The organism is Streptomyces filamentosus, from assembly GCF_014654895.1.
Classification (GTDB): Bacteria; Actinomycetota; Actinomycetes; order Streptomycetales; family Streptomycetaceae; genus Streptomyces; species Streptomyces filamentosus.
Genome location: NZ_BNBE01000003.1, coordinates 105,137 through 150,000 on the forward strand (window position 1 = coordinate 105,137; position 44,864 = coordinate 150,000).

Genomic DNA, 44,864 nt, shown 5'->3' on the forward strand with positions numbered 1-44,864 from the left:
ATCAGGCCGAGGATCAGGGCGGCGCCGGCGTTGGGGGACTCGAAGACCCACATGAGGGTGGTCCACGCCGAGGCGATCGCGAAGGAGACGCCGACCTGGCCGATCTCCAGGTTCAGGACCTTGCGCGGCTGCGGCAGGCCGTGGGAGAGGACGACGAGCGCCGCGCCGGCGATACCGAGGAGGAAGGACCCCCAGCCCAGCGGCGAGTCCTCCCAGGCGTTCGCGAAGTCGATCTGGTTGCAGAGCTCGGCCGGGCCGTCGCAGCCGACGGTGTCCAGGAACGAGGCGATGAAAAGCAACACCGCAGCGCCGATCAGCACGCCATCGCCTCGGGTGAGGGAGCGGATATTCACGTAAGAAGTCCTTCGTCGGGTCGTCGTCGCGTCGGGCGGGCGCCGGTCTTGGCACGGGGGCGGCCCCATCGTACGGAGCGAATCTATCGCTCGCGGGTTCTACCCCTCGAGGTAGGTCACGATGCCGTCGGCGAGGCCCTGGGCCGCCTTCTGCCGCCACACCCCGGACGTCAGCAGTGCGGCGTCCTTCGGATCACGCATATTGCCGCATTCGACGAAGACCTTGGGGACCGTTGACAGATTGAGACCTCCGAGATCGGAGCGGACGTCCAATCCGGTGCCCCCGCCGAGGTAGTTGGCCGGAGATGTCCCGGTCGTCCGGCGGAAGGCGGTGACGATGTCCTCGCCGAGGGCGCGCGAGGGGGCGACGATCGGGCCGGTGTCGGCGGACCCGCCCCGCACCTTCGCGGGGACGATCACGTGGAAGCCGCGGTTGCCGGCCGCCGAGCCGTCGGCGTGGACGGAGACGACGGCGTCGGCCTCCGCCGCGTTGCCGATCCGGGCCCGCTCGTCGATGCAGGGCCCGTAGGGCCGGTCGGCGTCGTGCGTCAGGACGACCTCGGCGCCGCGCGCCTCCAGGAGCTTCCGCAGCCGGTGCGAGACGTCGAGGGTGAAGGCGGCCTCCGTGTACGCGGCCCGGCCGCCGGTCGCGTTCGTGGAGGTCCCGGTGGTGTCGCACTCCTTGCGGGCGGTCCCGATGTCGACCTTCGCGGCGATCTCCCGCCCGTGCCGGAAGTTCCCCGGGTTGTGCCCGGGGTCGACGACGACGGTGCGCCCGGCGAGGGACCGGTCGGCGGCGGTGGCGGCCCGGGGGCGGTCCTGCCCGGACGTCCCGGCGGTCGCCGTCGCGCCGGAGCCGGAAGCGGGGGCGGAGACCGGGGCGGAGCCGGAAGCGGAGGCGGACGGGGGAGCCGGGGTCGTCGTCCCGGCGGCCGGGCCCCCGCTGCCCTGGGCGGCTCCGGAGGCGCCGCCGCACCCCGCGAGCGCGGCGGAGCAGACGAGGGCCGCGAGCGCGGCGGGCACGGAGCGGGGCACGGGATTCCTGTGGTCGTACGGCACCCCGCGACTCTAGGCCCTCCGATGGCCGAAAGCCCGGACCGGCCAAACCGCTGGACGCGTGTGCGCGACCGGTGGAGGGTAGGGGGAAGGAAGCGGCGTGGGGGTCTCACCGCGCCTGGACCACGAAGGGGAACCGTGGTGGGGGAAGAACCGAACGACGCACGTCCGCGCCCGGACGAGACGGCACCGCAGGACACGCCACCGCAGAGCACGTCACCGCAGGACGCGCCACCGCCCCGGATCGACCTGGGCAAGCAGCCGGCGGACGCCCCGGACGACGCCGTCCGCTCCGAAGGCACCATGGTGATGCGCCCCCTCGGGGCGGCCACCCCGCCCTCGGACACGCCCCCGGTGCCCCCGGCGTCCCCCGTGGGCACTCCGCCCGATGCCGGTACGGGCTCCGCCCCCGCCGGTTCCTTCGGCCCGCCCGACCCCTCCGTCACCGGGTCCTTCCGGCTGCCGCCGCCCGCCCCGGCGGGCGGCCCCGCGCCCTGGGAGGCCCCGCAGGGGCAGAACGGCGGATCGGCGGGGCCCGGTGGCGGCGCTCCCGGCTTCGGGGCGCCGCAGGGGCCGTACGCGGGGGGTCCCGGCGGCTTCGGCGGGCAGGCGCCCGCGGCCTCGCCCGGCTGGGCGGGGGCGGGGACGCTTCCGCCGCCGCCCCCGGCGCCGCCCGCGTACGGCCCCGGCGGCGGGCACGAGCCGGGGCGGGGCGAGGCGCGCCCGCTCCAGGCCGCGCTCGTGGCGGTGCTGAACCTGTCCTGCCTGGGCCTCGGCTACCTGCTGCTGCGCCACTGGGTGAGCGCGGCGCTCTGCTGGGCGGCCACGGCAGGACTGCTGGTGGCGGCGCTCCCGGCGGACGCGGACGGCGTGCCGCAGGGCGTGCTCCTCGGCTACGGCGCCTTCCTGCTGCTGGCCGCGGCCGACGGCGCCCGCCGGGGCCTGCGGGCCCGGCTCTCCTTCGGCACGGCGGTCCGCCGCCTGGCGCTGCCGCTCGCGGTGGTGCTGCTCGCGGTGCCGGCCGGAGGGGCCGTCGCCTACGCCTCCGCGCACGCGGACGCCCGGGAGGAGGCCCGCCAGCAGGCGCTCCTCGCCCGGCTCGCGGCGGCCGACGAGCTGGTCGCCGCGCACAAGGGCGAGGCGTACGCGACGGCGCAGGCGGACTACCTCAAGGCGCTGGAGGAGTACGGGGCCATCGGCACGAAGGACGCCGGCTCGCGCGCCGGGAAGCTCGTGCCGGCCCGCCTCGACGCGTACTACGAGCAGGTCTCCGCCCCGTACGGCAAGAAGAGCTACTGCGAGGCGCTGGACCCGCTGAAGCACCTGCACACCCTGCCGACCCTGGTCGACAAGGGGCTCCTCGGCGACCGTCCGGCAGGCGTCGCGGAGCCGCTGGCGCACTCCACGTACGAGTGCGGCGCGGCGGCGCTGGGCCGGAGCGCCGAGCCGAAGGCGGACGGCTACTTCTCCGAGCTGGCGGCGGACTTCCCGCAGTCGCCGTACACGGCGAAGGTCGTCCCGGCCGTCCGGGACGCCGTCCGGGCCCGGGTGGGCGCGCTCACGGCCGCCGGCGAGGACCGCTGCACGGCGACGGAGGAGCTGCGGACCCTGCGGTCCACGGCCGGGTCGGTGGAGCCCCTGGAGCAGGAGCTGGAGCCGGTGCGGACGGAGGCGGACCAGGGCGTCCGCAAGGGCGTCTTCGCCTGCGGCACCCAGCAGTTCGGGAAGAAGCAGTTCGCCAAGGCCGCCGAGACGATGGACGCGTACGCGAAGGACTACCCGGACGACGCGCGGACCCCGTACGCCCGCTCGGTCTCCATCGCCGCGCGGGTCGCCGAGGAGGAGCCGGAGGCCGGGAAGCGGCTGCCCCCGGAGGACGCCCCCGGCGGCGCCCGCATGACGCTGGTGATCAGCAACGACGCGCCGAGCCCGGTCGACGTCCTCTACACCGGCCCGCTCACCGGCACGTTCACCCTGAAGGCGTGCGGCGGCTGCCGGAAGTACGAGCGGGTGGCCACCCTGCGGCCCGGCTTCAAGGCATGCGCGGGCGCCTCGTCGAAGTACCCGAAGGTGACGCTCGACCTGCCGGCGGGCACGTACCACATGCTCCAGCAGCGGCTGGGGACCAGCGCCCTGTCGACCGACCAGAAGGTCATCAGGACGAAGATCGAGCCGGGCTACACCTACACCACCTGCCTCTACACCTCGTCGCTCCTCTAGGGGGCCACTCGTCCGGGGAGGCCCTCACCCCTCCGGTGAGGGCTCCGCGAAGACGATCCGGTCCACGGCCGCCGTGACCAGTGCCTCGCGCTCCTCCTCGGAGAAGACGTCGGGGAGGGTCAGCTGCTCCACGATCAGCCAGTTCAGGGTGAGGACGAGCAGCTTGACCGCCATGGCGTCGCCGGGGAGCCCGGACGCCTCGTGGAAGGACACGTTGGCGTCGACGTCGGCCCGCACCCGCTCCGTGAGGACGGAGCGGAGCGCGGGCCGCCGGGTCGCCTCCAGGCGGAGTTCGAGCAGGGCGAGGTAGCCGGTGCGGAAGCCGGAGACGCGGCCGACGAGCTCGCGCATGAGCCGCGTGTACGTCTCCTTGTCGTGCGGCGCGGTCCGGGTCGCCTCCATGGTGGCCTCGTCCGGCCGGAGCCGTTCGTAGACGCGGGCACCGGCCTGGGTGAGGAGGTCGTCGCGGTTGGCGAAGTAGTTGGAGGCGGTGCCGGTGGGCACCCCGGCCCCGGCGTCGACCGCGCGGAAGGTCAGCCCTCGGGCGCCTTCCGCGGCCAGCACCTCGATCGCCGCGTCCACCAGCGCGGCGCGCCGCTCGTCGTTCCGCCTCGCCATCGAGACCACTCCGTTCGTAGTACTACAGCCGAACCCCTTTGGGCAGGGTACGCGGCTCCGCGATGAGTTTCCGCCGCCCGGGCGGTCATCACCCCGTACGCGCCCGACCGAGGAGGAACCATGGCCACCGGCCCCCAGCTGCTCAAGGTCCAGAACTTCAACGTCTCCGCCGACGGGATCGCCGCCGGCGAGGACCAGTCGCTGGAACACCCCTTCGGCCACGTCGACCCGGGCCGGCTCTTCGCCTGGGCCGGGGCCACCGCGAGCTGGCCCAACCGCACCGACCCCGGCGGCAGCCGCGGCCTCGACGACCACCTCGTCCGCGACTTCCACCACAACATCGGCGCGGAGATCATGGGCCGCAACAAGTTCGCGCCCCTGCGCGGCCCCTGGCGGGACGAGGACTGGAAGGGCTGGTGGGGCGAGGAGCCGCCGTTCCACACCCCCGTCTTCGTCCTCACCCACCACGAGCGCCCGTCCTTCACGCTCTCCGACACCACCTTCCACTTCCTCGACGCCGACCCGGCGACGGCGCTGGAGCGCGCGAAGGAGGCGGCGGAGGGGAAGGACGTCCGCCTCGGCGGCGGGGTGACGACGATCCGGGAGTTCCTGGACGCGGACCTCGTGGACACCCTCCACGTCGTCGTCTCCCCGGTGAAGCTCGGCCACGGCCTGAAGCTGTGGGACTCGCCGGAGGAGCTGACCGACCGCTTCCACCTGGACGTCGTCCCGAGCCCGAGCGGGGTCACCCACCACCTCTTCTGGCGGAAGTGACCCCCTCGCGGGCCCGGAGGGTCAGGCGGGCAGGCGGCGCAGCACCCGCAGCGAGTCCGTGACCGAGACCTCCTCGAAGTCGCCGGACTCCAGCGCCCGCAGGTAGATCCGGTACGGCGCCTGGCCGCCGTCCGCCGGGTCCGGGAAGACGTCGTGGATGACGAGCAGGCCCCCGGGGGCGACCTTGGGGGCCCAGCCCTCGTAGTCGTTGGTGGCGTGCTCGTCGGTGTGCCCGCCGTCGACGAAGACGAGCCCCAGCTCCCCGCCCCACACCTTCGCGGCCTGCGGGCTCCGCCCCACGACCGCGATCACGTGCTCCTCCAGGCCCGCCTTCCGCAGGGTCCGCCGGAAGGTCGGCAGCGTGTCCATGACGCCGACCTCCGGGTCCACCACGGTCGGGTCGTGGTACTCCCAGCCCGGCTGCTGCTCCTCGCTGCCCCGGTGGTGGTCCACGGTCACCGCGACCGTCCCCGCCCGCCGGGCCGCGTCCGCCAGCAGGATCGTCGACCGCCCGCAGTACGTGCCGACCTCCAGGAGCGGCAGCCCCAGCTTCCCGGCCTCGGCCGCCGCCGCGTACAGCGCCAGCCCCTCCCCGACGGGCATGAAGCCCTTCGCGGCCTCGAAAGCGGCAAGGACCTCGGCACCGGGCTCGGCGCTGGGCTGCTCGGACATGGCGGTCTCCTACTGGCGAGTAGTACGTCGTTACGGGCGCCCATCGTGCCCTACGCGTCGCACTCGAACCACACCGTCTTCCCGTCCCCCTCCACCCGCAGCCCGTGCGGCTCCCGCAGGATCAGCACCGCACACCGCCGCCCCGGCACGTGCCGCACGACGTTCGCGACCGGCTCGGTCGGCGCCGGCTCCGCGGAGCCGGCCACCTGGCCGAGTCCCCGGCGCCCGAGGAACACGCGCGGCCTCGACCCCGGAGCCTCGCTGCCGGTGGGGCCGGTGCTGAAGAGTCAACTGCCGTCGTGGTTCCGTCCGTACGCGGAGACGGAGCGGAAGGCGACGTACCCGTGGTCCTCACAGGTGCGGTCGGTGCACGGCCCGCTCCGGACGGATTCAAGGACGGGGCGCTCCGTTACGATCGCCTGCGAGCGGCCGCTCTCTCGGTGAAGGATTCGTCCGCGCCGGTCACCCGGGTCATGGAGGAACACGATGGAGACCGACCAGAACCTGGCGGGAGCGCGCCGGCGCACGTCCTCGTACGGCGGCGACAACGGCGGCGACCGCATCGAGGTCGCGGACCTCTCGGCCCACGTCGCCGTGCGGGACTCCGAGAACCCCGAAGGCCCCGCCTTCCCGGCCGGCACCGCCACCTTCGCGGCCTTCGTGAGCGCCGCCGCAGAAGGCAGCATCGGGCGCTGACCGGTGGCGACCCTCATGGGGATGGTGATCCTCGCCCTCGTCCTGCCGGCGTGGGCGGGGATCACGTACGCGGGGCTGGTGCGGGCCCGGCGGGAGAACGCCGGCCTTCCGGCCCGGCCGCGCCCCCGGCGCACGCCCGCGAAGAAGGCCGCGTGGATCGCGGTGCTCGCCTTCGTCTCCGGCGGGGCGCTCCACGTGTACGGGCTCTCGTACATGCCGTTCCTCCAGCCCGAGGACTCCTGCTGGTTCAACGCCGGGCTCATGCGGGTGCCCGACTCCAGCAGCGCGCTGCCCGTGAGCCTGGTCTGCGCGGGGGAGGAGATCGTCCCGTGGTGGGTGAACCCGGGCCTGCTCCTCCTCGCGGCCACGACGGTCACGGCGACCGTCACCTCGATCGCGCTACGGCTCCGCTCCCGCCGGTGAGGGGGCCGTGCCGACGCCCGGCCCGCCGTGGGACAGGCGCAGGGTCCAGGTGTCGAGGGCGTACGTCGCCGGGTCGGCCGGGTGGGGTTCCGCGATGCTCGCGACGAGCCGGTCCCGGCCGTCCCAGCGCAGCGTCCGGATGGCCCGGTCGCCGCTGAGGTCCTTCAGGCGGACGAGGACGGCCGTGTCCAGGTCCCGGCCCACCGCGAGGACCTGCCCGCCGTCGAGGACGAGCACGGTGCCGTCGGGGAGGACGACGGGCTTCGGGGGCTGCGGGTCGGACAGGCGGGGGCCGGGGGTGACGCCGCCGCCGGGCAGGAGCCGTACGACCCGGTTGTTCGTCGGGGTGTTCCGGTCCGCCTCCACGACCCGGACGCCGCTGCCGACGACGTAGTGCCCGTACGAGGGCCACCGGTCCGTCTCGGCGCCGTCCCGGTCGTACTCCCGCGTCTCGAAGATGCCGTAGCCCTCCAGGCCCAGCAGGAACCGGCCGCCGTCGCGCGCCGCCCCGCGCGCGCCGCGCAGCTCGGCGACGAGCCGCCCGTCCGCGAGGTCGAGGAGCAGCGCGGGGCCGAGGTGCCCCCACGGCGTGTACTCCAGGGAGTCGGTGGTGACGAGGACCCGGCCGTCCGAGACGTGCGCCGCGTTCGGCCGCCCGGAGAAGGCGTGCGTCCACAGGACGCGGCCGTCCTCGCCGACCCCGGTGACGGCGCCGGTCCGCCCGTGGACGGCGGTCCCGTCCCGCCGGGCGAGCGGCGCCCCGGACCGGGGCCGCTCGTACGGCGGCAGGCCCTCGCCCCGTACGTGCTCCAGGATCACCGCGCGGATGCTCGACATGGCGGGAGCGTAGCCCCCGCCGCGTGCCGCCGTCAGCGGCGGCCGCTTCCCGCCGGCGGCCGTCAGCGCCCGTCGAAGAGGTGCGGCAGCGTGGTGGGGGAGAGCCGCAGGCCGTCGAAGTCGGCCCGGCAGCCCTCTCCCACGGGCGACTGCGCGATCACGCCGACCCGCACGGCCCCGGCGGGCGCGTCCAGCGCGAACTGCCGGACCAGGCTCCAGGACCGGCCGTCCAGGGAGGAGTGGAAGGCGAACCGCGCGCCCGTGCGGCTGATCCGCAGCCACAGCGCCTCCTCGGCGACCGGTCCGGCGATCGCGTCGTCGGAACGCCCGCGCGTCACCACCGAGTAGACGCCCGGCGCCCCGTCGGGGGCCCGCTCGAACGTCAGCTTCGCCCAGTGCCCGTCCCCCGCGTGCACGAGCAGCCCGCCCGCGTCCCAGGCGTCCGCGAACCCCACCCGCAGCCGCGCCGCGAACTGCCAGTCGCCGCCCGGCGGCACGGCCAGCGCCACCGCCGCGTCCCGCCGCTCCCCGCCGTCCAGCGGATCGGTGAACAGGTCGGTCCGGGCGCCGGCGGTCACGGTCAGCACGTCGTCCGCGAACCCCCAGGAGGCGGGCGCGGTCACCCACTCCAGACCGAGGGGCAGGGGCAGCGAAGGGGAACTGTCGAGAGGCATGCGCCCATGATCGGCTCCGGACCCCGTGAACGCCCCGCTCCCGGCCGAGAATCCAACAACGGGCCCGGAAGTCCAAGGGAATCCGGGCCCGCGCCCGGACACGGCGAGGCGGGTCGGCGGGCCCGCGCGGAGCGGAGCCCGTACAAGATCCCGGAGACGGAGACGGAGACGGAGACGGAGACGGAGACGGAGGACGGGGAGGACGGGAAGACCCCCGTCCTTCCCGTCCTCCCCGCCCCGGCGGTCCGTCAGCTCCCGGCCAGCACGCCCCGCAGTTTCAGGACGCCCGCCTTCCACTCCTCGCCGTCCGACTCCTCCCACAGTTCGAGCAGTTCGGACGGCTCGGTCAGGACCCGGTCGAGGGCGGCGACCGCCGCCGGGCGCAGCTCCTCCGGGAGCACCCCCAGCGGCTCCTTCGGCCCGTACGCCGTGACCGGCTCGCCGCCGGGGCACCGGGCGGCCACCAGGGCCGCCGACGCGATCGCCTCCACCGCCAGGTCCGCGTCCAGCTCCTCCTCCCCGACCTCGGTCACCAGGCGGAAGGCCGTGCGCAGGACCTCCGCCTTCTCGCCCTCCGGTGCCTCGTCCACCCGGTAGGAGAAGTCCGCGGCGGTGTCGTTGTCGAACGGTCCGACGTCCCAGGTCCCCATGGCGTGCGTGCCCTTCCTCGTGCGGTCCTGCGTGCTGTCCTGCCTGTCTCCGTCATCGTGGCAGCCGCCACTGACAACGCCCGGCGGACCGGCCCCGGTTCAGCGGGACCGGCCGGCCTCCCAGGCGCGGTGGGCGGTGCCGACGCGGTCCCACAGGGCGGCCCGTGCGGCGGCGTCGACGTCGCCCAGGTCCAGCCGGAACAGGCCGGTCAGGACCTCGTACCACTCCTCGGGGGCGTCGAGGGTCCGGTCGGCCGTGCCCCCGGCGTCGATCCGCCGCAGCACGCGGCCGCGCAGGACGTCGACGCCCTTGGCGTCACGGCGCTGGGCGGTGAGGACCCGGACGAAGTCGGACTCGGGGGAGGTGGACAGCCGGACGTGCTCCCCGGCGAACGAGGACAGCTCCACCGGCTCCGGCGCGAAGTCCATCGCCGTGAACGAGCCGCGCGGGTCGTGGAGCAGCCGCCAGCCGCCGGGCTCCGCGTCGGACGGGGCCAGTCCGTAGGTGAAGGGCCCCTGCGCGTAGCTGCCCTCGCGCAGCGGCAGCGGCTCGTACAGCCCGTCCCCGAGGCCGGTGTCGACGAGCCACCGCTCGCCGTCGATCCGCACGGTGAGCGCGAGGTGGTTGCCCGTCGCGCCCGCCGGGCTCCCTGGGTTCCCCTGCACGCCCGCCCGGTGCAGGGTCACGTCGAAGCCGAGGGCCGTCAGGAGCGCGGCGAAGGCGCCGTTGAGGTGGAAGCAGTAGCCGCCCCGGCCCCGCGCGATCCTGGCCGCCGACTCCTCCGCCCCGATGCCCGTGGGCCGCCCCAGGTGGATGTCCAGGTTCTCGTAGGCCACCCGTTCCACCTGCGCCCGGTGCAGCGCCCGCAGCGCCCCGATGTTCGGCTCGGCGGGCCGGAGCAGTCCCAGTGCGGTCAGGTGTCCGTCGACGTCGATCACGTGTCCCCCGTGCTTCCCGATGGTGCTTCTCATGTTTCCGGAAGGAGAAAAGCTACGCTGAGGGCATCGGTCGCGTACAGGGCCGGCCGCGCGCAGGAAGAGGAGAACCCGATGCCGGGAGGCAGGCTCACCCAGCAGGAACGTCAGCAGATCGCGCTGGGACTGGCGGACGGCCTCGCCTACGCGGAGATCGGCCGGCGTCTCGACCGCCCCACCTCCACCATCACGCGCGAGGTCATGCGCAACGGCGGCCCGGCCGCCTACCGCCCCGACCTGGCCCAGCGGGCCACCGGCACCCGCGCCCGGCGGCGCAGGCCCGCGGCCGACGCCCGGGCGGCCGTGCGGGGCGACGGGCGGGACGCCGAGGCCGTGCGGGACTACGAGGAGGCATTCGCCGCCGTCTTCATGCAGAGCGGTCTGCCCCGCATGACGGCCCGGGTCCTCGCCGCCCTCTACGCCACCGACGCGGGCAGCCTCACCGCGGGCGAACTCGCCGAACGGCTCCAGGTCAGCCCGGGGTCCATCTCCAAGTCCGTCGCCTTCCTGGAGGGACAGAGCCTCATCCGCCGCGAGCGCGACGACCGGCGCCGCGAGCGGTACATCGTCGACGACGAGCTCTGGTACCAGTCGATGATCGCCGCCGCGAAGGCCAACGAGCAGATGGTCGTGATCGCCCGCCAGGGCGTCGCCGTCCTCGGCCCCGGCACCCCGGCCGCCGCCCGCCTGGAGAACGTGGCCCGCTTCATGGACTTCGTCAGCGAGGGGATAGTGCGCGCCGCCGAACAGGCCCGGGAGATCCTCCTGTCGGTCCCGGCGAAGCCGGAGGGCGTGCCCGGGGGCGGCCCCGAGGGCGACTGACCCGCCCGCCGCCGGGATCCGCTCCGTATCTGACCTTCCGTCAGAATGGAACGTGTTCTACTCTGCGCGCCATGGGCATCGCCATCACGCACGAACAGCGGGACCTCGCCCGATCCGTCCGCGCCTGGCTCACCCGCGCCGCACCCGCCGAGGAGATCCGCCGCTGGCTCGACGCCGACCCGCCCCCGGCCGGACGGCCCGGGTACTGGGACGCCGCCGCCGCGCAGGGCCTCCTCGGGATCCAGGTCCCCGAGGAGCACGGCGGCGGGGGCGGCGGCCTCGACGACCTCGCCGTCGTCGTCGAGGAGGCCGCCCGCGCCCTCCTCCCCGGCCCCTACCTGCCGTCCGTCCTCGCCACCGAACTCCTGCTCCGCGCGGGGGAGTCCGGTCCCCTCCTCGCCGACCTCGCCGAGGGCCGCCGCACCGGCGCCGTCGCCCTCGGAGGACCCGGCACCCTCACCGCCGTCCGCACCGACGGCGGCCACCTCCTCGACGGCACCGCGCCGCCCGTCCTCGGCGCCGCCCAGGCCGACCTGCTCCTCCTCCAGGCCGCCACCGCCGACGGCACCGCCTGGTTCGCCGTCGACGCGCACGCCCCCGGCGCCCCCGGCCCCACGGTCCGCGCGCACGCCTCCGCCGACCCCACCCGGCCCACCGCCGAGGTCACCGCCGCCGCCCTCCACGTGCCCGCCGACCGGCTCCTCGCCCTCGACACCGGCCTCGCGCACGACCTCGCCGCCGTCCTCTTCGCCGCCGACGCCTGCGGCACCGCCGCCCGCGCCGTCGAGACCGCCGCCGAACACGCCCGCACCCGCGAGCAGTTCGGCCGCCCCATCGGACAGTTCCAGGGCGTCAAACACCTCTGCGCCGACATGCTCGTCCGCCTCGAACAGGCCCGCGCCCTCACCTGGGACGCCGCCCGCTCCGCCCACGACCCCGCCCGGCCCCTCGTCGCCGCCCTCGCCGCCGCCACCGCCCTCGACGCCGCGTACGGCTGCGCCAAGGACTGCATCCAGGTCCTCGGCGGCATCGGCTTCACCTGGGAGCACGACGCCCACCTCCTGCTGCGCCGCGCCCTCGTCGCCCGCCAGCTCCTCGGCACCGGCGACCGCTTCCGCCTCGACGCGCTCCGGCACGCCGCCACCGGCCTGCGCCGGACCCTCCGCCTCGACCTGCCGCCCGCCGCCGAGCCCTACCGCGAGGCCGCCCGCGCCGCCGTCGCCCCCGCCGCCGGGCTCGACCCCGCCGCCGCCCGCCGCGTCCTCGCCCCCACCGGCCACGCCGCCCCGCACCTCCCGGAGCCGTACGGCCTCGGCGCGGGCCCGCTCCAGCAGCTCGCCGTCCAGCGCGAACTCGACGACGCCGGGATCACCGTCGCCGGACTCGGCATCGCCACCTGGGTCGTCCCCTCGCTCCTCGCCCACGGCACCCCCGCCCAGCAGGAACAGCACCTCGGCCCCACCCTCCGGGGCGAGCGGCGCTGGTGCCAGCTCTTCTCCGAGCCCGGCGCCGGCTCCGACCTCGCCTCCCTGCGCACCCGCGCCGAACGCACCGGGGACGGCGGCTGGCGGATCACCGGCCAGAAGGTGTGGACGAGCGCCGCCCAGTGGGCCGACTTCGGCATCCTCCTCGCCCGCACCGACCCGGACGCCCCCAAGCACCGGGGGCTCACGTACTTCCTCGTCGACATGAAGAACACCCCCGGCATCGAGATCCGCCCCCTGAAGGAGATCACCGGGGACTCCCTCTTCAACGAGGTCTGGTTCGACGGCGCCGTCCTTCCCGCCGACGCCGTCGTCGGCGAGGTCGACGACGGCTGGCGGGTCGCCCGCAACACCCTCGGCAACGAACGCGTCCACATGGCCGACCAGGTCGTCTTCGACACCGGCCTCGAAGCGCTCATCAAGGCGTCCGCCGAGGCCGACGGCTCCGTCCGCGCCCGCACCGGCGCCCTCCTCGCCGAGGCCCACGCACTGGCCTGCATCGGCCTGCGCACCACCCTCCTCCAGGTGTCCGGACTCGAACCCGGCGCGGGCGCCAGCGTCCGCAAGCTCGTCCAGACCCTCCACCAGCAGAGGACCGCCGAACTCGCCCTCGAACTCCTCGGCCCCGCCGGCGCCGTCCGCGAGGGCGCCGGGACCGCGGCCGTCCACGGCCTCCTCATGTCCCGCTGCCTGACCATCGCGGGCGGCACCACGCAAGTCCAGCTCAACGTCGTCGCCGAGCGCCTGCTCGGCCTCCCGCGAGACTGACCGAGAGGCCCCCATGAAGTCGTACGTCGTCGGTGTCGGCATGACGAAGTTCGAGAAGCCCGAGACCCGGGACTGGCAGTACTGGGACATGGCCCGCGAGGCCGGCACCGCCGCCCTCGCCGACGCCGGGATCCCCTACGGGAAGGTCGAACAGGCCGCCGTGGGGTACTGCTTCCAGGCGTCCACCGCCGGCCAGCGGGCCGTCTACGAGCTCGGCCTCACCGGACTGCCCGTCTACAACCTCAACAACAACTGCGCCACCGGCTCCACCGCCCTCATGACCGCCCGCCAGTTCGTCGAGGGCGGCGTCGCCGACTGCGTCCTCGCCCTCGGCTTCGAGAAGATGAGCCGCGGATCCCTGGGCGGCGGTTCCGGCGCGGGCGACTTCAAGACCTCGCCCGTCGCCCGGCACTACGGCATCATGGCCGCCGCCCACGGCTTCGAGGCGTCCCCGCCCACCGCGCAGATCTTCGGCAACGCCGCCCGCGAGCACATGGAGCGGTACGGCACCACCGAGGCGCAGCTCGCCGCCGTCGCCGCCAAGAACCACCTCCACTCCTCCCGCAACCCGAACGCCCAGTTCCAGGACGTCCACACCGTCGACGAGATCCTCGCCTCGAAGACCGTCCACCGGCCCCTCACCAAGCTCCAGTGCTCGCCCACCTCGGACGGGGCCGCCGCCGCCCTCGTCGTCTCCGGGCGCTTCGTCGCCGAACACGGCCTGGAGGACCGGGCCGTGGAGATCGCCGCCCAGGCCATGACCACCGACACCGGCGAGTCCTTCGCCTCCGGCTCCTGCATCGACGCCGTCGGCCGCCCCATGTCCCGGGAGGCCGCCCGGCAGGTCTACGAGACGTCCGGCCTCGGCATCGAGGACGTCGACGTCATCGAGCTCCACGACTGCTTCTCCGTCAACGAACTCCTCACCTACGAGGCCCTCGGCATGTGCGAGGAGGGCGCCTCCGGCAAGCTCGTCGAGTCCGGCGCCACCGGCCACGGCGGCCGGTGGGTGGTCAACCCCTCCGGCGGCCTCATCTCCAAGGGCCACCCCCTCGGCGCCACCGGTCTCGCCCAGACCGCCGAACTCGTCTGGCAGCTCCGCGGCGAGGCCGCCGCCCGGCAGGTCCCCGGCGCCCGCGTCGGCCTCGCCCACAACATCGGCCTCGGCGGCGCGGCGGTGGTCACCCTCCTGCGCAGGTCGTAGGTCTTTCTCTCCATGTACGGGGCGGAGCCGGTCTGCGACCATGACATCCATGCCGCAGACCGACTCCGACCCCACCTCCGACCCCGCCGCCGGAACCCCCTCCGGCCCCACCGCCGGCCCCGGAACCGCCGCCCGCCCCTCCACACGCCCGCCCCGCCCCTGGCTGGTCGTCCTCGTCGCCTGCGCCGGGCAGTTCCTCGTCGTCCTCGACGTGTCCGTCATGAACGTCGCCCTGCCCTCGATGAAGGCCGACCTCGACCTCGGCTCCCTCGGCCTCCAGTGGGTTCTCAACGCCTACGCGATCGCCTTCGCCGGCTTCATGCTGCTCGGCGGGCGCGCGGCCGACCTCTACGGGCGCAAGACCATGTTCCTCGCCGGCCTCGGGCTCTTCACCGCGGCCTCCGTCGTCGGCGGCATCGCCCCCGAGGGCGGCTGGCTCATCGGCGCCCGGGCCGCCCAGGGCCTCGGCGCGGCGGCCCTCTCCCCGGCCACCCTCACCCTCGTCACCGCCGCCGTCCCCGCCGGCGCCGCCCGCACCCGGGCCATCGGCACCTGGACGGCCGTCGGCGCGGCCGGCGGCGCCGCGGGCGGCTTCGTCGGCGGCCTCCTCGTCGACCTCCTGAACTGGCGCTGGGTCCTCCTCGTCAACGTCCCCGTCGGCATCCTGGTCCTCGCCGCCGCGGCCCTCGGCCTGCGCGAGTCCCGCACCGCCGCGGGCCGCCGCCTCGACCTGCCCGGCGCCGTCCTCGTCACCGGCGGCCTCGCCACCCTCGCGTACGGCATCGTGCAGACCGAGATGGCCGGCTGGACCGCCCCCGCCACCCTCCTGCCGCTCCTCGGCGGCCTCGCCCTGCTCGCCCTCTTCGTCGCCGTCGAGGCCCGCACCGCCGCCCCCCTCGTGCCGCTCGGGATCTTCCGCAACCGCGCCGTCTCCGCCGCCAACGTCGGCATCATGCTGTGCGGCTCCAGCTCCTTCGGCATGTGGTTCTTCATGACGGTCTACGCCCAGAACGTCCTCGGCTACACCCCGCTCCAGGCCGGCCTCGCCCTCGTCCCCAGCTCGCTCGCCGTCCTCGTCGGCTCCAAGACCGCGCCCCGCCTGATGGCCCTCACCGGCGCCCGCGCCCTCGCCCTCACCGGCATCCTCGTCGCCGCCGCGGGCTTCGCCTGGCAGTCCACCCTGACCGCCGACGGCACCTTCCTCACCACCATCCTCGGCCCCGGCATCCTCATGATGGGCGGCATCGGCCTCGCCACCACCCCGCTCGCCACCCTCGCCACCTCCGGCGCCGCCCCCGGCGACGCGGGCCTCGTCTCCGGCCTCGTCAACACCTCCCGCACCATGGGCGGCGCCCTCGGCCTCGCCACCCTGACGACCGTCGCCGCCTCCACCACCCCCACGCCCCTCTCCCTCGGCACCCCGGCCGCCGCCTCCCTGGTCCCCGGCTACGCCATGGCCTTCCGCGTCTCCACCGGCGTCCTCCTCGCCGCGGCCGTCCTCATGGCGCTCTGGCTGCCCCGGGCCGTACACCGAACGGTGCAGAAGGGCTGACCCCCGCCACCGTCCGGTGTACGCCGAAGCGCCCGCGCCGGGAGGACGCGGCCGTCCCCTCCCCCTCCGTACCGTCCTGACCACCGGAAACGACGTGCAGGAAACAGGAGAGGGAGAGGACGGCATGACGACGACCACGCAGGACGGCATGACGACGGCGACGGCCACGGAGGTACGCGCTCCGCTCGCCCGGATCGCCCCGCTCGCACCGCTCGCCCTGATCGGCGCCGGAGTCCTCGCCATGACGGCGGTGGAACTCCTGAACCCCCGCTACGACCTGGTGAGCGAGACCCTCAGCCGCTACGTCCACGGCACCGCCGGCCTGCTGCTCCCCGCCTCCCTGCTGGCCGTCGCCGCCGCCTCCGCCCTCCTCACCGCACGCCTGTGGGGGACGGGCGGCCGCGCGGCCCGCACCGCCCTGGTGGTGTGGACCGCCGGAATCCTGGTCGCGGGCGTCTTCCCCGCCGACCCGCCCGGCCACCACCACCGCCCCTCCCCCTCCGAACTCGTCCACGGCAACGCCGCCTTCCTCGCCTTCGCCGCCCTCCCCACGGCCGCCGTCCTGCTCCGCCGCGCCCTGGCCGCCCGCCGGCCCCGGCTGCGCCCCGCCCTCACCGCCCTCGCCGCGGCCTCGGTCCTGACCACCGCCGCCCTCGCCGTCTTCCTCGTCGACGTGATGGACGGCGGCCCGTCCCTGGGCTTCGCCGGCGCCCCGACCCCGGTCGGCCTCGTCGAGCGCCTGGTGCTCGCCGCCGACCTCGGCTGGCTCGTCCTCGCCCTCGCCGCGGGCTCTGGCCGGGGGCGGACCCGCCGTGCATGATCACTCCATGGACCGACCGGCGTGGAAACCCACCTCCACCGACGGGCTGCTCGCGGCCGTCACCGCCGTCGCCGTCCTCGCGGGCACCGCCCGCCTCGGCGGCCGGCTCGACCTGGCGGGCGCCCTGCCGCTCGCCCTCTGGCTGGGCCTGCTGCTCCTGGGCCGCCGCCGGTGGCCGCTCACCGTCCTGCTGCTGTCCGTGCAGGCCGTCATCGTCTTCCGCACCTCCGGCCTCACCGACACCGGCTGGGTGTGGCCGGTGTCCGTCGCGTACGCCGCGCTGGCCGCCGACGACCGGCCCGGCCGCCCCGGCCTGCCCTGGGCGGTGGGCGTCGGCCTGACCGAACTCGCCTTCGCCGCCGCCTGGGAGGTGCCCACCTCCGGCACCGGCCCCCGCGAGGCCCTCGCCTCACTGGGCGCCGAGGCCCTGTGGCTGGCGCTGCTCCTCGCCGCCGCCACCGCCCACCGCGACCGCCTCCGCTGGCGCGCCGAACGCGAAGCCCGCCTGTTCAAGGAGGCCCGCGCCCGGGACCTGGAGGCCGGCCGCCGCATCGCCGAGGCCCGCCTCGACATCGCCCGCGAACTCCACGACGTCGTCGGCCACACCCTCACCGTCGTCGGCCTCCAGCTCCGCGTCGCCGCCGAGTCCCTGGACGACTCCCCGGCGGAGGCCCGCGCCGCCCTCGCCACCGCCCAGGAGGTCCGCACCGCCGCCGTCCGCGACCTCCGCGCCCTCGTCCACGTCCTGCGCGCCCCGGGCGAGGACCCGAAGGAACCCGCCGCCGGGGTCCCCGAACTCGCCGCCCTCGTCGACCGGACGCGCACGGCCGGCCTGGACGTCCGCCTGGAGACGACCGGCGACCCCGCCGCCGTCCCCGCCCCCGTCTCCCTCGCCGTCCACCGCGTCGTCCAGGAGGCCCTCACCAACACCGTCCGCCACGCGGGCGCCTCCCGTGCCGACGTCGCCGTCCGGATCGGGGACGGCCGCGTCGAGGTGACCGTCGCCGACGACGGTCCGGTCCCGCCCGGCCCGCCCGCCGCCCCCGGGCACGGCATCCGCGGCATGACCGAACGCGTCCACGCCCTCGGCGGCGAACTCACCGCAGGGCGGCCCGGCGACGGCGACGGCTGGCTCGTCCGGGCCGTCGTCCCTGTGCCAGGCTTCGGGCCATGACGACCGAGACGATCAAGGTGCTCCTCGCCGACGACCAGGCCCTCGTCCGGGCCGGCTTCCGCAGCCTCCTCGCGCGTGCCAAGGACATCGAGGTCGTCGGCGAGGCCGGCACCGGCGACGAGGCCGTCCGCACCGCCCGCGCCGTCCGCCCCGACGTCGTCCTCATGGACATCCGCATGCCCGGCACGGACGGCCTCACCGCCACCCGGACCCTCACCGGCGACCCCGACCTGACGGAGTGCCGGGTCATCGTCCTCACCACCTTCGAGACGGACGAGTACGTCTTCGCCGCCCTCCGCGCGGGCGCCAGCGGCTTCCTCACCAAGGAGATCGAGCCCGACGACCTCCGGCAGGCGGTCCGCGCCGTCGCCGCCGGGGACGCCCTGCTCTCCCCGAGCGCGACCCGCCGGGTGGTCGCGCAGTTCGCCCACCGCCCGGCCGCCCCCGCCGTCACCCCCGAGCGGCTGTCCGTCCTCACCGCCCGCGAACGCGAGCTCACCCGCCTCGTCGCCACCGGCCTCTCCAACGACGAGATCGCCGCCCGGCTCGTCATCAGCCCCCTCACCGCCAAGACCCACATCACCCGGGCCCTCGCCAAACTGGGCGTCCGCGACCGCGCCCAACTGGTCATCCTCGCCTACGAGACGGGCCTCGTCGTCCCGGGAGCACAGGCCGACGAGTGCACGGAGGCCCCGGAGCGCCCGGCCTAGAGCCAGCCCTGCTGCCGCGCGGCCCGCGCCGCCTCCATGCGGTTGCGGGTGCCGGTCTTGCCGATCGCGGACGACAGGTAGTTGCGCACGGTCGACTCCGACAGGCGCAGCCGCCCCGCGATGTCCGCGATCGTCGCCCCGTCGACCGCCGCCGACAGGGCCTCCCGCTCCCGGGCCGTCAGCGGGTTCGGACCCGCGCCGAGCGCCGCCGCGGCGAGCGCCGGATCGATGACCGTCTCGCCCCGCAGCACCTTCCGCACCGCCTCCGCCAGCTCCTCCACCGGCCCGTCCTTCACCAGGAACCCGGCCGCGCCCGCCTCCATCGCCCGCCGCAGGTACCCGGGCCGGCCGAAGGTCGTCAGGATCAGCACCCGGCAGTCCGGCACCTCGTCCCGCAGCTCCGCCGCCGCGTCGAGCCCCGACCGCCCCGGCAGCTCGATGTCGAGCAGCGCCACGTCGGGCCGCGCCACCAGCGCCCGCTCCACGATCTCGTCGCCCCGCCCCACCTGGGCGACCACCTCGATGTCCGGTTCGAGCCCGAGCAGCAGCGCGAGCGCCCCGCGCATCATCCCCTGGTCCTCGGCGAGGAGCACCCGTACGGACTTGGCGGGCCGGTGGTCGCGCGGCATCTTGTTCACGGTCGAAGCCTAGTACTGCAACGGTGTTTGCTGTGACTGGTGGCCAGGTTATGGGGGTGTGTGGCCGCGTTGTTTGTAGTGGCTGATGCGGGCTTGGTGTTGTCGTCGGCGGCGCCAGGTCGACCAGTGCAGGACGTGGTCGACCGAGACCGGTCGGCGGTGGGTGAGGCGGTGGATCAGGCGTCTGAGCTCGGGAAGGCTGAGGGGGACGAGGCCGGAGGATCCGTTTCTGCTTTCCCGGCGTCGAGTTCGCGGGCCCGCAGCACGGTCAGGCAGGCATGGGCGGCCATGGCCAGAGTCATGTGTCGGTGCCAGCCGGGGTAGCGGCGGACCTGGTAGTCGTCCAGGCCGCACTCCTGCTTCGCGCTCTGGAAGCACTCCTCGACCGCCCACCGGCTGCCGGCGACATGGATCAGCTGGTCAAGTGTGGTGCCGGCGGGGCAGTAGGCGATGTAGTAGGAGATCTCCTCGGGCCGGCGGACACTGCGGCGGGCGATCACCCAGTGCCGCCGGTCCTCCCGGTGCCAGGGCCGCACCTCGACCCTGGCCCAGTCGAAGACCCGCGGTCCGTGGGCCCCGTTGCCGCAGGAACGGCGTTTCCACTTCTGTCTGGGCAGGTCGTGGAACAGGTCGTGAACCGGATGGTCCAGGGCCCAGCGGGTCACGACGGTGTCGTGACGGGTGGTGGCCATGACATGGAAGACATCCGCCCGCTCCAGCTCGGACCGCCAGCTTTTCGAGTAGCCGTAGCCGGCGTCCGCGGTCACCCACCCGAACGGAATCTTCTCCTCGATCGCCCGGCGGACCATCGCCCTCGCCATCGCGACCTTGGTCTCGAAGACAACCGTGTCGCCGATACCGGCCCGCCGGCACCGTTCACGGTCGTCGGTCCAGGACGCCGGCAGGTAAAGGCGCCGGTCGATCAGGGTGCGGCCGCGGCCGGTGGCATAGGCGAGGAAGACCCCGACCTGGCAGTTCTCCGTCCGGCCGGCCGTGCCGGAGTACTGCCGCTGAACCCCGGCCGACCGGACCCCTTTCTTCAGGAAGCCGGTGTCGTCCACGATCAGCACCGCACCTGGGTCTCCGAGGTACTCGACGACGTACTCGCGCACGTCGTCCAGCACCTCGTCCGCGTCCCATTCGATCCGGTTCAGGAGCCGGTGGAGCCGGTCCGGGCCCGCATGCCCGGCCTCCTCGGCAAGCGTCCAGCCGTTCTTCCGCTCCAGCGGAGCGATCAGTCCCCGCATATACGCAAGCGCCGACTCACGCGGCTCCGACCTGGCAAACCGGTGCACGAACCGCTCATGCAGAGACCTCAGTTCACCCGCCCACGACCGGGCATCAGCAAGTTCCCCACCCATGAACACACCAACGAACGACCTGGCCACCAGTCACGGCAAACACCGTTGCAGTACTAGGCCGTTTCCTTCCGGTCAGGAGGGGTGCGCGGCCGTGTCCGGATCCCCGGGCGCCGGGAGTTCCGCCGTCACCGGGAGTTCCGCCGTGAGGCGGAAGCCGCCGTTCGGGGCGGGGCCGGCGGTGAGGGTGCCGCCGGCGGCGGAGAGGCGCTCGCGCAGACCGCGCAGGCCGCTGCCCGGCGCGCCCGCGCCTGTGCCTGTGCCTGTGCCAGTTCCAGTGCCCGTGCCAGTGCCCGCGCCCGTGCCCGTGTTCGTGTCCGGGGCGGGGCGGCGGCCGTCGTCGGTGACGGTGAGGCGGACCCGCTCCGGGCCGCTCGCGACCGCGATCTCGCAGCGGGTGGCGTCCGCGTGCCGGACCACGTTCGTCGCCGCCTCCCGCACCACCCAGCCCAGCAGGGCCTCGGCGGCCGGTTCCAGCGGCGGGCCCGAGCGCCGTACCACCGGCTCCACGTCCGCCGAGGAGAGCGCGTCGCGCGCCCGGTCCAGCTCCGTGCCCAGGCTGCCCTCCCGGTAGCCCGTGACGGCCTCCCGGATCTCGGTGAGCGCCTGCCGGCCCACCGACTCGATGTCCGCGACCTGCCCGAGCGCCGCGTCCAGGTCGCGGGGGGCCAGCCGCCGGGCCGCCTCCGACTTCACCACGATCACGGACAGGGTGTGACCGAGCAGGTCGTGCAGGTCGCGGGAGAAGCGCAGCCGCTCCTTCTCCACCGCCGACCGGGCCAGCTCCTCGCGGGTGGCCCGCAGCTCGCCGACCGTCTCGTTCAGCGCGAGGATCGCCGCCGTCACCATGGTCGAGATGAAGGTCCCGTACACGATCCCGACGGAGTCCCAGCCGTCCCGCCAGAAGGTGACGACGCCGACCGCCGCGACCAGGGGGAAGGTGAGGAGCCGCAGTTCCCGGCCGCCCCGCGCCACCGCGCCGAGCGCCAGGCCGAGCAGCGGGAAGAGCAGCAGCCACTCGCGGCCGTAGCCGGCCGCGAGGGCGAAGGTGACGGCGGCGAGGGCGCCCAGCAGGACCCACGTGGTGGCGGTCTCGCGCCGGACCCGGTCGAAGGCGCGGAAGACGATCGCGATGTACAGCGTGTTGAAGGCCAGCAGACCGGCCAGGCCCAGCCAGGGGTTGGCGGCCTCGCCGCTGATGAGGTGGGACAGCGAGCCCATCCCCATCAGCAGCCACGGCAGGAGGCTTAGCCCGCTCGGACCCCGGTCCTGGCGGGCCTCGCACCGCTCCCGCCGCCGCTTCCGCCACCCGTTCCGCATGCCGCGCCACCCGTTCCGCATCCCGCGCCCCCCGTCAGACCGTCCGTGCGGAACGACGGTACGAGACCGCCGCGTAGCCGCCGAAGAGCACCGCCCAGCCGGCGATCACCGCGAGGCCCGCGGCTCCCGGCGCGCGCCCCCCGGCCAGGGCCGCCCCCAGTTCCGCGAAGCGGTTCGTGGGCGTCCAGGCGGACAGCCCGGCCAGCCAGCCGGGGAAGAGGGAGACGGGGAACCACAGGCCGCCGACGACCGCCAGGCCGAGGTTGCAGGCCACGTTCACCACGCCGGCGGTCTGCGCCGAGAGGCGGTAGCCGTTGCCGAGGCCGAGCAGGGTGAAGGGCAGCGAGCCGAGCCACAGCGCGACGGCCACCGCCGCCCAGTGCGCGGGGGACATCCGCACGCCGTTGAGGAGGCCGCCCGCCAGCAGGATGGCGGCGATCGCCGGCAGCACCACGACCGTGCCGGTCAGGGCCCGCCCGGTGACGACCCGGCGCGGGGTCATCGGCGTGATCCGCAGCTGCCGCAGCCAGCCGGTGGACTTGTCCTCGGCGACGCCGGTGCCCAGCGAGAGGGCCGCGCCCATCGCCCCGTACGCGGCCATGCCCACCATCGCGACCGTCCTGTAGGCGGGGTCGTTCTGTCCGCCGAGGTTGGTGAAGAGCAGGTACATCATGACCGGGACGCCGATGGTGGAGATGACGAAGCCGGGGTCCCGCAGGGCGCGGCGGGTCTCCAGGCCGACGTAGGCGGCGGTGGTCGAGAGGACCGAGGGGGCCGGCGGGGTCGCGGGGGAGGAGGTGGGGGTGCTCATCGGCTCGGCTCCGGTTCCGGGGTGGCGCCCGCGCGGGCGCGGGTGAGGGCGAGGAAGGCGTCGTTGAGGGTGAGCGGGGCCACTTCGAGGCCCCGGATCGCGTCCCGCGCGGCCAGCGCCCGCACGGTCGCGTCGGAGTCGTCGGTGCGGAGCCGGGCGCGGTCGCCCCGGATCTCCACCTCGGTCACCCCGGGCAGGCCGGAGAGGTACGCGGACGGGGCGCCGCCCAGGTCGAGGGAGACGAGCGCCCCGCCGGCCGCCCGCTTCAGGTCCTCGGGCGTGCCGTCGGCGACGACCCGTCCGGCGTCGAGGACGACGATCCGGTCGGCGAAGGAGTCGGCCTCCTCCAGGTAGTGGGTGGAGAACAGGACGGTGTTGCCCCGCCGGGCGTAGCCGTGCATGGCCTCCCAGAACTCGCCGCGGGCCTCCACGTCGAGCGCGGAGGTCGGCTCGTCGAGGACGATCAGCTCCGGGTTGCCGGCCAGCGCGACGGCGAACCGGACCCGCTGGGCCTGGCCGCCGGAGAGGCGGTCCACCCGCCGGTCGGCGAGGGCGGTGAGCCCGGCGAGGGCGAGGGCGTCCGCGACGGGCATCGGCCGGGGGTAGGTCCGGGCGACGAAGCCGACGAGCTCGCGGACGGTGACGCGGGAGACCGCGCGGCCCTCCTGGAGCATCGCCCCGACCCGGCCCGCGAGGACGGCCTGCTCGGGGGTGGTGCCGAGGAGCGAGATCCGGCCGCCGTCGGGGACGTCGAGGCCGAGCAGCATGCCGATGGCGGTGGACTTCCCGGCGCCGTTGCGCCCCAGCAGGGCGAGGGTCTCGCCGCGCCGGACGGTGAGGTCCACGCCGTCGGCGGCCCGGACGGAGCCGTAGGTCTTGGTGACCGCCTCGAAGACGGCCGCGGGTTCCTTCGTCATGCTCCGAAGGTACGGAGCGGGGGGCCGGGCCCGGCAGGTCCCGGCGTACGGACCTGGCGGTGACAAATGTCCCGGGCGGCTCCCTCCGCACGTGCCTGACGTGCCGTCAAGTGCGGTATGCGTGGGGGTTCTCCAGCTAACTGACGTACCGTCAGGCAAGTGGCGTACGAGGGTTCCCAACGCCCCGCCCCTCCGCTATACATGGGGGACACCGAACTGGAACGCGTTCTACATCGGCGCGTACGGGACGGTTCCCGCACGGCCTCGGCGTGACCGACGGTGCGGACGGTCGCGCCGAGGTCTTCCCCTCCAAGGACCTCCAAGGAGCAGCAAGCCGATGCCCATCGACGCCGCCAAGGCCCTCGCCGCGGAACCCCGCAGCGCCGAGATCGCCTGGGACCACAAGGACGTCCAGCTCTACCACCTCGGCCTCGGCGCCGGCAGCCCCGCCACCGACCCGGCGGAACTGCGCTACACCCTGGAGTCCCGGCTCCACGTCCTGCCCAGCTTCGCCACCGTCGCGGGCGCCGGCATGGGGGTCGTCGGCGGGCTCTCCGCCCCCGGCATCGACATCGACCTCGCCGCCGTCCTCCACGGCGGCCAGTCGATCACCCTCCACCGCCCGCTGCCCACCGGCGGCCGGGCCGTCTCCACCTCCCGCGTCGCCGCCGTCCACGACAAGGGCAAGGCCGCCATCCTCGTGCTCCGCTCCGAGGCCGCCGACGACGAGGGCCCGCTGTGGACCTCCGACGCCCAGATCTTCGTCCGCGGCGAGGGCGGCTGGGGCGGCGACCGCGGCCCCTCCGAGCGCCTCGAACTCCCCGACCGCGAGCCCGACAGGACCGTCGAGCGCCCGGTCCGCGAGGAACAGGCCCTGCTCTACCGCCTCTCCGGCGACTGGAACCCGCTCCACGCCGACCCCGAGTTCGCCGCCCTCGCGGGCTTCGACCGCCCGATCCTGCACGGCCTGTGCACCTACGGCATGACGCTCAAGGCGGTGGTCGACACGCTGCTCGGCGGCGACGTCACCCGGGTCCGCGCCTACCGCACCCGCTTCGCCGGGGTCGTCTTCCCCGGCGAGACCCTGCGCGTCCGGATGTGGGCCGGGGACGGCCGCGTCCAGGTCACGGTGACGGCCGTCGAGCGCGACGACGCCCCGGTCCTCGCCGACACCCTCGTCACCCACTCGTAGATCCGTCCCGGAGGGAGCCGCACCATGCGCGCAGCCGTACTGCACGAGATCGGCCAGGACAAACTGGAGGTCCTCGACGACGTCGAGGCGGTGGGCTTCGGCCCGGGCAGGGTGCGGATCCGGGTGCGGGCCACCGGCCTGTGCCACTCCGACGTCTCCGCCATGAGCGGCGTCCTGCCGCAGCCCGCCCCCTTCATCCCCGGCCACGAGGGCGCCGGCGAGATCCTCGACGTCGGCGACGGCGTCACCGGACTGACCCCGGGCCAGCGGGTCCTGCTCTGCTGGCTCCCCGCCTGCGGTTCCTGCCCCGCCTGTAGGCGCGGCCAGACCCAGCTCTGCCTCGCCGGCTTCATGAACGCCGGCACCCCCAACTTCAAGCGCCCCGGCGGGGACGTCTTCGGCTTCGCCGGCACCGGCACCTTCACCGAGGAGGTCGTCGTCGACGCCGGCTGCGCCGTCCCCATCCCGGACGACGTGCCCTTCGACATCGCCGCCCTCATCGGCTGCGGCGTCACCACCGGCCTCGGCGCCGCCATCAACACCGCCAAGGTGGAGGCCGGTTCCTCGGTCGCCGTCATCGGCTGCGGCGGCGTCGGCATCTCCGCGATCCAGGGCGCCAAGCTCCGGGGCGCGGCCCAGATCGTCGCCGTCGACCCCGTCGCGTCCCGCCGCGAGGCCGCCCTCCGCTTCGGCGCCACCGAGGCCGTCGCCCCCGAGGGACTGGCCGACGCCAAGCAGCGGATCACCGCCGGCGAGGGCTTCGACTACGTCTTCGAGGTCGTCGGCAGGTCCGCCACCGCACGCACCGCGTACGAGACGACCCGGCGCGGCGGCACCCTCTGCGTCGTCGGCGCCGGCGCCATGGACGACAACCTCCAGCTCAACATGTTCGAGCTGTTCTTCGACGAGAAGCGGATCCTGCCCTCGATGTACGGCGGCGGGGACGTCCTGCGGTCGTACGAGCGGGCCATCGCCCTCTGGCGGGCCGGCCGCATCGACCTGGAGTCGCTCATCACCCACCGGGTCCCGCTGGCGAACGTCAACGAGGCCCTGGAACAGATGCGGACCGGCACGGCCCTCCGCACCTGCATCGAGATCTGACGCCCCCGCACCGAGAACCGAGAGGACCCGTCATGACACTGCCTCTTGAGGGGCTGAGCGCGATCGTCACCGGCGCCGGACGCGGACTCGGCCGCGCCGAGGCGCTCGAACTGGCCCGGCTCGGCGCGTCCGTCGTCGTCAACGACTACGGGCAGCCCGGCCGGGACGGCTCCGGGGAGGCGTCGGCCGCCCCCGCCGAGGAGGTGGCCGCCGAGATCACCGCCGCCGGCGGCCGGGCCGTCGCCCACCTCGGCGACGTCTCCGACTTCGAGACCGCGCGGGCCCTGGTCGACCTGGCCGTCGCCGAGTTCGGCAAGCTCGACGTCCTGGTCAACAACGCGGGCATCCTCCGCGACCGGATGATCTTCTCCATGAGCGAGGACGAGTGGGACTCGGTCGTCCGCGTCCACCTCAAGGGCCACTTCAACACCACCCACTTCGCGGCCGTGCACTGGCGCGGCCGGGCCAAGGCGGGGGAGACCGGCGTCTACGGCCGGATCGTCAACACCTCCTCCGAGGCATTCCTCGCCGGATCCGCGGGACAGCCCAACTACGCGGCGGCCAAGGGCGGCATCGTCGGCCTGACCACCTCCACGGCGCTCGCGCTCGCCAAGTACGGCGTGACCGCCAACGCCATCTGCCCGCGCGCCCGGACCCGCATGACGGAGGACGTCTTCGCCGGCTTCGCCGAACCCTCCGGCGAGGACGAGCTCGACCCGCTGTCGCCCGAGCACGTCGCCCCGCTCGTCGGCTACCTCGCCTCCCCGGCCGCCGCCCGGGTCAACGGACAGCTGCTCGTCGTCCACGGCGGTATGGTCGCGGTCGTCGAACGGCCCCGGGTGGCCGCCAAGTTCGACACCGCCAAGGAAGCCTTCGGCTACGAGGAACTGGACGGACTGCTCTCGCCGTACTTCGCGGAGCGCCCGCCCAACGAGACCTTCGCGGCGGCCGAGGTGCTGGGCCTGAAGAAGGGCTGAACCGCACACCGGGGGGTGGAGGGGACGGCGAAGGGCCCCGGGGGAGCGGATCCCCCGGGGCCCTTCACCGCGCTTCGAGGGGGAGGGGACTAGCCCTCCTCCCCCTCCCGGCGGTGCCGGCCGTGCGCGGCGGAGGAGGGCTCCTCCGCCGACGCGGCCGGGCCGCGGTGCCGTCCGGCGCCCGCGCCCTGCGATTCCTGCGCGGTCTGCGTGCTGTCGTCCGCCATGGTGGTGCTCACCCCGTTGACTTGCCCTACACGTGCTGTGGTGCGGCGGAGATTCTAACCAGCGGGTCTACGGTCCGTCAGGGGCGCCTGCTGGAGCGGCACCGGCCGGCAGACGCGCGGCCGCTCCCCCTCCGGCGCCTCCGCGGGCGCCGCCTCCCGCTCCACCTCCACCAGGGGCTCCGGCTCCTCCGGCACCGTCAGCCCGGCCAGCGCGCACGGCAGCTCCGGCGTCGAGCACGGCAGCCGCAGCACGCCCTCCGCCGACCACGCCCCCGCCCCCGCCAGCCACCCGGGCGGCGCCGCCACCTGGTGCATCCGCCGCCCCGAGGGCCGCCACAGCCCCACCCAGCTGCCGCCCGCCGCGTCGATCCGCAGCGCCACCCCGCAGCTCTCCGGCATCAGCACCTGCCCCGGCTGCACCGCGAAGGGCGTCACCGCCGCGTCGTCCAGCCGCAGGCACTCCGGGAAGCGCACCGGGAGCAGGCTCCCCAGCACCCCCCAGCCCAGCCGCTCGTGCCCCGGCGAGGGCGCGTCCGAACGGATCAGGAGCAGCCCGCTGTCCGGATCCGCCAGCAGCAGCCGGTCATCGCTCGTCTCGGTGATCTGGAGCAGCGGGGACACCTCGCCGCCCCGCTCCAGGTCCACCGCGACCGTCTTCACCGGCCCGTCGCCCAGCCGCCGGTCCAGCGCCAGCATCCGCCCCGTACGGTCCAGCCAGACCCCGCCCGCGCAGTGCCCGGGGACCTCCGCGACCCGCTCCGGGCCGAAGGCGCCGCCCGCCACCAGCCACACCACCGTGACCTCGGGGCCCGCGTGCATCGCGTACGCGCAGCTCCTGTCGGGGGAGGGCGGCAGCAGGACGACGGGCCCCGGGCCCGGGGCCTCCACCGCCCCGAGCTGCAGCTCGCCCGTCCCGGGACCGGTCGGGTACAGCAGCGAGAAGGTGTGCCGCCGTCCGTCCACCGCGCGGCACACCAGGACCCGCCCGTCGGCCAGCGGCACCAGCCGGGCGTCCGGCTCCTCCGGCTGGTCCAGGGGGAGCGGCACGGCGTACGGCTCCGGGCCGTCGAGCGTCCAGCGCTCCGCGTACAGGGCGTCCCCGGAACCCGCGAGCCGGGCGGCGTACGCGCCGTTCGCCGTGATCGCGAAGCCCCCCGGGGGACGGACGGGCATCCCCTCGTGGTCGCCGTCCTCGGCCGCGGTCTCGATGGCACACGCTGTCATCGACTCGTCACCTCCGGCCACGAAGCTAGTTTTCGCACTTCCTGCCGAACAACACGACCCCGCGCACTTCACACATAAGGGTGGCGGTGCACCGGTTCGACGGAGCGGAGGGGGCCGGTTGTGCTCCCGGGGCCAGGGGTACGTAAGGTAAGGCGAACCTAAGCGGATCCTGTGGCTCCGCCGCGGAACCCCCGTACCCCCGTCCCACCTCGACGTCCGCCATCGAAGAGGAGCCTCCCGATGTCCCTCCGCCGCCGCGGCACCGCCGCCGCCGTCGCCCTCGCCGCCGCGCTCTCCCTCGCGGCCTGCGGAGGCGGCGAATCGAACGACGCCTCCGCGAAGGAGGACGCGGCGAAGAAGAAGGACGTCGCCACCGGCGGCAAGGACTTCGGCGACGCCGCCGCCAAGACCGCCGCCCTGGGCACCGACGCCGAGGCCGGGCAGTTCCCCCGCACCCTCACCCACGCCATGGGCAAGAGCGAGATCAAGGCCGCCCCCAAGCGGGTCGTCGTCCTCGACGTCGGCGAGCTCGACAACGTCGTCTCCCTCGGCGTCCAGCCCGTCGGCTACGCCCCCTCCGAGGGCGACGACGGCATCCCCGGCTACCTCGCCGAGGACGCCGGCAGCCCCAAGTCGGTCGGCACCATCAACAACCTCAACCTGGAGGCCATCGCCAACCTCCAGCCCGACCTCATCCTCGGCAGCCAGCTCCGCGCCGCCGACAAGTACGACGAGCTGTCGAAGATCGCGCCCACCGTCTTCTCCATCCGCCCGGGCTTCACCTGGAAGGAGAACTACCTCCTCAACGCCGCCGCCCTCGACAAGACCGCCGAGGCGAAGGCGAAGCTCGCCGCGTACGAGACCAAGGCGAAGAAGCTGGGCGAGGACGTCGGCCCGAACAAGCCGACCGTCTCGATGGTCCGCTACCTCCCGGGCAAGATCCGCCTCTACGCGAAGGCGTCGTTCATCGGCACCATCCTGGAGGACGCGGGCCTGCCCCGCCCGAAGAACCAGCAGATCGACGAGCTCGCGGCCGAGATCAGCCCCGAGAAGATCGACCAGGCCGACGGCGACTGGATCTTCACCGGCGTCTACGGCGACGCCGAGGCCACCAAGAAGGACGCCGCCCAGGGCAACCCGCTCTGGAAGAACCTCAAGGCCGTCAAGGCCGGCCAGGCCAAGGACGTCCCGGACGAGACCTGGTACCTGGGCCTCGGCGTGACCGCCGCGAACAGCGTCCTCGACGACCTGCGCGCCGACCTGGTGAAGTAGGCCGCGGGGCGCCCGGCCGGGGCGTCGCCCACGGGCCAGGACGGCGGGGCACGGAGGACAGGTAGCCTTTCCTCCGTGCCCCGTCTGTCTGAAGTCATCGCCGAGCTCGACGCCCTCTGGCCGCCCGAGCAGGCCGAGTCGTGGGACGCCGTCGGCACCGTCTGCGGCGACCCCGACGCCGAGGTCACCCGCGTCCTCTTCGCCGTCGACCCCGTCCAGGAGATCGCCGACGAGGCCGTCGCCCTCGGCGCCGACCTGATCGTCACCCACCACCCGCTCTACCTGCGCGGGACGACGACGGTCGCGGCCGGCCACTTCAAGGGCCGCGTCGTGCACACCCTGATCAAGCACGACGTCGCCCTGCACGTCGCCCACACCAACGCCGACACCGCCGACCCCGGCGTCTCCGACGCCCTCGCCGGCGCCCTCGGCCTGCGCGTCACCGGCCCGCTCGTGCCCGAGAACGGCCTCGGCCGGATCTGCGAGCTCGACCACCCCGAGACCCTCGCCGACTTCGCCGCCCGCGCCGCGAAGCGGCTGCCCGCGACCGCGCAGGGCATCCGGGTCGCCGGCGACCCCGGCATGCTCCTGCGCCGCGTCGCCGTCAGCGGCGGCTCCGGCGACAGCCTCTTCGGCGCCGTGCGCGCGGCCGGCGTGGACGCCTTCCTCACCGCCGACCTGCGCCACCACCCCGTCTCCGAGGCCACCCAGGCCGCGTCCTCCTCGGGCCCGCTCGGCCTCGTCGACGCCGCCCACTGGGCCACCGAGTGGCCCTGGTGCGAACAGGCCGCCGCACAGCTCGACACGATCTCCGACCGCCACGGCTGGGACCTCCGCGTCCACGTCTCGAAGACGGTCACCGACCCCTGGTCCTCCCACCACACCTCCCCTGGAGCCCCCAACTGAACGCCGCGCCCGCCGACCAGATCCGCCTCCTCGACGTCCAGGCCCTGGACGTCCGCCTCCAGCAGCTCGCCCACAAGCGCAAGGCGCTGCCCGAGCACGCGGAGATCGAGGCGCTGACCAAGGACCTCACCCAGCTGCGCGACCTGCTCGTCGCCGCGCAGACCGAGGAGAGCGACTGCGCCCGCGAGCAGACCAAGGCCGAGCAGGACGTCGACCAGGTCCGCCAGCGCGCCGCCCGCGACCAGCAGCGCCTCGACTCCGGCGCCGTCTCCTCCCCGAAGGACCTGGAGAACCTCCAGCGCGAGATCACCTCCCTCGCCAAGCGCCAGGGCGACCTGGAAGAGGTCGTCCTGGAGGTGATGGAGCGCCGCGAGTCCGCCCAGGAGCGCGTCGGCGAGCTCACCGGCCGCGTCGACGCCGTCCAGGGCAAGGTCGACGACGCCACCGGCCGCCGCGACGCCGCCCAGGCCGCCCTCGACGAGGAGGCCGCCGGCGTCGCCAAGGAGCGCGAGGTCGTCGCCGGCACCGTCCCGGCCGACCTCCTCAAGCTGTACGACAAGCTCCGCGAGCAGCAGGGCGGCATCGGCGCGGCCCGCCTCTACCAGCGCAAGTGCGAGGGCTGCCACATCGAGCTCAACATCACCGAGCTCAACGAGGTCCGCGCCGCCGCGAAGGACACGGTCGTGCGCTGCGAGAACTGCCGCCGGATCCTCGTCCGCACGGCGGAGTCCGGCCTGTAATGCGCGAGCTCGTGGTCGAGGCGGACGGCGGCTCCCGGGGCAACCCGGGGCCCGCCGGCTACGGCGCCGTCGTCCTCGACCCGGCCACGGGCGAGACCCTCGCGGAGGCCGCCGGGTACATCGGCGTCGCGACCAACAACGTCGCCGAGTACAAGGGCCTCATCGCGGGCCTCCGCGCCGCCCTGGACCTGGCACCCGACGCCGCGGTCCGGGTCAGGATGGACTCCAAGCTCGTCGTCGAGCAGATGTCCGGCCGCTGGAAGATCAAGCACCCGGACATGAAGCCCCTCGCGGCGGAGGCCGCCCGCGCCTTCCCCGCCGACCGGGTCTCCTACGAGTGGATCCCCCGCGAGCGCAACAAACACGCCGACCGCCTGGCCAACGAAGCCATGGACGCGGGCAAGCGCGGCGAACAGTGGTCCCCCCGCGACACCTCCGCGGCCCGCGACGCGGCGACCCTCCCACCCGAGGGTCCTCCGGGCGACGCCAAAGCGGGCGCGGCCCGAGCCCGAGCCGCTCTGACGACCGCGGCCACGCCCCCTCCGACCACCGGCGCCGCGCCCGAGGGCCCCGCCGTCCCGGCTGTGGGCAATCGTTCCGCAGGGCGGAACGGGTGGGCACAGCCCCCGGTGCCGGGCACCGGCGTCCAGGACCCGCCTGCTGCCGAGCCCGCACCGGCGCCCGCCCTCGCAGGTCCCGCGCCCGCAGGCCCCGCCCCCGACATGGCCGCCCCCGCGACCTTCGTCCTGCTCCGCCACGGCGAGACCGCGCTCACTCCCGAGAAGCGCTTCTCGGGCAGCGGGGGCTCGGACCCGGAGCTCTCCGAGGCGGGCCGCCGCCAGGCCGCCGCCGTCGCCGACGCGCTCGCCGCGAGAGGCACGGTCCAGCACGTCGTCAGCTCCCCCCTCGCCCGCTGCCGCCAGACCGCCGAGGCCGTCGCCGGCCGGCTCGGCCTGGACGTCGTGGTCGAACCGGGACTCCGCGAGACCGACTTCGGCGCCTGGGAGGGCCTCACCTTCGCGGAGGTCCGCGCGCGGTACCCGGAGGACATGGACGCCTGGCTCGCCTCCCCGAAGGCCGCCCCCACCGGCGGCGGCGAGAGCTTCGCGACCGTGGCCCGCCGGGTCGCCTCCGCCCGCGACCGGCTGGCCGCCGCGCACGCGGGCCGCACGGTCCTCCTCGTCAGCCACGTCACGCCCATCAAGACCCTGGTCCGGCTGGCCCTCGGCGCCCCGCCGGAGTCGCTGTTCAAGATGGAACTGTCGGCCGCCTCGCTCTCCGCCGTCGCCTACTACGCCGACGGCAACGCCTCCGTGCGCCTCCTCAACGACACCTCGCACCTCAGGCGCTGAGCACCCGGCTCCGCACCCGGGCAAATCGGTGGCGGCCGCGCCCCCACCCGTACCACCATCTCCGCATGAGCTGGCACTTCACCTCCGAGCCGGAGACCTTCCGCGCCGTCGCGGGCGCGTTCCTGGAGGCCGACCCGGTCCGCAACGCCCTGGTGCTGACCCTGGCGGACGGGGCCCGCCAGCTCGGCTGGTGGACCGGCCGGGACGGCGCCGTGACCGGCGTCCTCGCCGAATCCCCGCCCGGCGCCGTGTCCCTGGGCGCCCTGCCCGTCGAGGCGGCCCGGGCGCTGGCCCCGGCCCTGCCGGACGGCGCCGGCCTGCGGGAGCTGCGCGGCGAGACGGCGGCGGTGGAGGCGTACACGACGGCACACGAAAAGACGCACGGGAAGACGCACGGGAAGCCGCGGACGCCCGGCGAAACCCCCGCGCCCGCCCCCGGCCTCCTCACCCGCACCCGCCTCTTCCGCCTGGGTGAGCTCGTCCCGCCGGACCCGGCCCCGCCCGGCCGCGCCCGCCCCGCCACCGAGGCGGACCTCCCGCTCCTGCGCGACTGGACCACCGACTTCGTCCGCGACATCGGCGAGGAACCCGCCGCGGACCACACCGGCCCCCTCACCGAGCGGATCACCGAGGGCCGCCTCCACCTCTGGGAGGCGCCCGACGGCCGCCCGGTGTCGATGGCCGCCCGCTCCCGCACGACCGGGGGCCAGACCCGCGTCCACCTCGTCTACACCCCGCCCGCCGACCGCGGCCGCGGCCACGCCGCCGGCGTCACCGCCTCGATCACCCGTGCCGCCCTCGCCTCCGGGGCCCCGCAGGTCGTCCTCTTCACCGACCTCGCCAACCCCACCAGCAACGCCCTCTACCGGCGCCTCGGCTACCGTCCGGTGACCGATCACCTCGGCGTCCGCTTCACCGGCCCGGCACCCCGGCCGTAGGCGCCCGCAGCCCCGCCGCCCCACGGGCCAGCGCCTCCACCCGTCCCCAGTCGCGGGCGGCGAGGGCGTCCGGCGGCAGCATCCAGGTGCCGCCGACGCAGGCGACGTTCGGCAGGGCGAGGTAGGCGGGGGCGGAGGCGGCCGTGACGCCGCCGGTCGGGCAGAAACGGGCCTGCGGCAGCGGACCCGCCAGGGACTTCAGGTACGGCACGCCGCCCGCCGCCTCCGCGGGGAAGAACTTCAGCTCCGTGACGCCCTCCTCCAGGAGGGCCAGCACCTCGGAGGCGGTCGAGACGCCCGGCAGGAACGGCACGCCCGAGTCCCGCAGCGCCCCGAGCAGCCGCCCCGAGCACCCCGGACTCACCAGGAACCGCGCCCCGGCCCGTACCGCGTCCGCCGCACCGGCCGCCGAGACCACCGTCCCCGCCCCGACCACCGCCTCCGGCACCTCGGCCGCGACCGCCCGCACCGCGTCGAGCGCGGCGGGGGTGCGCAGGGTGATCTCGATCAGCGGCAGCCCGCCGGCCACCAGGGCGCGGGCCAGCGGCACCGCGTCGGCGGCGTCCTCGACCACCACCACGGGGACGACGGGGACGTGCGGGGCGAGCGCGAGGAGACCGGGGGTGAGGGACATGCCCTCATCCTGACCGGCGCCACCAACTACCGCAACGACCGTTGCGCATGCTGCAACAGCAGCTCAGTGGATCTCGTTTGCAGCAGCTCAGCGGATCCCGTCCACCAGCAGTTCAGTGGATCTCGTCCACCAGCACGTCCAGCGCCCCCGCCTTCGCCCCGGTCTCCACCACGTACCCGAGCCCCCGCAGCGCCTCCACCAGCTCCGCGGGCGTCCCGGGGACCGCGCCCGACTCCAGCAGGCTCCGCACGATCCGCCCCTTGGTCGCCTTGTTGAAGTGGCTGACCACCTTCCGGGTCGGCGCGTGCAGCACCCGTACCGTCGCGGTCCGCGCCGCCACCTCGCCCTTCGGCCGCCACGCCGTCGCGTACGCCGACGAGCGCAGGTCCAGCACCAGCCCGTCCCCGGCCGCCTCCGGCAGCACCGACGCCATCGCGCCCCGCCAGTGCGCCCCCAGCGCGCCGAGCCCCGGCAGCTTCACCCCCATCGAGCAGCGGTACGACGGGATCCGGTCCGTCACCCGCACCGCGCCCCACAGCCCGGAGAAGACCAGCAGCGAGGCCCCGGCCCGCTCCCGGGCGGCCGCGTCCAGCGTGGCCAGGCCCAGCGCGTCGTACAGCACCCCGGTGTAGACCTCCCCGGCCGGCCGGGCGCCGGCCGTGCGCAGCCCGACGTTCTTCGCGACCTCGCCGCGCAGTCCCTCGCTCAGCCCCAGCACCTCGCGCGCCTTCTCCTCGTCGGCGGCGCACAGCTCGACCAGCTCGTCCAGGACGGCCGCCCGCGCCTCCGCGAGCCCCGGCAGCGACAGCGACTCCGGCTTGAGCGGCGCCCCGGACCCGGAGGACGCCTTGCCTTCGGAGGGCGGCAGCAGCACGAGCACGGTGGTTCTCCTTCATACGTACGCGAACGGGGATGCGGCCCCGACCAGCCAGCGTACGAGGTCCGGAGCCCCCCTCCACGACATCGCCCCCGCCCCCCACCCGCCCCACGACGTGCCGCCCCCCGTCCCCCGCCCTACGCTCGGTTCCATGCCCCGCCGCCACATCCACGTGACCGGCGCAGCCGAGGCTCCGCTGCGGGCCGCCCTGCGCGCACTCCGTACCGGGCTCGCGGTCCCCGAGGGCTTCCCGCCCGACGTGCTCGCCGAGGCCGAGGCCGCCGCGAAGAACCCGCGGCTCCCCGCGGACGACGCCACCGACCTGCCGTTCCTCACCATCGACCCGCCCACCTCCACCGACCTCGACCAGGCCGTGCACCTGGCCCGGCGGGCCGACGGCGGCTACCGCGTCCACTACGCCATCGCCGACGTCGCCGCCTTCGTCGCGCCCGGCGGGGCGATCGACGCCGAGGCCCACCGGCGGGTCCTCACCCTCTACTTCCCCGACGGCAAGGTGCCCCTCCACCCGCCGGTCCTCTCCGAGGGCGCCGCCAGCCTGCTGCCCGGCGAGCCCCGCCCGGCCCTGCTCTGGCGCGTCGACCTCGACGCCGAGGGCCGCCGCGTCGCCACCGACCTGCGCCGCGCCCTGGTCCGCAGCCGCGCCAAGCTCGACTACGCCACCGTCCAGCGGCAGATCGACTCCGGCACCGCCGAGGAACCCCTCGCCCTGCTCCGCGACATCGGCCGGCTCCGCGAGGAGCGCGAGGTCGAGCGCGGCGGGATCTCCCTCGGCGTCCCCGAACAGGAGATCGTCGAGGTCCCCGGCGGCCACGGCTACACCCTCGCCTACCGGGCGCCGCTGCCCGCCGAGGGCTGGAACGCGCAGATCTCCCTCCTCACCGGCATGGCCGCCGCCGACCTCATGACCGCCGCCGGCACCGGCATCCTGCGGACCCTGCCGGTCGCCCCCGACGGCGCCGTCGCCCGGCTCCGCCGCTCCGCCCAGGCCCTCGGCGTCGACTGGCCGCACCACGTGCCGTACGCGGAGGTGGTCAGGAACGCCGACCCCACCGACCCGCGCCAGGCCGCCTTCCTCCAGGAGTGCACCACCCTGCTGCGCGGCGCCGGCTACACCGTCTTCACCGACGGGAAACTGCCCGACCCGGCGGTGCACGCGGCCGTCGCCGACGAGTACACCCACTGCACGGCCCCGCTGCGCCGCCTCGTCGACCGGTACGCCTCCGAGCTGTGCGTGGCGGCGGTCGCCGGGCACGAGCCGCCCGAGTGGGTGCGGGCCGCACTGCCGCACCTCCCCGACGAGATGGCCGCCGGCGCGCGCCGCGCGGGCACCGTCGAGCGGGAGTCCGTCGACGTCGTGGAGGCGGCGCTGCTCAGCGGCCGGGTCGGCGAACTCTTCGACGCGTACGTGATCGACGTCAAGGAGCGCGAACCCTCCGTCGGCACCGTCCACCTCGACGACCCGGCGGTCGTCGCCCGCGTCCAGGGCGGCACGGCGCCGCTGCCGCTGGGGCAGTGGATGCGGGTCAGGCTGTCGGAAGCGGATCCGGGCCGGGCGAAGGTGCTGTTCGCTCCCGCGTGACGGCGACGGCGTCGCGCACCGCCTCGTACAGCGCCTTCGGGTCGTCGGCGTGCAGCCGCACGGTCGTCACGGGCCGCCCCCGGCCGAGCAGCCCGACCACCTCCACCGGTGCGGACAGCTCAAGGGTGACGGAGGTCCGCGACCCGACGTCCAGGTTGAGCTCGCCCTCCCGCTTCTCATGGGTGAAACGGTTCTCCTGCCGGACGGCCGCGATCCGCTCCAACGGCACGTCCACGTCCACGTGGGCCGCCCGCCGGACCCGCAGCCGCCCGCCGCCGAGCACGTGCGGCCGGGTCACGGACGCCGCGTGCAGCCCGAGGACGAAGAGGACCGTGTACGCGTCGAGGACGAACACGACCGCGTGCACCACCGGCCACTCGGCCAGCAGCCACGACATCCCGACCGTCTCGACCAGGCAGACGAACGCGAAGCCGTACATCAGGGCGGCCTGGTCCCGGGCGTGCGGGAACACCCCCTCCGCGCCCTCCGTCCCGTGCCGCCGCCGCGCCACCCACCGCCCCAGCCCCGCCAGCAGCGCCAGCTCGTGCCCGACCAGCCGCAGCACCCTCTCCGGTACGAGCTCCGCCAGCGCCTCCCGCCGCGACAGTCCCCGCCGCCGCAGCCGCAGCCACACGACCCCCTCGGCGGCGAGCAGCGCCGCCACCACCGCCTCCCCGCCGACCAGCACCCCCTCCGGCACCCGCACCCCGCCGAGCAGCAGCCCGAACAGCACCAGCTCGGCGGGCAGCGCGGCGTACGCGACCGCCCTCGGCACCCGCGTCACGACCCCCCGCTCACGCCCGCCCACGACCCTCATCCCGCTCACCCCTCCCACGATCCCCACTCCCGCCCCGACCCCCGCCCCGACCCCCGTCATGGCGCTCCGCCACCAGCCCGATCGCCCTCCGCACGGCCGCCGCCTGGGCCGGCGCGAGCTCCGCGAAGAACACGTCCGCGAGCCCGCCCGACCCCTCCGCCGGCAGCGCGAAGCCGCCGATCCCGTCCGGCAGCACGCCGGCCAGCGCCCGCGCCGCCTCCTCCACCCGGGGATCCCCGGTCCCGGCGTCGACGAGCGCGTCGAGCAGCCCGTAGACGTGCCCGGCACCGCCCGCGACCTCGTGCATCAGCCCCATCAGCCGGGCGCGCTCCGCCTCCGGCACCACCGTGTCGAGCAGGGAGAGGATCTCCCGGTCCTTCACGGCCATCGGCGAGTCCGGCAGCTCGCCCACCCCGGCGAGCAGCGCCGCCAGCTCCGGCGACACGGGCCCCTCGGCGGTGAGCCGCCCGGCCCGCGCCGCGTCGAGCAGCCCCGCGAGCCGCGCCCGCCGTTCCCGGACCACCGCCTCCTGCCGGGCGAGATCGGCGTCCAGCTCCTCCAGTACCTCCACGAGCTCCCGCCCCGCATCGCCGGCGAGCACGTCCCGCACCTCGTCGAGGCCGAGCCCCAGCTCGGTCAGCCGCCGCACCCGGGCGAGCAGCACCGCGTCCCGGATCCCGTACTCCCGGTAGCCGTTGGCCCGCCGCGCGGGTTCGGGCAGCAGCCCCAGATGGTGGTAGTGCCGCACCGCCCGGGGCGTGACCCCGACGAGCGCGGCGATCTCGCCGATGCGCATGCCCCCCAGTAGAAACCCTGACGTCGCGACAAGGTCAAGCGCTGTCCGCCCGCCCCCGCCGCGGCGGGTAGCATGGTCGGCACGGCAGACGAGCCGGGCGGGCGGCCGCGTGGAGATCCCCGGATCTCCCCGAGGAACGTCCGGGCTCCACAGAGCAGGGTGGTGGCTAACGGCCACCCGGGGTGACCCGCGGGACAGTGCCACAGAGAACAGACCGCCGGGAGCTTCGGCCCTCGGTAAGGGTGAAACGGTGGTGTAAGAGACCACCAGCGCCTGAGGTGACTCAGGCGGCTAGGTAAACCCCACCCGGAGCAAGGTCAAGAGGGGACACCCCGGTGTCCCTGCGCGAATGATCGAGGGCTGCTCGCCCGAGTTCGCGGGTAGACCGCACGAGGCCGGCGGCAACGCCGGCCCTAGATGGATGGCCGTCACCCCGACGACCGCGAGGTCCCGGGGTACAGAACCCGGCGTACAGCCCGACTCGTCTGCCCCTCAGGGCCCCTCAGGGGCCCCACCTCGCCCCCCCCGCGATCCTCAGATCAGCACCTCCACCGTCCAGTGCGGCTCCCGGTCGTCCGTGCGGATCACCACCGGCTTCGGCGCGGGGGAGGGCTCCTCGAAGAGGTCCCGGCCGAGCGCGAGGCCGTTCTGGGTGATGACGTACGTGCCGGTCCGCAGGTCCGCCGGGGAGCCCACGGCCGTCAGGCCCTCCGGGGTGACCCGCTGGAGGCGCCACACCGAGGCCGGGGAGCCGTCGGGGCGGACCAGCGCCCGGGCGCGGTCCGTGCCGGGCGCCGTGACGGTGTCCTCGGTGCCCTTGACGGTGAGGCGGAAACCGCCGTCCGCCTCGCCGACCGCCCACTCGACGGCGCGGTGCCCCTCGCCCGGGAAGCCGGCCAGCCCCCCGTCGTGGACCCCCACCGGGGCCCCCTTCGCGTACAGCCTGACGATCCGGTCCTGCTCCGACATCGCTCCTCCAGCGGGGAAGGCGGGTTTGGTCCCCCCGATAGTGCCCGGGGCGCCCGCCGGGCCGCCGGAGGCCGCCACGGCGCCTCGCCCGACTGGCCCATCCCCGGCACCGGAGCGGGGAGCGGAGCCGCGCGGCGGGTACGCCTGGACCATGACCATCCCCGTGGAACAGCTCTCCGACCCCGCCGTGCGCGCCTTCGTCACCGCGCTGAACGCCCACGACCGGGACGCCTTCGCGGCCGCCCTCGCCCCCGGCGCGACCATGTCCGACGACGGGTCCGAGCGCGACCTGGCGCAGTGGACCGAACGGGAGGCGTTCTCCTCGAACGGCCGGATGGAGGTCGAGAGCGAGACGGACGGCGGCCGCGCGCTCGTCGCCGCCTACACCAACGACACCTGGGGCTCCATGCGGACCGCCTGGCGCTTCACCGTCGAGCACGGCAAGGTCACCCGCTTCGAGACCGGCCAGGCCCCCGCCGACTGACCCCGGCCGTTCCCGCCGGGGGACACCTCGGCCGTTCCTGCCAGGGGACACCTCGGCCGTTCCCGCCGGGGTCCCCCGGCCGTCCCGACGTCGGCACCCGCCCCGCCATTCCGGAGGGACGTCCGCGCCGGGCCGCCCCGCCGCCCCCGGGGGACACCCCCGCCGGGAGACGTCCCCGGCGGCCGTCCCGCCTCAGCCCCGCCCGATGTACGGCATCGCCGTCGCCATCACCGTCGCGAACTGCACGTTCGCCTCCAGCGGCAGCCCCGCCATGTGGACGACCGTCGCCGCCACGTCCGCCGCGTCCATCACCGGCTCGACCGCCAGCCCGCCGCCGGCCTGGAGGATCCCGGTCCGCATGCGGGCCGTCATGTCGGTGGCGGCGTTGCCGATGTCGATCTGCCCGCACGCGATCCGGTACGGGCGCCCGTCCAGCGACAGGGACTTCGTGAGGCCCGTCATCGCGTGCTTCGTCGCCGTGTACGCGATCGAGTGCGGGCGCGGCACGTGCGCCGAGACGGAACCGTTGTTGACGATCCGGCCGCCCTGCGGGGACTGCTCCTTCATGGCCCGGAAGGCCGCCTGGGCACAGAGGAACGCGCCCGTCAGATTGACGTCGACCACCGACCGCCAGGTCTCGTAGGACAGCTCCTCCACCGGAGTGCCGCCGCCCGCGAACGTACCGGCGTTGTTGAAGAGCAGGTCGACCCGGCCGAAACGGTCCCGCACCGCGTCGAAGAGGGCGGTCACCTCCCCGGGTGACGTCACGTCCGTCGGCACGCACAGCGTCCGCTCCGGCGCCAGGCCCTCCGCCGTCTCCTCCAGGGGCGCGAGCCGCCGGCCCGCCAGCGCCACCGACCAGCCCGCTTCCGCGAGGGCCCGTGCCACGCTCCGGCCGATGCCCGAACCCGCTCCCGTCACCACAGCGATGCCCGCCATGCCGAACCAGCCTTCCAGCCTCGTGTCGCTCCCGGCCGCGCAGCGTACGCCAGACGCGTGCCCCATGAACTCATCCGTCCGACACGTGGATGACCTGTCCCCGACAATGCGATGTCGCCCCCGCCCCCTCGAATACCGACGGACACCAACCGTCAGGGGAGGGGCACATGACACCCGCACCGCGCCACACCGCAGCCCACAGCGAGGAACTCCGCGCCGCCGCGCGCCACTTCGGCCGCCGCCGGTTCCTCACCACGGCCGGCGCCGCCGCCGCGCTCGCCTTCGCCACCCAGCTGCCCGCCGCCGGCACGGCCGCCGCCGCCGAACTGGACGGCCGCCGCATCACCGAGGACCCGTTCACCCTGGGCATCGCCTCCGGCGACCCGCTGCCCGGCTCCGTCCTGTTGTGGACCCGGCTCGCCCCCCGCCCCTTCGAGCCCGGCGGCGGCCTGCCCGCCGAGCGCGTCTCCGTCCACTGGGAGCTCGCCCGCGACGAGCGCTTCACCCGGACCGTGCGGCGCGGCCGCGCCACCGCCCACCCCGAGTTCAGCCACACCGTGCACGTCGAGGTCGAACACCTGGAGCCGGGCCGCGAGTTCTTCTACCGCTTCCGCGCCGGCGACTGGACCAGCCCCACCGGCCGCACCCGCACCGCCCCCGCACCCTGGGCCCGCCCCGCGGAACTCCGGCTCGGCGCCGTCTCCTGCCAGGCGTACCACGACGGGTACTTCACGGCCTACCGGCACCTCGCCGACGAGGACCTCGACGTCGTGTTCCACCTCGGCGACTACCTCTACGAGTACGCCGTCAACGCCACCGGCGGCGCCCGCGCCTACACCGACCGCACCCTCCCGGCCGTCTTCAACCGCGAGACGATCACCCTGGAGGACTACCGCCTCCGCTACGGCCTCTACAAGTCCGACCCCGACCTGCGGGCCGCACACGCCGCGCACCCCTTCGTCGTCACCTGGGACGACCACGAGACCGAGAACAACTACGCGGGCGGCATCCCCGAGAACGGCGTCCCGCCCGAGGAGTTCCTGCTCCGCCGCGCCGCCGCCTACCGCGCCTACTGGGAGCACCAGCCGCTGCGCCGCCCCCAGCTCCCCGAGGGCCCCGACATGAAGCTGTACCGGCGGCTGAGCTTCGGCCGGCTCGCCCAGTTCGACATCCTCGACACCCGCCAGTACCGCTCCGACCAGGCGTACGGCGACGGCTGGCAGGTCCCCGGCCCGCTCTCCGAGGACCCGGCCCGCACCCTGACCGGCGCCGCCCAGGAGCGCTGGCTCCTCGACGGCTGGCGCTCCTCCGGCGCCCGCTGGAACGTCCTGCCGCAGCAGGTCGTGTTCGCCGAGCGCCGCGACCGCTCCACCGCCGACTTCAAGCTCTCCATGGACTCCTGGGACGGCTACCCCGCCTCCCGCGCGCGGATCCTCGCGGGCGCCGAGACCGCCGGGGTGGAGAACCTGATGGTGCTCACCGGCGACGTGCACGTCGGCTACGGCTTCGACCTCAAGGCCGACTTCCGCGACCCGGCCTCCCGCACCGTCGGCACCGAGATCGTCGCCACCTCGATCGCCAGCGGCAAGGACGGCTCCGACCGCCCGTCGAACTACGACAAGCTGACGCAGGCCAACCCGCACCTGCGGTTCTTCAACGGCCGGCGCGGCTACGTCACCGTCGCCCTCGGCGAGGAGAGCGCCCGCGCCGACTTCCGCACGGTCCCGTACGTGACGACGCCGGGCGCCCCGGTCACCACCGCCGCCTCCTTCGTGACGGAGGCCGGCAACCCCGGCCTCACACCCGCGTGAGCGGCCCCTACCCGGCGGCGGCCCCCTGAAGGCCCGCCTCCTGCGGATAGCGGACGCCGACGCGGTCCCGCACCGCGTCGAGCGTCCGCATCACCGCGAGCGTCCCGTCCAGCGGCACCAGCGGCGACTCCGTCTCCCCGGCCCGCAGGCACCGCATCACCTCGGCGGCCTCGTGCCGCATCGAGTGCGGGTCGTCGCCGTTCACGAACTCCTCCGGCTCCGCCCCCTCCCGGTACAGCGTGAACCGCTCCGGGAAGAAGAAGCCGCGCGGCACCTCGATCCGCCCCGCGGTCCCCGTCACGGCGGCGGTCAGCGGCGTGTCCGCCTCCAGCGAGCACGACAGCAGCGCCGACGCCCCCGACTCCCAGCCGAGCAGCATGCCCGTGTTCAGGTCCACGCCCTCCGGCGAGATCCGCGCGTGCGCCTGCACCGAGTCCGGCTCGCCGAGCAGCAGCTGCGCGAAGGCGACCGGGTACACGCCCAGGTCGAGCAGCGCCCCGCCGCCGACCGAGGGGTCCCGCAGCCGGTGGCCGGCCTCGAAGGGACCGGCGAGCCCGAAGTCCGCCTGCACGGTCCGCACCTCCCCGACCGCCCCGTCCCGCACCAGTTCGGCGAGCTTCCGGACCAGCGGGTTGCAGTACATCCACATGGCCTCCATGAGGAAGAGGCCCCGCTCCCGGGCGATCCCGACCAGCTCCCCGGCCTCCCGGGCGTTCAGCGTGAAGGCCTTCTCGCAGAGGACCGCCTTCCCCGCCGCCAGCGCCCGTCCGGCCGCCTCCCGGTGGGCGTGGTGCGGGGTCGCCACGTACACCACGTCCACGTCCGGGTCGGCGAGGAGCCCGTCCCAGTCCCCGTACGCCCGGGGTATCCCGAGCCGGTCCGCGAAGGCCCGCGCCGACGCCTCCGTACGGGACGCCACCGCGACCGCCTCGGCGCCCGCCAGCCCCGCCAGGTCCGTGACGAACCGCTCCGCTATCCCGCCCGTCGCGAGGATCCCCCACCGCACCGTGTCGCTCATGCCACCCACCCCAGAGGTATCGATCAGTCTGATCGAGCTGAGAGCATAGGCAAGATTTCAACGAAATGGAGCGGTCGATGCCGGAAAGCGGCCAGAAGGCAACACGAGATCACATAACCGAACCCGCCCCGGCCGTTCCCGCCGCGCGGCGGGCCGGACTCCTGGTCACCCTGGTCCTGGGCGGACTCACCGCCCTCCCCCCGCTCTCCATGGACATGTACCTCCCGGCCCTGCCGGAGGTCACCCGCTCGCTCGCCGCCCCCGCCGCCACCATCCAGCTGACCCTGACCGCCTGCCTCGCCGGCATGGCCCTCGGCCAGCTCGTCGTCGGCCCGATGAGCGACAAGTGGGGCCGCCGCCGCCCCCTCCTCGCCGGCATGGTCGTCTACGTCCTCGCCACCGCCGTCTGCGCCCTCGCCCCGAGCATCGAGCTCCTCATCGCCTTCCGGCTCCTCCAGGGACTCGCGGGCGCCGCCGCCATCGTCATCGCCCGGGCCGTCGTCCGCGACCTCTACGACGGCGTCGAGATGGCCCGCTTCTTCTCCACCCTCATGCTGATCTCCGGCGTCGCCCCCGTCGTCGCCCCCCTCATCGGCGGCCAGATCCTCCGCTTCACCGACTGGCGGGGCGTCTTCCACGTCCTCGCCGTCATCGGCGTCCTCCTCACCCTCGTCGCCCACCGCTTCCTCCACGAGACCCTGCCCCCGGAGCGACGCCAGGAGGGTGGCGTCGGCCAGGCCCTGCGCACCATGCGCGGCCTGCTCGCCGACCGCGTCTTCACCGGCTACATGCTGGCCGGCGGCCTCGCCTTCGCCGCCCTCTTCGCCTACATCTCCGCCTCACCCTTCGTCGTCCAGGAGATCTACGGCGCCTCCCCGCAGACCTTCAGCCTCCTCTTCGGCCTCAACTCGGTCGGCCTCGTCGCCGTCGGCCAGATCAACGGCAAGCTGCTCGTCGGCCGCGTCAGCCTCGACAAGGCCCTCGGCCTCGGCCTCTCCGTCATCCTGCTCGCCGCGACGGCCCTGCTCCTCATGACCACCGGCGTCTTCGGCGAGGTCGGCCTGGTCCCGATCGCCGCCGGACTCTTCGTCCTCATGTCCGCGATGGGCCTGGCCATGCCGAACACCAACGCCCAGGCCCTCATGCGCACCCCGCACGCCGCCGGCTCCGCCTCCGCCCTCCTCGGCACCTCCTCCTTCCTCATCGGTGCCGTCGCCTCCCCGCTCGTCGGCATCGCGGGGGAGCACACCGCCGTCCCCATGGCCGTCGTCCAGCTCGCCTGCGCCGTCGCCGCCCTCGCCGCCTTCCTCCTCCTGTGCCGCCCGTGGCGCGCCGCCCCGGAGAAGACCGCCGCCTGATGTGACGATCCGGGGATGTGCCACTACTGCGGTTGCCGGGACATCCCCCTGATCAAGGAGTTCATCGCCGAGCACGAGGCCGTCACCGACCTCGGCGGCGACGCGG

Annotated in this window: 47 protein-coding genes and 1 other RNA gene (2 of these 48 running past the window's edge); 25 read left to right on the forward strand and 23 right to left on the reverse strand. The window is 74.9% G+C overall.

Annotated features, from left to right (window positions below):
- Both IE326_RS27930 and IE326_RS27935 read right to left on the reverse strand, forming a co-directional pair.
- On the reverse strand, window positions 1–353 hold the beginning of the coding sequence (locus tag IE326_RS27930; RefSeq protein WP_190043656.1) for a DUF5336 domain-containing protein. It extends 478 nt beyond the left edge of the window; the window shows 353 of its 831 coding nt (coding positions 1–353); its start codon is at window positions 351–353; its stop codon lies off the left edge, out of view.
- Between the two features lie 99 nt (window positions 354–452).
- Window positions 453–1,412 (reverse strand): N-acetylmuramoyl-L-alanine amidase, encoded by a 960-nt coding sequence (locus IE326_RS27935; RefSeq protein WP_190043657.1) that lies wholly within the window; start codon window positions 1,410–1,412, stop codon window positions 453–455.
- Window positions 1,413–1,550: 138 nt separating this feature from the next.
- Between IE326_RS27935 and IE326_RS27940 the strand changes: the two genes are divergently transcribed.
- A complete protein-coding gene (locus IE326_RS27940; protein ID WP_190043658.1) occupies window positions 1,551–3,629 on the forward strand; it encodes a hypothetical protein in 2,079 nt (692 codons plus the stop codon).
- 24 nt (window positions 3,630–3,653) lie between these two features.
- Here IE326_RS27940 and IE326_RS27945 read toward each other — a convergent pair whose 3' ends face one another.
- Complete coding sequence (locus IE326_RS27945) at window positions 3,654–4,247, reverse strand: TetR/AcrR family transcriptional regulator (protein WP_190043659.1); 594 nt, start codon at window positions 4,245–4,247, stop codon at window positions 3,654–3,656.
- Between the two features lie 120 nt (window positions 4,248–4,367).
- On the opposite strand from IE326_RS27945, the gene IE326_RS27950 reads away from it, so the two are divergent.
- On the forward strand, window positions 4,368–5,021 hold the full coding sequence (locus IE326_RS27950; RefSeq protein ID WP_190043660.1) for a dihydrofolate reductase family protein: 654 nt from the start codon (window positions 4,368–4,370) through the stop codon (window positions 5,019–5,021).
- A gap of 21 nt (window positions 5,022–5,042) precedes the next feature.
- Here the strand turns inward: IE326_RS27950 and IE326_RS27955 are convergent, their stop codons facing one another.
- Both IE326_RS27955 and IE326_RS27960 read right to left on the reverse strand, forming a co-directional pair.
- Window positions 5,043–5,693 (reverse strand): class I SAM-dependent methyltransferase, encoded by a 651-nt coding sequence (locus tag IE326_RS27955; RefSeq protein ID WP_150227922.1) that lies wholly within the window; start codon window positions 5,691–5,693, stop codon window positions 5,043–5,045.
- 50 nt (window positions 5,694–5,743) lie between these two features.
- Complete coding sequence (locus tag IE326_RS27960) at window positions 5,744–5,929, reverse strand: hypothetical protein (protein WP_229915720.1); 186 nt, start codon at window positions 5,927–5,929, stop codon at window positions 5,744–5,746.
- A 250-nt stretch (window positions 5,930–6,179) separates the two neighbouring features.
- On the opposite strand from IE326_RS27960, the gene IE326_RS27965 reads away from it, so the two are divergent.
- Window positions 6,180–6,389 (forward strand): DUF397 domain-containing protein, encoded by a 210-nt coding sequence (locus IE326_RS27965; protein ID WP_190043661.1) that lies wholly within the window; start codon window positions 6,180–6,182, stop codon window positions 6,387–6,389.
- A 21-nt stretch (window positions 6,390–6,410) separates the two neighbouring features.
- Entirely contained in the window at window positions 6,411–6,812 is a 402-nt protein-coding gene (locus IE326_RS27970; RefSeq protein WP_150227920.1) for a hypothetical protein, read from the forward strand.
- On the opposite strand, the gene IE326_RS27975 is transcribed toward IE326_RS27970, so the two are convergent.
- The 4 genes from IE326_RS27975 to IE326_RS27990 all read right to left on the reverse strand — a co-directional run bounded on the left by IE326_RS27975 (window position 6,789) and on the right by IE326_RS27990 (window position 9,945).
- Window positions 6,789–7,649, reverse strand: a complete 861-nt coding sequence (locus IE326_RS27975; RefSeq protein ID WP_150227919.1) for a hypothetical protein — start codon at window positions 7,647–7,649, stop codon at window positions 6,789–6,791. The two genes, IE326_RS27970 and IE326_RS27975, sit on opposite strands and share 24 nt — an antisense overlap.
- A gap of 62 nt (window positions 7,650–7,711) precedes the next feature.
- Window positions 7,712–8,323, reverse strand: coding sequence for a DUF1349 domain-containing protein (locus IE326_RS27980; protein ID WP_150227918.1), 612 nt, complete (start codon window positions 8,321–8,323; stop codon window positions 7,712–7,714).
- Window positions 8,324–8,571: 248 nt separating this feature from the next.
- Window positions 8,572–8,973, reverse strand: coding sequence for a DUF4259 domain-containing protein (locus IE326_RS27985; protein ID WP_150227917.1), 402 nt, complete (start codon window positions 8,971–8,973; stop codon window positions 8,572–8,574).
- Between the two features lie 99 nt (window positions 8,974–9,072).
- Window positions 9,073–9,945, reverse strand: coding sequence for an arylamine N-acetyltransferase family protein (locus IE326_RS27990; protein WP_150227916.1), 873 nt, complete (start codon window positions 9,943–9,945; stop codon window positions 9,073–9,075).
- A gap of 78 nt (window positions 9,946–10,023) precedes the next feature.
- Between IE326_RS27990 and IE326_RS27995 the strand changes: the two genes are divergently transcribed.
- The 7 genes from IE326_RS27995 to IE326_RS28025 all read left to right on the forward strand — a co-directional run bounded on the left by IE326_RS27995 (window position 10,024) and on the right by IE326_RS28025 (window position 18,482).
- Entirely contained in the window at window positions 10,024–10,770 is a 747-nt protein-coding gene (locus IE326_RS27995; protein WP_190043662.1) for a GbsR/MarR family transcriptional regulator, read from the forward strand.
- 71 nt (window positions 10,771–10,841) lie between these two features.
- A complete protein-coding gene (locus IE326_RS28000) occupies window positions 10,842–13,022 on the forward strand; it encodes an acyl-CoA dehydrogenase family protein (RefSeq protein WP_190043663.1) in 2,181 nt (726 codons plus the stop codon).
- 13 nt (window positions 13,023–13,035) lie between these two features.
- Complete coding sequence (locus IE326_RS28005; RefSeq protein WP_190043664.1) at window positions 13,036–14,226, forward strand: lipid-transfer protein; 1,191 nt, start codon at window positions 13,036–13,038, stop codon at window positions 14,224–14,226.
- A gap of 49 nt (window positions 14,227–14,275) precedes the next feature.
- Entirely contained in the window at window positions 14,276–15,778 is a 1,503-nt protein-coding gene (locus tag IE326_RS28010; protein ID WP_190043665.1) for an MFS transporter, read from the forward strand.
- A gap of 124 nt (window positions 15,779–15,902) precedes the next feature.
- A complete protein-coding gene (locus IE326_RS28015) occupies window positions 15,903–16,598 on the forward strand; it encodes a DUF998 domain-containing protein (RefSeq protein WP_190043666.1) in 696 nt (231 codons plus the stop codon).
- 7 nt (window positions 16,599–16,605) lie between these two features.
- Window positions 16,606–17,772 (forward strand): sensor histidine kinase, encoded by a 1,167-nt coding sequence (locus tag IE326_RS28020; protein WP_190043667.1) that lies wholly within the window; start codon window positions 16,606–16,608, stop codon window positions 17,770–17,772.
- Window positions 17,769–18,482 (forward strand): response regulator transcription factor, encoded by a 714-nt coding sequence (locus IE326_RS28025; protein ID WP_190043668.1) that lies wholly within the window; start codon window positions 17,769–17,771, stop codon window positions 18,480–18,482. The genes IE326_RS28020 and IE326_RS28025 overlap by 4 nt, the downstream gene beginning before the upstream one ends.
- Here the strand turns inward: IE326_RS28025 and IE326_RS28030 are convergent.
- The 5 genes from IE326_RS28030 to IE326_RS28050 form a co-directional block, all read right to left on the reverse strand.
- The gene (locus IE326_RS28030) at window positions 18,479–19,111 is read right to left on the reverse strand and encodes a response regulator transcription factor (RefSeq protein WP_150232634.1); all 633 of its coding nucleotides are present in this window, start codon (window positions 19,109–19,111) and stop codon (window positions 18,479–18,481) included. The genes IE326_RS28025 and IE326_RS28030 overlap by 4 nt on opposite strands.
- Window positions 19,112–19,296: 185 nt before the next feature.
- The gene (locus tag IE326_RS28035) at window positions 19,297–20,481 is read right to left on the reverse strand and encodes an IS701 family transposase (protein ID WP_190040889.1); all 1,185 of its coding nucleotides are present in this window, start codon (window positions 20,479–20,481) and stop codon (window positions 19,297–19,299) included.
- Window positions 20,482–20,553: 72 nt separating this feature from the next.
- Entirely contained in the window at window positions 20,554–21,798 is a 1,245-nt protein-coding gene (locus tag IE326_RS28040) for a sensor histidine kinase (protein WP_190043669.1), read from the reverse strand.
- 34 nt (window positions 21,799–21,832) lie between these two features.
- Window positions 21,833–22,609: an ABC transporter permease gene (locus IE326_RS28045; protein WP_229915721.1), complete on the reverse strand. Its 777-nt coding sequence runs from the start codon at window positions 22,607–22,609 to the stop codon at window positions 21,833–21,835.
- The gene (locus IE326_RS28050; protein ID WP_150227907.1) at window positions 22,606–23,526 is read right to left on the reverse strand and encodes an ABC transporter ATP-binding protein; all 921 of its coding nucleotides are present in this window, start codon (window positions 23,524–23,526) and stop codon (window positions 22,606–22,608) included. Before IE326_RS28050 ends, IE326_RS28045 begins: the two co-directional genes overlap by 4 nt.
- A gap of 337 nt (window positions 23,527–23,863) precedes the next feature.
- On the opposite strand from IE326_RS28050, the gene chsH3 reads away from it, so the two are divergent.
- The 3 genes from chsH3 to IE326_RS28065 are packed head-to-tail and all read left to right on the forward strand — an operon-like array spanning window position 23,864 to window position 26,796.
- The gene (gene chsH3, locus IE326_RS28055) at window positions 23,864–24,718 is read left to right on the forward strand and encodes an enoyl-CoA hydratase ChsH3 (protein ID WP_150227906.1); all 855 of its coding nucleotides are present in this window, start codon (window positions 23,864–23,866) and stop codon (window positions 24,716–24,718) included.
- Between the two features lie 24 nt (window positions 24,719–24,742).
- A complete protein-coding gene (locus tag IE326_RS28060; RefSeq protein ID WP_190043670.1) occupies window positions 24,743–25,819 on the forward strand; it encodes a Zn-dependent alcohol dehydrogenase in 1,077 nt (358 codons plus the stop codon).
- 32 nt (window positions 25,820–25,851) lie between these two features.
- Complete coding sequence (locus IE326_RS28065) at window positions 25,852–26,796, forward strand: 3-oxoacyl-ACP reductase (RefSeq protein WP_190043671.1); 945 nt, start codon at window positions 25,852–25,854, stop codon at window positions 26,794–26,796.
- An 89-nt stretch (window positions 26,797–26,885) separates the two neighbouring features.
- On the opposite strand, the gene IE326_RS28070 is transcribed toward IE326_RS28065, so the two are convergent.
- Window positions 26,886–27,035, reverse strand: a complete 150-nt coding sequence (locus IE326_RS28070; protein ID WP_190044290.1) for a hypothetical protein — start codon at window positions 27,033–27,035, stop codon at window positions 26,886–26,888.
- Window positions 27,036–27,077: 42 nt separating this feature from the next.
- Complete coding sequence (locus tag IE326_RS28075; protein ID WP_190043672.1) at window positions 27,078–28,247, reverse strand: hypothetical protein; 1,170 nt, start codon at window positions 28,245–28,247, stop codon at window positions 27,078–27,080.
- 240 nt (window positions 28,248–28,487) lie between these two features.
- Here IE326_RS28075 and IE326_RS28080 point away from each other — a divergent pair, with 240 nt between their 5' ends.
- From IE326_RS28080 to IE326_RS28100, 5 genes are all read left to right on the forward strand, one after another.
- Complete coding sequence (locus tag IE326_RS28080) at window positions 28,488–29,519, forward strand: ABC transporter substrate-binding protein (protein ID WP_150227902.1); 1,032 nt, start codon at window positions 28,488–28,490, stop codon at window positions 29,517–29,519.
- A gap of 75 nt (window positions 29,520–29,594) precedes the next feature.
- Window positions 29,595–30,425: a Nif3-like dinuclear metal center hexameric protein gene (locus IE326_RS28085; RefSeq protein ID WP_190043673.1), complete on the forward strand. Its 831-nt coding sequence runs from the start codon at window positions 29,595–29,597 to the stop codon at window positions 30,423–30,425.
- Window positions 30,422–31,165 carry a zinc ribbon domain-containing protein gene (locus tag IE326_RS28090; protein ID WP_190044235.1) on the forward strand — a complete coding sequence of 248 codons (744 nt, stop codon included), beginning with the start codon at window positions 30,422–30,424 and terminating at the stop codon, window positions 31,163–31,165. Before IE326_RS28085 ends, IE326_RS28090 begins: the two co-directional genes overlap by 4 nt.
- Window positions 31,165–32,517 carry a bifunctional RNase H/acid phosphatase gene (locus tag IE326_RS28095; RefSeq protein WP_190043674.1) on the forward strand — a complete coding sequence of 451 codons (1,353 nt, stop codon included), beginning with the start codon at window positions 31,165–31,167 and terminating at the stop codon, window positions 32,515–32,517. The genes IE326_RS28090 and IE326_RS28095 overlap by 1 nt, the downstream gene beginning before the upstream one ends.
- A gap of 65 nt (window positions 32,518–32,582) precedes the next feature.
- A complete protein-coding gene (locus IE326_RS28100) occupies window positions 32,583–33,455 on the forward strand; it encodes a GNAT family N-acetyltransferase (RefSeq protein ID WP_190043675.1) in 873 nt (290 codons plus the stop codon).
- Here IE326_RS28100 and eda read toward each other — a convergent pair.
- Together eda and yaaA are read right to left on the reverse strand one after the other, a co-directional pair.
- Complete coding sequence (eda, locus tag IE326_RS28105) at window positions 33,430–34,089, reverse strand: bifunctional 4-hydroxy-2-oxoglutarate aldolase/2-dehydro-3-deoxy-phosphogluconate aldolase (protein WP_150227898.1); 660 nt, start codon at window positions 34,087–34,089, stop codon at window positions 33,430–33,432. The two genes, IE326_RS28100 and eda, sit on opposite strands and share 26 nt — an antisense overlap.
- A gap of 112 nt (window positions 34,090–34,201) precedes the next feature.
- On the reverse strand, window positions 34,202–34,969 hold the full coding sequence (gene yaaA / locus IE326_RS28110; RefSeq protein WP_150227897.1) for a peroxide stress protein YaaA: 768 nt from the start codon (window positions 34,967–34,969) through the stop codon (window positions 34,202–34,204).
- Between the two features lie 148 nt (window positions 34,970–35,117).
- Between yaaA and IE326_RS28115 the strand changes: the two genes are divergently transcribed.
- On the forward strand, window positions 35,118–36,566 hold the full coding sequence (locus IE326_RS28115) for an RNB domain-containing ribonuclease (protein ID WP_190043676.1): 1,449 nt from the start codon (window positions 35,118–35,120) through the stop codon (window positions 36,564–36,566).
- Here the strand turns inward: IE326_RS28115 and IE326_RS28120 are convergent.
- Window positions 36,511–37,383 (reverse strand): hypothetical protein, encoded by an 873-nt coding sequence (locus IE326_RS28120; RefSeq protein ID WP_190044236.1) that lies wholly within the window; start codon window positions 37,381–37,383, stop codon window positions 36,511–36,513. The two genes, IE326_RS28115 and IE326_RS28120, sit on opposite strands and share 56 nt — an antisense overlap.
- Complete coding sequence (locus tag IE326_RS28125; RefSeq protein WP_190043677.1) at window positions 37,361–38,179, reverse strand: MerR family transcriptional regulator; 819 nt, start codon at window positions 38,177–38,179, stop codon at window positions 37,361–37,363. The genes IE326_RS28120 and IE326_RS28125 overlap by 23 nt, the downstream gene beginning before the upstream one ends.
- An 89-nt stretch (window positions 38,180–38,268) precedes the next feature.
- On the opposite strand from IE326_RS28125, the gene rnpB reads away from it, so the two are divergent.
- Window positions 38,269–38,667: RNase P RNA component class A (gene rnpB / locus IE326_RS28130), an RNA gene on the forward strand.
- A gap of 46 nt (window positions 38,668–38,713) precedes the next feature.
- Here the strand turns inward: rnpB and IE326_RS28135 are convergent.
- Window positions 38,714–39,148: a ricin-type beta-trefoil lectin domain protein gene (locus IE326_RS28135; RefSeq protein WP_150227894.1), complete on the reverse strand. Its 435-nt coding sequence runs from the start codon at window positions 39,146–39,148 to the stop codon at window positions 38,714–38,716.
- 151 nt (window positions 39,149–39,299) lie between these two features.
- Between IE326_RS28135 and IE326_RS28140 the strand changes: the two genes are divergently transcribed.
- On the forward strand, window positions 39,300–39,632 hold the full coding sequence (locus tag IE326_RS28140; RefSeq protein ID WP_190043678.1) for a nuclear transport factor 2 family protein: 333 nt from the start codon (window positions 39,300–39,302) through the stop codon (window positions 39,630–39,632).
- Between the two features lie 192 nt (window positions 39,633–39,824).
- Here the strand turns inward: IE326_RS28140 and IE326_RS28145 are convergent, their stop codons facing one another.
- Window positions 39,825–40,571 (reverse strand): SDR family oxidoreductase, encoded by a 747-nt coding sequence (locus IE326_RS28145; RefSeq protein WP_150227892.1) that lies wholly within the window; start codon window positions 40,569–40,571, stop codon window positions 39,825–39,827.
- 167 nt (window positions 40,572–40,738) lie between these two features.
- Between IE326_RS28145 and IE326_RS28150 the strand changes: the two genes are divergently transcribed.
- Window positions 40,739–42,382: an alkaline phosphatase D family protein gene (locus IE326_RS28150; RefSeq protein ID WP_190043679.1), complete on the forward strand. Its 1,644-nt coding sequence runs from the start codon at window positions 40,739–40,741 to the stop codon at window positions 42,380–42,382.
- A 7-nt stretch (window positions 42,383–42,389) separates the two neighbouring features.
- Here the strand turns inward: IE326_RS28150 and IE326_RS28155 are convergent, their stop codons facing one another.
- Window positions 42,390–43,400, reverse strand: coding sequence for a Gfo/Idh/MocA family protein (locus IE326_RS28155; protein ID WP_190043680.1), 1,011 nt, complete (start codon window positions 43,398–43,400; stop codon window positions 42,390–42,392).
- Window positions 43,401–43,477: 77 nt separating this feature from the next.
- Here IE326_RS28155 and IE326_RS28160 point away from each other — a divergent pair, with 77 nt between their 5' ends.
- Together IE326_RS28160 and IE326_RS28165 are read left to right on the forward strand one after the other, a co-directional pair.
- Window positions 43,478–44,758, forward strand: coding sequence for a Bcr/CflA family multidrug efflux MFS transporter (locus IE326_RS28160; RefSeq protein WP_190043681.1), 1,281 nt, complete (start codon window positions 43,478–43,480; stop codon window positions 44,756–44,758).
- A gap of 15 nt (window positions 44,759–44,773) precedes the next feature.
- On the forward strand, window positions 44,774–44,864 hold the start of the coding sequence (locus tag IE326_RS28165; RefSeq protein WP_190043682.1) for a hemerythrin domain-containing protein. It continues 398 nt past the right edge of the window; only the first 91 of its 489 coding nucleotides appear in the window; the start codon lies at window positions 44,774–44,776; its stop codon lies beyond the right edge, outside the window.

Bases quoted from the DNA above. Each gene is read 5' to 3' on its own strand.
- IE326_RS27945 (WP_190043659.1), bottom strand. From the start codon at position 4,247: ATGGCGAGGCGGAACGACGAGCGGCGCGCCGCGCTGGTGGACGCGGCG.
- IE326_RS27950 (WP_190043660.1), top strand. From the start codon at position 4,368: ATGGCCACCGGCCCCCAGCTGCTCAAGGTCCAGAACTTCAACGTCTCC.
- IE326_RS27955 (WP_150227922.1), bottom strand. From the start codon at position 5,693: ATGTCCGAGCAGCCCAGCGCCGAGCCCGGTGCCGAGGTCCTTGCCGCT.
- IE326_RS27965 (WP_190043661.1), top strand. From the start codon at position 6,180: ATGGAGACCGACCAGAACCTGGCGGGAGCGCGCCGGCGCACGTCCTCG.
- IE326_RS27970 (WP_150227920.1), top strand. From the start codon at position 6,411: ATGGTGATCCTCGCCCTCGTCCTGCCGGCGTGGGCGGGGATCACGTAC.
- IE326_RS27975 (WP_150227919.1), bottom strand. From the start codon at position 7,649: ATGTCGAGCATCCGCGCGGTGATCCTGGAGCACGTACGGGGCGAGGGC.
- IE326_RS27980 (WP_150227918.1), bottom strand. From the start codon at position 8,323: ATGCCTCTCGACAGTTCCCCTTCGCTGCCCCTGCCCCTCGGTCTGGAG.
- IE326_RS27985 (WP_150227917.1), bottom strand. From the start codon at position 8,973: ATGGGGACCTGGGACGTCGGACCGTTCGACAACGACACCGCCGCGGAC.
- IE326_RS27990 (WP_150227916.1), bottom strand. From the start codon at position 9,945: ATGAGAAGCACCATCGGGAAGCACGGGGGACACGTGATCGACGTCGAC.
- IE326_RS27995 (WP_190043662.1), top strand. From the start codon at position 10,024: ATGCCGGGAGGCAGGCTCACCCAGCAGGAACGTCAGCAGATCGCGCTG.
- IE326_RS28000 (WP_190043663.1), top strand. From the start codon at position 10,842: ATGGGCATCGCCATCACGCACGAACAGCGGGACCTCGCCCGATCCGTC.
- IE326_RS28005 (WP_190043664.1), top strand. From the start codon at position 13,036: ATGAAGTCGTACGTCGTCGGTGTCGGCATGACGAAGTTCGAGAAGCCC.
- IE326_RS28010 (WP_190043665.1), top strand. From the start codon at position 14,276: ATGCCGCAGACCGACTCCGACCCCACCTCCGACCCCGCCGCCGGAACC.
- IE326_RS28015 (WP_190043666.1), top strand. From the start codon at position 15,903: ATGACGACGACCACGCAGGACGGCATGACGACGGCGACGGCCACGGAG.
- IE326_RS28020 (WP_190043667.1), top strand. From the start codon at position 16,606: ATGGACCGACCGGCGTGGAAACCCACCTCCACCGACGGGCTGCTCGCG.
- IE326_RS28025 (WP_190043668.1), top strand. From the start codon at position 17,769: ATGACGACCGAGACGATCAAGGTGCTCCTCGCCGACGACCAGGCCCTC.
- IE326_RS28030 (WP_150232634.1), bottom strand. From the start codon at position 19,111: ATGCCGCGCGACCACCGGCCCGCCAAGTCCGTACGGGTGCTCCTCGCC.
- IE326_RS28035 (WP_190040889.1), bottom strand. From the start codon at position 20,481: ATGGGTGGGGAACTTGCTGATGCCCGGTCGTGGGCGGGTGAACTGAGG.
- IE326_RS28040 (WP_190043669.1), bottom strand. From the start codon at position 21,798: ATGCGGAACGGGTGGCGGAAGCGGCGGCGGGAGCGGTGCGAGGCCCGC.
- IE326_RS28045 (WP_229915721.1), bottom strand. From the start codon at position 22,609: ATGAGCACCCCCACCTCCTCCCCCGCGACCCCGCCGGCCCCCTCGGTC.
- IE326_RS28050 (WP_150227907.1), bottom strand. From the start codon at position 23,526: ATGACGAAGGAACCCGCGGCCGTCTTCGAGGCGGTCACCAAGACCTAC.
- chsH3 (WP_150227906.1), top strand. From the start codon at position 23,864: ATGCCCATCGACGCCGCCAAGGCCCTCGCCGCGGAACCCCGCAGCGCC.
- IE326_RS28060 (WP_190043670.1), top strand. From the start codon at position 24,743: ATGCGCGCAGCCGTACTGCACGAGATCGGCCAGGACAAACTGGAGGTC.
- IE326_RS28065 (WP_190043671.1), top strand. From the start codon at position 25,852: ATGACACTGCCTCTTGAGGGGCTGAGCGCGATCGTCACCGGCGCCGGA.
- IE326_RS28075 (WP_190043672.1), bottom strand. From the start codon at position 28,247: ATGACAGCGTGTGCCATCGAGACCGCGGCCGAGGACGGCGACCACGAG.
- IE326_RS28080 (WP_150227902.1), top strand. From the start codon at position 28,488: ATGTCCCTCCGCCGCCGCGGCACCGCCGCCGCCGTCGCCCTCGCCGCC.
- IE326_RS28095 (WP_190043674.1), top strand. From the start codon at position 31,165: ATGCGCGAGCTCGTGGTCGAGGCGGACGGCGGCTCCCGGGGCAACCCG.
- IE326_RS28100 (WP_190043675.1), top strand. From the start codon at position 32,583: ATGAGCTGGCACTTCACCTCCGAGCCGGAGACCTTCCGCGCCGTCGCG.
- eda (WP_150227898.1), bottom strand. From the start codon at position 34,089: ATGTCCCTCACCCCCGGTCTCCTCGCGCTCGCCCCGCACGTCCCCGTC.
- IE326_RS28115 (WP_190043676.1), top strand. From the start codon at position 35,118: ATGCCCCGCCGCCACATCCACGTGACCGGCGCAGCCGAGGCTCCGCTG.
- IE326_RS28120 (WP_190044236.1), bottom strand. From the start codon at position 37,383: ATGAGGGTCGTGGGCGGGCGTGAGCGGGGGGTCGTGACGCGGGTGCCG.
- IE326_RS28125 (WP_190043677.1), bottom strand. From the start codon at position 38,179: ATGCGCATCGGCGAGATCGCCGCGCTCGTCGGGGTCACGCCCCGGGCG.
- IE326_RS28135 (WP_150227894.1), bottom strand. From the start codon at position 39,148: ATGTCGGAGCAGGACCGGATCGTCAGGCTGTACGCGAAGGGGGCCCCG.
- IE326_RS28140 (WP_190043678.1), top strand. From the start codon at position 39,300: ATGACCATCCCCGTGGAACAGCTCTCCGACCCCGCCGTGCGCGCCTTC.
- IE326_RS28145 (WP_150227892.1), bottom strand. From the start codon at position 40,571: ATGGCGGGCATCGCTGTGGTGACGGGAGCGGGTTCGGGCATCGGCCGG.
- IE326_RS28150 (WP_190043679.1), top strand. From the start codon at position 40,739: ATGACACCCGCACCGCGCCACACCGCAGCCCACAGCGAGGAACTCCGC.
- IE326_RS28155 (WP_190043680.1), bottom strand. From the start codon at position 43,400: ATGAGCGACACGGTGCGGTGGGGGATCCTCGCGACGGGCGGGATAGCG.
- IE326_RS28160 (WP_190043681.1), top strand. From the start codon at position 43,478: ATGCCGGAAAGCGGCCAGAAGGCAACACGAGATCACATAACCGAACCC.